The 57,671-nt window shown below is 60.6% G+C and carries 42 protein-coding genes (1 of these 42 running past the window's edge); 22 read left to right on the top strand and 20 right to left on the bottom strand.

Annotated elements, in window-relative coordinates; genetic code table 11:
- Window positions 1–88: 88 nt before the first annotated feature.
- The 7 genes from A6V37_RS06935 (at window position 89) to ureG (ending at window position 5,547) form a co-directional block, all read left to right on the top strand.
- On the top strand, window positions 89–892 hold the full coding sequence (locus tag A6V37_RS06935) for a transporter substrate-binding domain-containing protein (protein WP_064272372.1): 804 nt from the start codon (window positions 89–91) through the stop codon (window positions 890–892).
- A gap of 189 nt (window positions 893–1,081) precedes the next feature.
- Window positions 1,082–1,384: an urease subunit gamma gene (gene ureA, locus A6V37_RS06940; RefSeq protein ID WP_017773123.1), complete on the top strand. Its 303-nt coding sequence runs from the start codon at window positions 1,082–1,084 to the stop codon at window positions 1,382–1,384.
- A 19-nt stretch (window positions 1,385–1,403) separates the two neighbouring features.
- Window positions 1,404–1,709 (top strand): urease subunit beta, encoded by a 306-nt coding sequence (locus A6V37_RS06945; protein ID WP_064272373.1) that lies wholly within the window; start codon window positions 1,404–1,406, stop codon window positions 1,707–1,709.
- A gap of 55 nt (window positions 1,710–1,764) precedes the next feature.
- Entirely contained in the window at window positions 1,765–3,471 is a 1,707-nt protein-coding gene (ureC, locus tag A6V37_RS06950; RefSeq protein WP_064272374.1) for an urease subunit alpha, read from the top strand.
- Between the two features lie 3 nt (window positions 3,472–3,474).
- Window positions 3,475–4,170 carry an urease accessory protein UreE gene (gene ureE / locus A6V37_RS06955; protein WP_064272375.1) on the top strand — a complete coding sequence of 232 codons (696 nt, stop codon included), beginning with the start codon at window positions 3,475–3,477 and terminating at the stop codon, window positions 4,168–4,170.
- A complete protein-coding gene (locus A6V37_RS06960; RefSeq protein ID WP_064272587.1) occupies window positions 4,157–4,837 on the top strand; it encodes an urease accessory protein UreF in 681 nt (226 codons plus the stop codon). Before ureE ends, A6V37_RS06960 begins: the two co-directional genes overlap by 14 nt.
- A gap of 56 nt (window positions 4,838–4,893) precedes the next feature.
- Window positions 4,894–5,547 (top strand): urease accessory protein UreG, encoded by a 654-nt coding sequence (gene ureG, locus A6V37_RS06965; protein ID WP_064272376.1) that lies wholly within the window; start codon window positions 4,894–4,896, stop codon window positions 5,545–5,547.
- A 4-nt stretch (window positions 5,548–5,551) separates the two neighbouring features.
- On the opposite strand, the gene A6V37_RS06970 is transcribed toward ureG, so the two are convergent.
- The 5 genes from A6V37_RS06970 to A6V37_RS06990 all read right to left on the bottom strand — a co-directional run bounded on the left by A6V37_RS06970 (window position 5,552) and on the right by A6V37_RS06990 (window position 11,290).
- Window positions 5,552–6,199: a Fic family protein gene (locus A6V37_RS06970; RefSeq protein WP_242665993.1), complete on the bottom strand. Its 648-nt coding sequence runs from the start codon at window positions 6,197–6,199 to the stop codon at window positions 5,552–5,554.
- A gap of 212 nt (window positions 6,200–6,411) precedes the next feature.
- A complete protein-coding gene (gene waaA / locus A6V37_RS06975; RefSeq protein ID WP_064272378.1) occupies window positions 6,412–7,728 on the bottom strand; it encodes a lipid IV(A) 3-deoxy-D-manno-octulosonic acid transferase in 1,317 nt (438 codons plus the stop codon).
- Window positions 7,729–7,798: 70 nt separating this feature from the next.
- Window positions 7,799–8,683 (bottom strand): Kdo hydroxylase KdoO, encoded by an 885-nt coding sequence (kdoO, locus tag A6V37_RS06980; protein ID WP_064285876.1) that lies wholly within the window; start codon window positions 8,681–8,683, stop codon window positions 7,799–7,801.
- A gap of 49 nt (window positions 8,684–8,732) precedes the next feature.
- Window positions 8,733–9,734 carry a lipopolysaccharide heptosyltransferase I gene (waaC, locus tag A6V37_RS06985; RefSeq protein ID WP_064272380.1) on the bottom strand — a complete coding sequence of 334 codons (1,002 nt, stop codon included), beginning with the start codon at window positions 9,732–9,734 and terminating at the stop codon, window positions 8,733–8,735.
- 161 nt (window positions 9,735–9,895) lie between these two features.
- Window positions 9,896–11,290: a phosphomannomutase/phosphoglucomutase gene (locus A6V37_RS06990; protein WP_064285877.1), complete on the bottom strand. Its 1,395-nt coding sequence runs from the start codon at window positions 11,288–11,290 to the stop codon at window positions 9,896–9,898.
- Between the two features lie 299 nt (window positions 11,291–11,589).
- Here A6V37_RS06990 and A6V37_RS06995 point away from each other — a divergent pair, with 299 nt between their 5' ends.
- The 7 genes from A6V37_RS06995 to A6V37_RS07025 all read left to right on the top strand — a co-directional run bounded on the left by A6V37_RS06995 (window position 11,590) and on the right by A6V37_RS07025 (window position 19,925).
- Entirely contained in the window at window positions 11,590–12,852 is a 1,263-nt protein-coding gene (locus A6V37_RS06995) for an oligosaccharide flippase family protein (RefSeq protein WP_064272382.1), read from the top strand.
- Window positions 12,849–13,679: a glycosyltransferase gene (locus A6V37_RS07000; protein WP_064272383.1), complete on the top strand. Its 831-nt coding sequence runs from the start codon at window positions 12,849–12,851 to the stop codon at window positions 13,677–13,679. Before A6V37_RS06995 ends, A6V37_RS07000 begins: the two co-directional genes overlap by 4 nt.
- Window positions 13,680–13,745: 66 nt before the next feature.
- On the top strand, window positions 13,746–14,894 hold the full coding sequence (locus A6V37_RS07005; protein ID WP_064272384.1) for a glycosyltransferase family 4 protein: 1,149 nt from the start codon (window positions 13,746–13,748) through the stop codon (window positions 14,892–14,894).
- Between the two features lie 12 nt (window positions 14,895–14,906).
- Window positions 14,907–15,929, top strand: a complete 1,023-nt coding sequence (galE, locus tag A6V37_RS07010) for a UDP-glucose 4-epimerase GalE (protein WP_064272385.1) — start codon at window positions 14,907–14,909, stop codon at window positions 15,927–15,929.
- A 440-nt stretch (window positions 15,930–16,369) separates the two neighbouring features.
- A complete protein-coding gene (locus A6V37_RS07015) occupies window positions 16,370–17,515 on the top strand; it encodes a glycosyltransferase (RefSeq protein WP_064272386.1) in 1,146 nt (381 codons plus the stop codon).
- A gap of 33 nt (window positions 17,516–17,548) precedes the next feature.
- Window positions 17,549–18,637 (top strand): glycosyltransferase family 4 protein, encoded by a 1,089-nt coding sequence (locus A6V37_RS07020; protein WP_064272387.1) that lies wholly within the window; start codon window positions 17,549–17,551, stop codon window positions 18,635–18,637.
- 52 nt (window positions 18,638–18,689) lie between these two features.
- Window positions 18,690–19,925: a glycosyltransferase gene (locus A6V37_RS07025; RefSeq protein WP_242665989.1), complete on the top strand. Its 1,236-nt coding sequence runs from the start codon at window positions 18,690–18,692 to the stop codon at window positions 19,923–19,925.
- On the opposite strand, the gene A6V37_RS07030 is transcribed toward A6V37_RS07025, so the two are convergent.
- The 6 genes from A6V37_RS07030 to A6V37_RS07055 all read right to left on the bottom strand — a co-directional run bounded on the left by A6V37_RS07030 (window position 19,851) and on the right by A6V37_RS07055 (window position 29,130).
- Window positions 19,851–21,329, bottom strand: coding sequence for an MOP flippase family protein (locus A6V37_RS07030; protein WP_064272389.1), 1,479 nt, complete (start codon window positions 21,327–21,329; stop codon window positions 19,851–19,853). The genes A6V37_RS07025 and A6V37_RS07030 overlap by 75 nt on opposite strands.
- A gap of 149 nt (window positions 21,330–21,478) precedes the next feature.
- The gene (locus A6V37_RS07035; protein ID WP_064285878.1) at window positions 21,479–23,740 is read right to left on the bottom strand and encodes a polysaccharide biosynthesis tyrosine autokinase; all 2,262 of its coding nucleotides are present in this window, start codon (window positions 23,738–23,740) and stop codon (window positions 21,479–21,481) included.
- A gap of 114 nt (window positions 23,741–23,854) precedes the next feature.
- On the bottom strand, window positions 23,855–25,159 hold the full coding sequence (locus A6V37_RS07040; protein WP_064272391.1) for a cellulase family glycosylhydrolase: 1,305 nt from the start codon (window positions 25,157–25,159) through the stop codon (window positions 23,855–23,857).
- A gap of 112 nt (window positions 25,160–25,271) precedes the next feature.
- Window positions 25,272–26,525, bottom strand: coding sequence for a hypothetical protein (locus A6V37_RS07045; protein ID WP_131799957.1), 1,254 nt, complete (start codon window positions 26,523–26,525; stop codon window positions 25,272–25,274).
- The gene (locus A6V37_RS07050) at window positions 26,522–28,021 is read right to left on the bottom strand and encodes a N,N-dimethylformamidase beta subunit family domain-containing protein (RefSeq protein ID WP_064272393.1); all 1,500 of its coding nucleotides are present in this window, start codon (window positions 28,019–28,021) and stop codon (window positions 26,522–26,524) included. The genes A6V37_RS07045 and A6V37_RS07050 overlap by 4 nt, the downstream gene beginning before the upstream one ends.
- Window positions 28,022–28,041: 20 nt before the next feature.
- Entirely contained in the window at window positions 28,042–29,130 is a 1,089-nt protein-coding gene (locus tag A6V37_RS07055; RefSeq protein WP_064272394.1) for a glycosyltransferase family 2 protein, read from the bottom strand.
- 526 nt (window positions 29,131–29,656) lie between these two features.
- On the opposite strand from A6V37_RS07055, the gene A6V37_RS07060 reads away from it, so the two are divergent.
- Window positions 29,657–30,637, top strand: a complete 981-nt coding sequence (locus A6V37_RS07060; protein ID WP_064272395.1) for a glycosyltransferase family 2 protein — start codon at window positions 29,657–29,659, stop codon at window positions 30,635–30,637.
- A gap of 48 nt (window positions 30,638–30,685) precedes the next feature.
- Here A6V37_RS07060 and A6V37_RS07065 read toward each other — a convergent pair whose 3' ends face one another.
- Window positions 30,686–31,981 (bottom strand): glycosyl hydrolase, encoded by a 1,296-nt coding sequence (locus tag A6V37_RS07065; protein WP_242665991.1) that lies wholly within the window; start codon window positions 31,979–31,981, stop codon window positions 30,686–30,688.
- Between the two features lie 1,064 nt (window positions 31,982–33,045).
- Between A6V37_RS07065 and A6V37_RS07070 the strand changes: the two genes are divergently transcribed.
- From A6V37_RS07070 to A6V37_RS07085, 4 genes are all read left to right on the top strand, one after another.
- Window positions 33,046–34,815, top strand: coding sequence for a serine aminopeptidase domain-containing protein (locus tag A6V37_RS07070; RefSeq protein ID WP_064272397.1), 1,770 nt, complete (start codon window positions 33,046–33,048; stop codon window positions 34,813–34,815).
- A 290-nt stretch (window positions 34,816–35,105) separates the two neighbouring features.
- Complete coding sequence (locus A6V37_RS07075; protein ID WP_064272398.1) at window positions 35,106–35,732, top strand: SCO family protein; 627 nt, start codon at window positions 35,106–35,108, stop codon at window positions 35,730–35,732.
- 25 nt (window positions 35,733–35,757) lie between these two features.
- The gene (locus tag A6V37_RS07080; RefSeq protein WP_064272399.1) at window positions 35,758–37,716 is read left to right on the top strand and encodes an RICIN domain-containing protein; all 1,959 of its coding nucleotides are present in this window, start codon (window positions 35,758–35,760) and stop codon (window positions 37,714–37,716) included.
- Complete coding sequence (locus A6V37_RS07085; protein ID WP_064272400.1) at window positions 37,716–38,153, top strand: hypothetical protein; 438 nt, start codon at window positions 37,716–37,718, stop codon at window positions 38,151–38,153. The genes A6V37_RS07080 and A6V37_RS07085 overlap by 1 nt, the downstream gene beginning before the upstream one ends.
- A gap of 74 nt (window positions 38,154–38,227) precedes the next feature.
- Here A6V37_RS07085 and A6V37_RS07090 read toward each other — a convergent pair whose 3' ends face one another.
- Complete coding sequence (locus A6V37_RS07090) at window positions 38,228–39,778, bottom strand: methyl-accepting chemotaxis protein (protein ID WP_064272401.1); 1,551 nt, start codon at window positions 39,776–39,778, stop codon at window positions 38,228–38,230.
- A gap of 266 nt (window positions 39,779–40,044) precedes the next feature.
- Between A6V37_RS07090 and A6V37_RS07095 the strand changes: the two genes are divergently transcribed.
- Window positions 40,045–41,145, top strand: coding sequence for an MraY family glycosyltransferase (locus A6V37_RS07095; protein WP_064272402.1), 1,101 nt, complete (start codon window positions 40,045–40,047; stop codon window positions 41,143–41,145).
- Here the strand turns inward: A6V37_RS07095 and A6V37_RS07100 are convergent.
- From A6V37_RS07100 to A6V37_RS07120, 5 genes are all read right to left on the bottom strand, one after another.
- Window positions 41,102–42,157: an acyltransferase family protein gene (locus A6V37_RS07100; protein ID WP_064272403.1), complete on the bottom strand. Its 1,056-nt coding sequence runs from the start codon at window positions 42,155–42,157 to the stop codon at window positions 41,102–41,104. The two genes, A6V37_RS07095 and A6V37_RS07100, sit on opposite strands and share 44 nt — an antisense overlap.
- Before the next feature lie 137 nt (window positions 42,158–42,294).
- A complete protein-coding gene (locus A6V37_RS07105; RefSeq protein ID WP_064285879.1) occupies window positions 42,295–44,172 on the bottom strand; it encodes a polysaccharide biosynthesis protein in 1,878 nt (625 codons plus the stop codon).
- A gap of 4 nt (window positions 44,173–44,176) precedes the next feature.
- Window positions 44,177–45,193, bottom strand: a complete 1,017-nt coding sequence (locus A6V37_RS07110) for an MraY family glycosyltransferase (protein WP_100249468.1) — start codon at window positions 45,191–45,193, stop codon at window positions 44,177–44,179.
- Window positions 45,190–46,149, bottom strand: coding sequence for an NAD-dependent epimerase/dehydratase family protein (locus tag A6V37_RS07115; RefSeq protein ID WP_064272406.1), 960 nt, complete (start codon window positions 46,147–46,149; stop codon window positions 45,190–45,192). Before A6V37_RS07115 ends, A6V37_RS07110 begins: the two co-directional genes overlap by 4 nt.
- Window positions 46,146–47,009, bottom strand: coding sequence for a glycosyltransferase (locus tag A6V37_RS07120; RefSeq protein WP_064272407.1), 864 nt, complete (start codon window positions 47,007–47,009; stop codon window positions 46,146–46,148). The genes A6V37_RS07115 and A6V37_RS07120 overlap by 4 nt, the downstream gene beginning before the upstream one ends.
- A gap of 815 nt (window positions 47,010–47,824) precedes the next feature.
- Here A6V37_RS07120 and A6V37_RS07125 point away from each other — a divergent pair.
- Window positions 47,825–50,359 (top strand): class I SAM-dependent methyltransferase, encoded by a 2,535-nt coding sequence (locus tag A6V37_RS07125; RefSeq protein ID WP_064272408.1) that lies wholly within the window; start codon window positions 47,825–47,827, stop codon window positions 50,357–50,359.
- Window positions 50,360–50,408: 49 nt separating this feature from the next.
- Here the strand turns inward: A6V37_RS07125 and A6V37_RS07130 are convergent, their stop codons facing one another.
- Together A6V37_RS07130 and A6V37_RS07135 are read right to left on the bottom strand one after the other, a co-directional pair.
- Complete coding sequence (locus tag A6V37_RS07130; RefSeq protein ID WP_064272409.1) at window positions 50,409–51,350, bottom strand: NAD-dependent epimerase/dehydratase family protein; 942 nt, start codon at window positions 51,348–51,350, stop codon at window positions 50,409–50,411.
- A gap of 5 nt (window positions 51,351–51,355) precedes the next feature.
- Window positions 51,356–54,427 (bottom strand): glycosyltransferase, encoded by a 3,072-nt coding sequence (locus tag A6V37_RS07135; protein ID WP_064272410.1) that lies wholly within the window; start codon window positions 54,425–54,427, stop codon window positions 51,356–51,358.
- Between the two features lie 767 nt (window positions 54,428–55,194).
- On the opposite strand from A6V37_RS07135, the gene A6V37_RS07140 reads away from it, so the two are divergent.
- Window positions 55,195–57,671: the 5' portion of a glycosyltransferase gene (locus A6V37_RS07140; RefSeq protein WP_064272411.1), read on the top strand. The gene runs 115 nt beyond the window's last position; the window shows 2,477 of its 2,592 coding nt (coding positions 1–2,477); it begins with the start codon at window positions 55,195–55,197; the stop codon falls past the right edge of the window.

The following is a 57,671-nucleotide window of genomic DNA, read 5'->3' on the forward strand; positions in this document are numbered from 1 at the left end:
CCATGGCACACCCCTTGCGTCATAATCCCCCACGACGCCACCGCGTCCCAACAACATTCCACCCGCTCGCCACCACCGCTCACACAACATGACCCGCTCACCCCTTCGCCCCGCGCGTCGCGCCTGGCTCGCCGCCCTGTTGCTCTCTCCCGTCTTCGCCATCAACGCCCCCGCCGCACACGCCGATACGCTCGACAACATCGCCAAGGCTGGCGTGCTGAAAGTCGCCGTGCCGGAAGACTATCCGCCGTTCGGCTCGGTCGGCCCGGATATGAAGCCGCAAGGCTACGACATCGATACCGCCGCGCTCCTCGCGAAGTCGATGAACGTGAAGCTCGAACTCGTGCCGGTCAACAGCGCGAACCGCATTCCCTATCTGCAAACGGGCAAGGTCGATCTGGTCATCTCGTCGCTCGGCAAGACGCCGGACCGTGAGAAGGTGATCGATTTCTCGACCGCGTATGCGCCGTACTACCAGGGCGTGTTCGGTCCCGCCGACATCAAGGTCGGCGCCCCCGCCGATCTGACCGGCAAGACGGTCGGCGCAACCCGTGGCGCGCTCGAAGAAATCGCCCTCACGCAAATGGCGCCGAACGCCACCATCAAGCGCTTCGAAGACAACAACGCAACCATCGCCGCATTCCTCTCGGGCCAGGTCCAGTTGATCGCCGCCGGCAACATCGTCGCGGCCGCGATCCTCGCGAAGAATCCGCCGCGCCGCCCGGAACCGAAGTTCGTCATCAAGAACTCACCGTGCTTCGTCGGCATGAACAAGAACGAACCGCGCCTGCAACAGAAAGTGGACGCGGCCATCGCTCAAGCCCGTCAGGACGGCACTCTCAACACGATGTCGAAGAAGTGGTTCGGCGCACCATTGCCGGCTGATCTGTAAGCGCGTCGTTAGCCGAACTTGATACCGTGGCTGGCTTATCCGGCGTCGCACCCGTCATGGACAAAGCCCGTGCCTCGCACGCGATCGCAGCCATGACGCGCGGCGCCTTCCATAGTTGCGGGCGGTTCGACCCGGAACCGCTGCAACGATTGTCAAAACCCAAAGCACCCATTCGACGAAGCTGACTCGATGAAGCTAACACCCCGCGAGAAGGACAAGCTGCTGATCTTCACCGCTGCGCTGCTTGCCGAACGGCGCCGCGCGCGCGGCCTCAAACTGAACTATCCGGAAGCGGTCGCCTTCATCAGCGCCGCGCTGATGGAAGCGGCCCGCGACGGCAAGACCGTCGCCGAGGTCATGCACTACGGCACCACGCTGCTCACGCGCGACGATGTGATGGAAGGCGTACCGGAGATGATCCCCGACATCCAGGTCGAAGCCACGTTCCCCGACGGCACCAAGCTCGTCACCGTTCATCACCCGATTCCCTGATCAAGCAAGGCAGGCGCACATGATTCCCGGCGAACTCCTCACCGACGACGGCGAACACGAACTCAACGCGGGCCGCGCCACCGTCACGGTGGTCGTGTCGAATACCGGCGACCGGCCGGTGCAGATCGGTTCGCACTATCACTTCTATGAGGTGAACGAAGCACTCGCCTTCGACCGCGAAGCTGCGCGCGGCTTCCGGCTGAACATCGCGGCGGGCACCGCCGTGCGTTTCGAGCCGGGCCAGGAGCGCACCGTCGAACTGGTCGAACTGGCGGGCGAGCGCGTCGTCTACGGCTTCAACGGCAAGGTGATGGGCAAGCTGTGAGGCGCCGCGCGCGTCCGCCTGCTCCAACCGCCCTGCCCATTTCCGGACCCACAACATGACCTTACGCATTGGCCGCCGCGCATACGCGGAAATGTTCGGCCCCACCACCGGCGACCGCGTGCGCCTCGCCGATACCGAGTTGCTGATCGAAGTCGAACGCGACTTCACCACCTACGGTGAAGAAGTGAAATTCGGCGGCGGCAAAGTGATCCGCGACGGCATGGGCCAGTCGCAGCGCGTGCATGCCGACGTGGTCGACACGGTCGTCACGAACGCGGTGATTCTCGATCACTGGGGCATCGTCAAGGCCGACATCGGCATCAAGAACGGCCGCATTGCCGCAATCGGCAAAGCGGGCAACCCCGATATCCAACCGAACGTGACGATTGCGATCGGCGCCTCCACCGAAGTGATCGCGGGCGAAGGCCTGATCGTGACAGCGGGCGGCATCGATACGCACATTCACTTCATCAGCCCGCAGCAGATCGAGGAAGCGCTCGCGAGCGGCGTGACCACGATGCTCGGCGGCGGCACCGGCCCCGCCACGGGCACGAACGCGACCACCTGCACGCCGGGCCCGTGGCATCTCGAACGCATGCTGCAAGCGGCCGACGGCTATCCGATGAATCTGGGCTTTCTCGGCAAGGGTAATGTGAGCCAGCCTGAACCGGCGCTGGAGCAGATCGCCGCCGGTGCGATCGGCCTGAAACTGCATGAAGACTGGGGCACGACGCCGGCCGCGATCGACAACTGCCTCTCGGTCGCCGACGACACCGACACGCAGGTCGCGATTCACACCGACACGCTAAACGAAGCGGGTTTTGTCGAAGCGACGGTGGCCGCGTTCAAGGGCCGCACGATACACACGTATCACACGGAAGGCGCGGGCGGCGGCCACGCACCGGACATCATCAAGGTATGCGGCGAAGCCAACGTGCTGCCCTCGTCGACCAATCCGACGCGCCCGTACACCGTCAACACGCTCGAAGAGCATCTCGACATGCTGATGGTGTGCCACCACCTTGACCCATCGATCGCTGAAGACATCGCGTTTGCCGAATCGCGCATTCGCCGCGAAACGATCGCGGCCGAAGACATCCTGCACGATCTCGGCGCACTGTCGATGCTGTCGTCGGATTCGCAGGCCATGGGCCGGGTGGGTGAAGTCATCATCCGCACGTGGCAGACCGCGCACAAGATGAAGGTGCAACGCGGCGCGCTGCCCGAAGACACCGCGCGCCACGACAACTTCCGCGCGAAGCGCTACGTCGCCAAGTACACGATCAACCCGGCGATCACGCACGGCATCGCGCATGAAGTCGGTTCGATCGAGCCGGGCAAGTGGGCCGATCTGGTGTTCTGGGAGCCGGCGTTCTTCGGCATCAAGCCGTCGCTGATCCTGAAAGGCGGCATGATCGCGATGGCGCAGATGGGCGACCCCAATGCGTCGATTCCCACGCCGCAACCGGTGCACTATCGCGAGATGTTCGCGACACGCGGCGGCGCACTCGGGCGCACGTCGCTGACCTTCGTCTCGCAGATGGCCGCCGATGCGGGCGTCGCCGAACGTTATGGCCTGAACAAGCGTATCGTTGCGGTCAGGAACTGCCGCAACATCACGAAGGCAGACATGATCCACAACGCGTGGCGTCCGGCGATCAGCGTCGATCCGGAAACCTATCAGGTGATCGCGGACGGCCAGTTGCTGACCTGCGAACCGGCCACCGTGCTGCCGATGGCGCAACGCTATTTTCTGTTCTGAACCATGCGCACCCTCGACAAACTGATTGCCCCGCATCTGAAACTCGCACCCGTGCTGGTGAAGCGCGCGCCGACCTTGACGCTCGCGTTCGACGAGCGTCGCAAGAGCCGGCTCGCGGCCACGCTCGATAGCGGCGAAGAAGTCGCGCTGCTGTTGCCGCGCGGCACGGTGCTGCGCGACGGCGATGTGCTGGTGGCCGACGACGGCGGCCTAGTGCGCGTCGTCGCCGCGCCGGAGGCGGTGCTCTACGTGCGTGCGAAAGACGCGTTGACGCTCACGCGCGCCGCCTATCATCTCGGCAATCGTCACACGCCGGTGGAAGTCGGCGCGGACTATCTGAAGCTCGAATACGATCCGGTGCTGGCCGATATGCTCAAGCGCATCGGCGCGACAGTCGACCAGGTGTCGATGCCGTTCCAGCCGGAATCCGGCGCGTATGGCGGCGGGCATAAGCATGGTCACGACGAGACGTTCGCCGAAGACTATGCACTCGCGCAGCAGGTGTACGGCGAGCATCATGGGCACGTGCATTCGCACTCGCATGACCACGAGCATGGGCATGGCCACGCGGAACACGGCCATTCGCATGGCCACGGCCACAGCCACGGCGAAGGCCATGCCCACGATCACGATCACGGCGATCACGTCCACGACGAATCGTGCGGCCACGGCCATCACCCTCATCATGCGCATCGCTGAACTCACGGCACTGCTGCATCTTGCGTCGCCGGCGCTGCCGATTGGCGCGTTCAGCTACTCGCAGGGCCTCGAAGCGGCGATCGAAGCGCAGTTGATCACCAACGCCGATTCCGCCCGCGCCTGGATCGCGAGCGGCCTGACCGACGTGCTCGCGCACGGCGAGCTGCCGTTCCTCGCGCATCAGATGGAACGCTGGCGCGCGCATGACGTCGCGGGCCTCGCCGAAGCCAACAGCGAATTCCTGGCGAGCCGTGAATCGGCGGAATTGCGCCGCGAAACTGAGCAGATGGGCTGGTCGTTGCGCCAGTTGTGCGTATCGCTCGAATGGGGCGATGCCCACCGGCGCGCGACGCTTGCCTCGATCACGCCGCTCGCTCAACCCACCGCTTTCGCCTTCGCCGCCTATGCGCACGACGCCGCTGCCGACGCCGCCCTCGCCGCCTACGCCTTTAGCTGGGTCGAGAACCAGGCCGCCGCCGCATTGAAGGCCGTGCCGTTGGGGCAACTCGCCGGGCAACGCATTATCGTCGCACTGCGTGAGCCAATCGATGCCGCCGTCACGCGGGCTTTGGCCACGTCGCTCGAAAACATCAACACCTTCGCGCCGCAACTCGGCATTCTGTCGGCGCGTCACGAGTCGCAGTATTCGCGGCTCTTCCGCTCATAAACGGCTCATCATCGGCTCCTAATCGGCTCAACCGCCGGCTCTTAAAACGATCCATCATGAACGCACCTCATCATTCCGCCCATTCGTCCGTGCGCACGAAAAAACTGCCGCCGCTGCGGGTGGGCGTCGGCGGCCCGGTCGGCTCGGGCAAGACCACGCTGCTCGAAATGCTCTGCAAGGCGATGCGCGAACAGTACGACCTCGTCGCGATCACCAACGACATCTACACGAAAGAGGATCAGCGTCTGCTGACGGTGGCGGGCGCCTTGCCGGCCGAACGGATCATGGGGGTCGAGACGGGCGGCTGCCCGCATACGGCGATTCGTGAAGACGCCTCGATCAATCTCGAAGCCGTCGACCGCATGCTGACGCGTTTTCCCAATGCGGATATCGTATTCATCGAATCGGGGGGCGATAACCTCGCGGCGACGTTCAGCCCCGAACTGTCGGACCTGACGATCTACGTGATCGACGTGGCGGGCGGCGAGAAGATTCCGCGCAAGGGCGGACCGGGCATCACGAAGTCCGATCTGCTGGTCATCAACAAGACGGACCTCGCGCCGATGGTCGGCGCGAATCTCGACGTGATGGCTTCGGACGCAAAGAAGATGCGCGGCGAGCGGCCCTTCGTGATGTGCAATCTGAAGGCGCTCGACGGCTTGGATGTGGTGGTGAAGTTTATCGAGAAGAAGGGGTTGCTGAAGGTTTGACGCTTCACTCGCCCGGATGGCATTCAAGCAGGAATGCCATCATTTCGGACCCGTCCTTCGACAGATAGAAGCGCACCATCTTTTCGTTGAAGTCGGCCGCGCGTTGCGCGGGGACACTGATCGCATCAATACCGTTGGCCATCAGCACGCCGTTCATCATGAAACGGGACGTGCGCTTGTTGCCATCGAAGAAAAACTGCTGCAGGGCACCGAAGAGAAAAAAAGCACAACCGCGTTCGAACGCACTGGAGACCTGATCAGTCAGCGCGCGGGTGCCTGCGGCAAAAACCCGGCTGAGTTCAGGCGCGCCCGGCAACGTTGGCAATGGCGTATATCGACCTGCCTCACCCAACGCGACATCAGGCGTATATCGCGTTTCCTCGCCTTCCCCTTGAAACACACCCCATTCAAGGGCTTCGTTACGTGCAACAAGGCGGTGCAGATCGCAAAACGTGGCCTTATCGAGCGCAAATTGCCCTTTTTGCACGATTGCCAGCAAATACTTCGAACTCTCGGCAAGGTTCAGAATCTGCTCCTGGTCGGAAATTTTCCGGCCGCCCACGGTGATACCGTCCAGCAGCGTCTTGACCTCGGGAAACGTAAACGGATTCCCCTCGAGCACACTCGCATCCCACACGAACTCCGGCAACATTCGATGAAAACGGAAGCACACTCGTTTGATCGAGTGGGTCGGGATGTCTTGTGGAATCGCAGCGCGATCCCATTGAAAGCCGAGGTCGGTAAAAAGCGTCATCGCAGGCGGTGAGAGATCGGTTTAAATCACAGGGCCGGAAACGAACAAGCCCAATCTTCGCAGAATATATTATTCATCGGCGAGCAACGCACCACGTTAACGGAGCCCACTCACTCCAATTCCGGCAACAACGCCATCAACACATCGACAGTCCGCGCCGTCGCGCCGCGATGGCGCGCGGCGAATGCCGAAGCCGCGCCGCCCATGGCCAGCCTTCTGGCCTTGTCGCCGAACAACTCGCGCAATGCGCGGGCCAGATCGGCCGGGTCCTGCACCTGCACCGCGGCGCCCGCCGCCACGGCATCGGTGGTGGCCTGCGTGAAGTTGAACACGTGCGGTCCGATCAGCACCGGCACGCCGACCGCGCATGCCTCGATCAGATTCTGCCCGCCGAGCGGCAGCAAACTGCCGCCGATGAACGCCAGATCCGAAGCGGCATAGTAAGCGCCCAATTCGCCCATCGAATCGCCCAGTAGCACGTTCACGCCGGCAGGCATTGCCGGCACAGCGCCACCGGCCACAGCCGCCGACGCCACCTTCGCATCCGGCGCCCACGTCGAACGGCGCTCGAGGCTCAATCCGGCCTTCTCGACCAGCGCGGCGACTTCGTTAAAGCGTTGCGGATGACGCGGCACCAGAATCAGCAGCGCCCCCTCAACACCGAGCGCGGCGAACGCCTGCAGCACCAGTTCCTCTTCACCCTCGCGCGTACTCGCCGCGACCCACACGGCGCGCGTGCCGATGGCCGCGCGCCATGCATGGCCACGCGCCGCCAGTTCGGGCGGCGTGTTCATGTCGAATTTCAGATTGCCGAGCACCGCCACGTTGCGCGCGCCGAGTGCGGTCAGCCGTTCGGCATCTGCCGGACTCTGCGCCAGCACGCGCGCAAAACCGCCGAACACGTCTTTCGTCGCACTCCCGAACTTCGCCGCGCGCTTATACGAGCGCGCCGACATGCGCGCGTTGGTCAGCACGAGCGGCACGTCAGCGCGACGGCATTCGTCGATCAGCGTCGGCCACACTTCGGTTTCCATGACCAGACCAAGCGACGGCCGCCATGCCCGCAAAAACCGCCGCACCGCATGCGGCATGTCGTAGGGCAAATAGCTGCGCATGACACGGTCGCCGAAAATCTGCTCGCCGGTGGCACGGCCGCTCGGCGTCATGTGGGTGAGCAGAATACGGGCGTCGGGACGCGCTTTCATCAGCGCGTCGATCAGCGGTTGCGCGGCGCGCGTCTCACCCACGGACACCGCATGCACCCAGATCAGCGGCGCGTTGTCTTCCGGCAGACGGCCATGCGAGTAACCGAAACGCTCGCCGATATGCTCGCGATAACCGCGCTCCTTGCGCGAACGGATCAACAGGCGCAACACCGCCAGCGGCGCGACGATCCACCACAACGCGTTATAAATCGCCCTCAGCATCGGCGCTCCGCGTGCGTGAACGTGCGCAGAAGCGGCGCGTTTAACCGGGTCGGCCAAAGAAACGCGGCGCTCAAACCAGCGCCCTGCCCTTCAGGCGCTCGAGAATACCGAGCGGCGCACATTCGGGCTGCGCCATCGCCTTGACCGGCAGGAAAAAGGTCTGCTCCAGCATGAACTGGCCAGACATCACCGCGTGCGATGTCTGATCCGAGAAACACACCCATACGCTGCCGGGCGGAAACGGCATGGTCTCCTGCGGGCTCGATTTCTGATAGTCGAGATCGGCCTTCATGCCGTCATGCAGATGCAGCATCAGATGGTCGTACTCGCTGCGCTGCGACTTGGTCACATGCAGCAGGTTCAGCAGCCACGCCGAGCCCGGCATTTGCGGCTTGATGCGCGGCAGGAAGCGTTTGGCCATGTCCTCGAACGGCTCGCCGACGCGCCACACGCGCGGCGTGCCATGCGGATTGACGTTGGTGAACACGCGCAGAATGCGCTCGCCGTAATTCGGCCGCGACGGGAAAGCGTCCACATGCAGGCGGCTATCGTCTTTGCGCCACGACGTGTCGCGCGTTTCCACCTGATGCAGCCGCAGGCTGGTCGGCGCCACGCGCAGCCGGCCGTTGTATTCGGGAAAGAGCCCGTCGACCAGCGTGCGCGAATTGGATTGATAACGCGCGATCAGCGCGCGCACCGCGGATTGCGTGACGGCGTCGCCGGCAACGCCATGCAAGGCCCCGCCATTGGGTTCGAGGCTGATGTTCTTGCGGCTCGGGTCGGCGAGCGCGGGGTCGAGCAGCGCCTGTTCGCCGCCTTCGATCGCGAAGCGCAGGTTCGGGAAATACAGCACCTTGCCGCGTTCGACGCCGGCGAGCAGCGTCTCGCGCGGCACGGACAGGTTGCGTCCGTGCCAGTCGGCGTTCGCTACTTCGATGATCTGGGTTTCGTTCATGGTCGCCCTTGAAAACGGATGGAGCGCAAGGCGAAGCGCCCCGGACGGGTTATAGCAGGCCGAAGCCCGCCAGTGCCGACTTCACCTGTTGCAGCGTGGGCGGCTGTCCGGCCGTGCCGAGATTGACGACGTTCGGCGACCAGTAGCCGCCGGTGCGCCACGCAGTGGCGAAATTGTACAACTCGACTGTAGGACGCTTCAGCGCCGCCGCGATGTGGACCAGACCTGTGTCAACCCCGACCGTCGCGGCCGCGCCGTCGATCAGGCCAACCACGGCGGGCAGCGAGAGTTTGGGCGGCACGATGGCGGCCGCGCCGAATTCCCGCGCGAGCCGCTCGCTGGTGGCGCGCTCTTCCTCGCTGCCCCACGGCAGCACGATGGAGGCGCCGCGCCGCACCAGCGACTGCCCCAGTTCTATCCACGCGGTATCCGGCCACTGCTTGTCGGCGCGCGAGGTCGCATGCACGAACACCACGTAAGGCACCGGCAAATTCAGATTCGCCTCCGACAAAGCCAGCGCGGCACGCCCAGTGTCGATGCCGAAGTCGATGTCGTCGGTAGGTTGCGGCTGCGGGTCGTTCAGCGCCGCGGCCACCAGTTGCCGCGTGCGTTCGACCACATGGGTGCGCGGCTCGATCGGCACGCGCTTGCCGTAGAAGAAACGCACCGGCCATTCGAAGCCGGCGCCGTCGGTGCGGTTGGCGAGGCCGACGAGCGGCCCGCGCGCCATGCTCGCGACCCACGCGGTCTTGATGAGCCCCTGGCAGTCGATCACGAGATCGTAGTGCTCGGCGGCGAGCGCCCGGCGAAACGCGCTGATCTCCCGCCAGTTGTCGAGCGACAGAATGCGCTTGCGCCAGCGTCGCAGCGACACGGGAATCGCCCGGCCCACGCCGCTCACGAGTTGCACGAGCCCGACGAAGCTCTCTTCGACGAGCCAGTCGATCTGCGCGTCGGGATGGCGGCGGCGGATGTCGGCGATCACCGGCATGTTGTGAACGACGTCGCCCAATGACGACACCCTCACGATTAGTATCTTTTTCACGCTCAAGTGGGGAAAACCGGCTATCCGGCCCGAAAAACCAGTGAAAGGACGGCAATTTTAGCGCGTCGCATGTCAATCCCACGAAAAAACGCGGCGCGGTAAGTAAAACCCGCGCCGCGTCGGACGGCTGGTGCGGCTCGAAACGAACCGCGCCGCCGCTTCAGCCTTCAGAACGGCAGCTTCGCGTCGGCCTTCTCCGCGAGGATCACGCGGCGGAAGTCTTCCTGGATGCGCTTGAGCGCCGCATCGTTATCGGCTTCGAAACGCATCACCACCACCGGCGTGGTGTTCGACGATCGTGCCAGACCAAAGCCGTCCGGATACTCGACGCGCAGGCCGTCGATCTTCACGACGTCGTCCGCGCCGGTGAACTGCGCATTCTTCTGCAGACGCGCGATCAGTTCGAAGTTTTCGCCTTCTTCAAGCTTCAGTTGCAGCTCCGGCGTGGAGTTCGAATTCGGCAGCGAGTTCAGCAGCTTGCTCGGGTCCGCCACGCGCGTGAGAATTTCCAAGAGACGCGCGCCGGTGTACAGGCCGTCGTCGAAACCGTACCAGCGGTCCTTGAAGAACACGTGGCCGCTCATTTCGCCCGCGAGCGGCGCGCCGGTTTCACGCAGCTTTGCCTTGACGAGCGAGTGGCCGGTCTTCCACATGAGCGGCTCGCCGCCTTTGTCCTTGACCCACTTGGCGAGGTTGCGGGTGCACTTCACGTCGTAAATGATCTGTGCGCCCTTGTTGCGCGACAGGACTTCTTCGGCGAACAGCATGAGCTGACGGTCCGGATAGATGATCTGGCCGTCTTTGGTGACTACGCCCAGACGATCGCCGTCGCCGTCGAACGCGAAACCGATTTCAGCATCCGTCGCCTTCAGCGCGCGGATCACGTCCTGCAGGTTTTCCGGGTGAGCCGGGTCCGGGTGATGATTCGGGAAGTTGCCGTCGATCTCGGTGAACAGTTCCACCAGTTCGCAGCCGAGCTTCTTGAAGAGCTTGGGTGCGAGACCGCCGGCCACGCCGTTGCCGGTGTCGACCACGATCTTGATGGGACGCGCGAGCTTGACGTCGCTCGCGATGCGATCCAGATACGCGTCCGCAATGTCGTATTCAGCGTACGTGCCGCTGCCTTCAGAGAAGTTCTCGTCGACGATGCGCTGATGCAGCGCGAGAATCTGTTCGCCGTAAATGGCCGCGCCGCGCAGAACCATCTTGAAGCCGTTGTAATCAGGCGGATTGTGACTGCCCGTCACCACGATGCACGAATCGACACGGCGCTCGCCGCTGCCGAGCTGCAACGGCACGCTGGCCGCGAAGTAGCCGACCGGCGTGGGCACCATGCCCACATTGACCACGTCGACGCCGGCTGCGCGCAGGCCGTCCGACAGAGCCTGGATCAGTTCGGGACCCGACAGGCGGCCGTCACGCGCGACCACCACCGCGTCGCCGCCTTGCGCGCGCACTTCGGTGCCGAACGCGCGGCCGATCGAACGCGCTGCGTCGGCGTCGAGCGTCTTGCCGATCACACCGCGAATGTCATACGCCTTGAAAATAGATTTGGAGATCATATTGGCTCACTTGCGTGCAATAGAAAATTTTGACCGGCGCACCGATGGTGAATCGGTAAAACATGGCGGTGAATCACTGCGATGCGCCCTTGCCGGAAGCGATCCGGTTCCAACTTATAATTGCGCTTTTCGGACCAGACTTATAACACCATTCTAATGCTTAGACGCCCTCCAATTGTAAAGTTGCCGCGCCGCTCGGCCGGGTGGGCAAATGCACACATGGCGTCTTTTTCGCGCCTCACGCGGTGCGCGTGGGCGGTGCAAACAGGCCGGCAAACGGACCCGCAAGCGGCCATCGGATGCTGACGCTCAAACGCTTCGCCAATCCAGATGTCACGCGCGCCTTCACGAATATCGTCTGGCTCGGGCTGGAGCGGCTCACGCAGATCGGCGTGGCAATCGTGATCAGCGGCATGCTGGCGCGCTACTTCGGGCCGGACACTTTCGGCAAATGGCAATACGCCAACACGCTGCTGCTGGTGCTCTCCCCCATTACCTGGGTATGCGGCGCGGAAATTCTGGTGCCCACCATCGTCAACCGGCCGCCCGCGCAGCTCGGCACGGTGCTCGGCAGCGCGTTCGCGCTGCGCATCTCCGTGTCGGTCGCAGCCTTGCTGCTCACGTGGCTCGGCATCGCACTGCACTTCTTCGAGCCGCTGGTGGGCGCAATGCTCGCCGGTCTCGCCGTGACCATGCTGTTTCGCGAGCCGTTCGTCGGCGTAATCAATGCATGGCTGCAGAGCATGACCTACAGCAAGCCGCAGTTGCTCACCAGCATGAGCACCGCGGTGCTGAAGGCCGCCCTCGTCTATCTGCTGGTGCGCGCGGCGGCCGCGCCCGCGCGCTTCGGCTGGTTGTGGGCGCTCGAATCCGCCGCGATTGGCGCCGTCCTCCTGATTTACTACATCCGCCGGCATGGCGGCCGGCTTGGCTGGCACGTCGACCGTTCGCTCTTCAAGCACTTCGCAAGCGCGGGCACGGTGTTCTGGCTGGGACTGATCTGTATGTATCTGTTCCTGAAACTGGACCGGCTCATGCTCGAACGGGCGATCTCGTTCGCCGACCTCGGCCGCTATTCCGCCGCCCAGCAGTTGAACGAAAACTGGATCACCCTCGCGCTGATGCTCTCCCAGACCATCGCGCCCGCCTTCGTCTACCGCGTGCAGGACGCCGCGCAACTGCGCCGCAATATTTGGCGGCTCACCGCGATGACCGCCGCGTTGATGGTGGGCGGCGCGATCGTGCTCGATCTGCTCGCAGGGCTCATCATCCGCCGCGTGTTCGGGCCGGACTTCGAAGGGGCGATCGAGATTTTCCGCTGGGCCGTGTGGCTGTCCGTGCCGGCCGGCATCGAGGCGATCGGCAATCTGATCGTGCTCAAATACCAGGCGAAATTCGTACTGCTCTCGAAGTGGCTGCTGGCGCTCGCCGTCGCCTTCGTGGTCAATCTGCTGGCCATTGCGCGGCTCGGCGCCTATGGTGCGCTGGTGGGGCTCGCGGCGGGCTATCTGGCCGCCGCTTCAGTTAATTTTTATTACATTCGTTTCAAATTGCGCCCATGACGAACGCATCCGCCACCGCGCAAATGGCCCTCGACGACGTCGCGGTGCTGATCCCCGCCTACAACGGCCAGGCCGATGTCGATATGACGCTCGCGTCGTTCAGTGAAAGCGCGCCGGTGCACGTGCTGATCGTCGACGACGGCAGCACGCCGCCGATTGTCGCGCCGGCGCTCGCCAACCTGCGGATCGAAGTGCTGCGCATGGCGCAGAACGGCGGCATCGAGCGGGCCTTGCAGACCGGCATCGACGCCCTCGCCCAACGCGGCTTTCGCTACGCGGCCCGCATCGACGCGGGCGATCGCAGCGTGCCGCAACGGCTCGCGAAACAGCGCGCATACATGGAATCGCATCCGCGTGTGGCCGGCCTCGGCATGTGGACGCAGGTCGTCACGCGCGACGGCAAGCCGTTGTTCATGCTGACGCCCCCCGCTGAACCGGACGCCATCCGGCGCTTGCGCTTCTTCCGTTCATGCCTCGCGCATCCTTCGATGATGCTGCGCATCGACGCCGTGCGCGAACTGGGCAACTACCGCGCCAGGTACCGTTCCGCGGAAGATCTCGATCTGTTCCTGCGTCTGATGGAACGCTACGACTGCGCGAACCTGCCGGAGCTCGGGCTTTACTACGAGCTCAACGAAGGTGGCATCAGCGCGACGAAGCGGCGCCGCCAGATCGGCTCGACGCTCCGGCTGCAGTTGCGCTACTTCAACGCAGTCAATCCGTACGACTGGCTCGGCCTCGCCAAAAATCTGCTGCATCTGGTCACGCCTTACGGCGCGCTGCGGCGGATCAAAGGCCTGCTGCTCGCGCCGCGCGCAGGCCACTAAGGCTGGGCCACCAAGTTGGGCCACCAGATCATTCCATCCCACATTCACCGCCGAGCTCGTTCCCGCATGAAGCCTGCCTTGAAGTCGACGCCCGCGTTGCGCATTACACTCGTGTGTAACACCGCCTGGGCAATCTATACCTACCGGCAAGGGCTGATCCGTATGCTGGTCGGACGTGGCGTCGACGTGACGGTGCTCGCGCCGCGCGACCGCACGTTCGAGCTGCTCACCGCCATGGGCTGCCGCTGCATCGAATTGCCGGTTGCGTCCAAAGGCACGAGCCCGCGCGACGACCTGCGCACGCTTTACGCGCTTTACCGGCAATATCGGACCATCCGCCCGCATGTGGTGTTTCATTACACGATCAAGCCGAACATCTATGGCTCCATCGCGGCGAAACTGGCGGGCGTGCAATCGGTTGCGGTTACAACCGGATTGGGCTACGTGTTCATTCAGCAGAGCCGCGCGGCCCAGGTGGCGAAAAAGCTGTATCGTTTCGCGTTCCGTTTCCCACGCGAAGTCTGGTTTTTGAATCGGGACGATCAGGCCGCGTTTGTCGAGCAGAATTTGTTGGTGCATCCTGAGCGTGCGCGGCTGCTGCATGGCGAAGGCGTCGATCTCGCGCAATTTGCGTTTACGCCCTTGCCCGAGCAGCCGGAATTCAGGTTCGTGCTGATCGGCCGGTTGCTGTGGGACAAAGGAGTCGGCGAATACGTGGAAGCCGCGCGGCGTCTGCGTGAACGTTATCCGCATGCGCGGTTCCAGTTGCTCGGTCCGGTGGGCGTCGACAACCCCAGCGCGATCACGCGTGAAGAAGTGGCCGCGTGGGAGCGGGAAGGCATCATCGAGTATCTTGGAGAGGCGCATGACGTGCGGCCTATTATCGCCGGCGCGGATTGCGTCGTCTTGCCTTCGTACCGCGAAGGCGTGCCGCGCACGCTGATGGAAGCGTCGGCGATGGGCCGGCCGATCGTCACGACCAACGTGCCGGGCTGCCGCGAGGTGGTGACGGAAGGCGTCAATGGATTGCTGTGCGAAGCGCGCAATGCGCAAAGTCTCGCGGCCACGCTGGCGCGCATGCTCGACATGAGCGGCGCCGAGCGCCGGGCCATGGCGGAACGCGGCCGGAAGAAAGTCGCGGAAGAGTTCGACGAGCGCGTGGTCGTCGAAACGTACAAAGACCTGGTGCAAAAAATGACGGGCGTTTTACTTTAACGGAGCAACAGCATGACCACGAAGGGCACGATTCTGGTAACGGGCGGCGCGGGCTTTATCGGCTCGCACACCTGTGTCGAACTGCTGAACGGCGGTTACGACGTCGTGGTAATCGACAATCTCGTGAACAGCAACCGCGAATCGTTGCGGCGCGTGGAGACAATCACCGGCAAGGCACTGGCCTTCTACGAAGCCGATGCACGCGACGAAGCAACGCTCAACCGGATTTTCGACGCACACCCGATCACCGGCGCGATTCATTTCGCCGCGCTGAAGGCGGTGGGCGAATCGGTCGCCAAACCCATCGAGTACTACAGCAATAATGTGGGCAGTTTGTTGACACTGCTCGGCGTGATGCGTGAACGCAACGTCAAGCAATTCGTGTTCAGTTCGTCGGCTACCGTGTATGGCGTGCCGAAAAGCTCACCGATCGACGAATCGTTCCCGCTGTCGGCCACGAATCCGTATGGTCAGTCGAAGCTCATCGCCGAGCAGGTTCTGCGCGATCTGGAAGTCGCGGATCCATCATGGCGAATCGCCACGCTGCGCTACTTCAATCCGGTCGGTGCGCACGAGAGCGGCCTGATCGGCGAGGACCCCGCCGGTATCCCGAACAATCTGATGCCTTATGTGGCACAGGTCGCGGTCGGCAAACTCGAAAAGCTGCGCGTGTTCGGCGGCGATTATGAAACGCCCGACGGCACCGGCGTGCGCGACTATATCCACGTCGTCGATCTGGCGCGCGGGCATCTGGCCGCACTCGACGCGCTGGTCAAGCGCGACGCCAGCTTTGTCGTGAATCTCGGCACCGGCCAGGGTTATAGCGTGCTGGACGTGGTGCGCTCATTTGAAAAAGCGTCCGGCAAGCCAGTACCTTACGAGATCGTCGCGCGCCGCCCCGGCGACGTCGCTTCGTGTTTCGCCGACCCGGCGGCGGCCGAGAAGATCATCGGCTGGCGCGCACAGTTCGGCATCGAGCGGATGTGCGCGGATCACTGGCGCTGGCAGTCGGCGAATCCGCAAGGATTCGTCTGAGTTGAATCCAGCTAGACGGCGGCGCGAAGGAGTCGCCTGGCAGGGGCTCCGCCGCCGTCTACTACTACGCAGTTCCACAGGCGTCCTGCCTCTTCAATTAATTAGCCTCACTACACATTTGGCGAACTTCGCAGAGCGCTTATTTTGATCTGACGTATATCGTTTCCAATCAGATTTAAATCATACAAAACTCTCGTTCGGTAAATCCCGCCATTGCGGCTTCATAGCACGCATTTTTTGCGGATAGACGCTATTTGTTTTCACCATATTGATAATAACTTTTAAATTACTTCGGATGCCTACATATCTAGATTTTTTTAGTGTGCGCTATCAGACAGAGCTATTAGTCCCGCAACGAGAAGATTACAACGCGCCAGTACTTCCATCTAGATGGACAGCCCCATCTCGTCTACCAGAATCTCGACAACGGGAACAGACATATGAAAGACATCGTGCATATCACGGAAGCCTTCGGTGGAGGGGTTCTGTCGATGCTGACCGAGCTTTCCAATCGCGCTGCAGAAGCCGGAGCCAATGTCTCCGTCATATATTCGTTGCGGCGCGAGACCCCCCCGGATTTCGCGCGCCTGTTTCATCCCAAAGTCAAGATGACATATATCGCGATGTGCAGAGAGATCAGCTTCAAGCAAGACTTGTCGAGCCTTCGCGCGCTGGTTCACAACCTTCGTGACCGCAATCCTGAAGTGATCCACCTCCACTCGTCGAAAGCAGGCGTGCTCGGGCGCGCCGCCGCCAAAATAGCGTCGCCTCACGCCAAGGTACTGTACTCGCCGCACGGCCCCGCCTTCCTGCGGCGCGACGTATCGCCCGCCAAACAATACGCCTACCTGAGCTTCGAGCGATTGGCCAACTATATCGGCGGAACGATCGTTGCATGCTCACCCAGTGAACTTCATGAAATCAAGGACAGGGTTCACGCCCGCGCGCCCATCCTGATCGAGAACGGTGTCGACACCAGCGAAATCCCTCTGCATTGCAGGCGAAGCGACGAGAAGGTGTTGATTGGCATGACAGGTCGCGCTTCCTTCCAGAAGAACCATGAACTGTTCATCAAGTTGGCCCACGCACTCCGGGATCCCGCCGTCAATTTTCTGTGGATAGGCGGGAATGCCGAGCAAGTACCGGACTTGTACCAGGACGACGCCGTCACATGCAGCGGCTGGGTAACTCGTGCCCGTGCCCTGGAATTGATGTCTCAGCTCGACGTTTATGTTCAGACGTCTCGCTGGGAAGGCATGCCTTTGGCTCTGATCGAAGCGCAAGTCGCAGGTATCCCAGCAGTGGTCACCAACGTGGTGGGCAATCGGGACATCGTCATTCACTGCGTCACCGGTTTCGTGGCGAGAAACGACGAAGAAATGGCGAATTACCTCGCACTGCTTCGCGATAACCCGACACTGCGGCAGCAGATGGGTGCGGCAGCGAGAAAACGGGCGATGGAGCGCTTCTCGATGGAGGTGATCTTTCGGGAGTGGCGGCAGCTATACGGTCTGGGCGAAGAGCGGAGTCCGCGCAAAGAACCTTTGATCGCCGATATCGCGCTTCCTTATGACGTCAATCGCTAATACCTGCCTTGCGGGGACAACAGTGTGAAGAATATGTATCCGGCTACCCAAACGTTCATCTACAACGGTCGTTTCGCCACTCAGAAGACCACTGGTGTACAGCGCGTCGCACGCGAACTGATCGTCGCACTTGGACGTTTGCCGAACTCCGGCAAAGTCACCGTCGTTGTCCCGCCACAGCCAGGACTTTTGTCCGTGGACGGCACCAATACGGTCAAGATCGGCTTTGGAAAAGGCGTGTTCTGGGAACAACTGGTTCTTCCCCTGTTCGCCGGCAGACACCGCATCGTCAATCTCAGCAATTCGGCTTCGATCTTCCGTCTCAACCAGGTTATCTATATGCACGACGCGGCGGTGTTCGATACGCCCGCCCATTTCTCGTGGCGTTTCCGGGCCTGGTACAGAGTGATGTTCTGGATCCTTGCGAGAACATCGAGTTGTGTAGTGACCAATTCGGATTTCTCGAGGCGGCGTCTCGCCCACCACTGTGGGGTACCGACTGGACGAATCAGTGTGGTTCCGCTAGGCGCCGATCATCTCGATGCCATCGTTGCGGATACAAGCGTGTTGCACGAACATGGTCTCGAGTCGAAGCGCTTCGTGCTCGCCGTCAGCAGTATGAATCCCACCAAGAACTTCGGCCGGATTCTTGAAGCTTTCCGTCAACTCAATGATCCTTCGATCGATCTCGTGATCGTCGGCATGAAGAACACCAGCGTATTCGGCGATGTTCAGGATGTTCAGGACGCCGCGCCCAACATCAAGGCCGTGGGATACGTCAGCGACGAGAAACTGAAAGCGCTGTATCAACACGCACACTGCTTTGTTTATCCGTCGATCTATGAAGGATTTGGCATTCCGCCGCTGGAAGCCATGCGCAACGGCTGCCCGGTGATTGTGGGCCGCTCGTCGGCATTGCCGGAAACCTGCGCGGATGCCGCGCTCTACTGCGATCCCTTTTCGTCGGAAGATATTGCGGACAAGTTGCGTGAGCTACTACGTTTGCCCGACCTGCGGGCAACGTTGATAGAGCGCGGCCGTCTGCACGCCGCCAAGTATCGCTGGGGTGCGAGCGCGGAGAAACTCGCTCAGGTGATCGATCGATCCCGGCGCGCGACATAACGTCGTGCCACGGATTTTTTGTCGACCGGCCTTGCGCCTCGGACCAGTTCGCGTGTCTGCGAGCCAGGTTTCGCACTTAAGGAGAAGATCAGTGAGGTTGGGCATCTATTGCGATTCGGGCGTCAACGGCGGCCATGAGGAAATGCTCAAGCGGCTGATTCTCGCGCTTGCAAAAAGCTCAGGAGTTGTCAGCCTGCATATTCTGGTGCCGGCACACAATGAACTCATGTCGGACTTCGCCAGGGACGTTGCACAACAGTATCGGCAGGTCGTCGTCACCTCATTGCCGTTTACTTCCGAGTCGATTCACCGTAATCCACTCGCCCTATTGTCAGCAACATGGCGAACCGCCGCCATACTGCGCACGCTGGATCTGTCGAAGCTCGTCATTGCCCAAGGCACGATCGTGTCGGCTATGGCCGGCCTGCTTGCTGCGCGACTGACGCGTACAATTGCTGTCAGCTACATCCCTTTGGTCGACGATGCCGCCGCGGCGGGCGCGCCTGCGACAGAGCGAATCAAATCACTCGTTAAACGCGCGCTCTACCAGCTCCCGCAACAGTACATTACGCTCAACGACCATCTGCGCGTCAAACTGCTGAAGCAGGCACCGGAAACGCCTGTGGCGATTCTCGAGAACTATGTAGACAGCCGATTCAGCAATAGCGCTCTCACTCGCGAAACAGCACGCAGCGCGCTCGGATTGCCGCAGACCGGAAAATTCATTTGCGCCCATATTGGCCGGATCCACTTTCAGCATAAGCGACAGGACTTTCTGCTCGCCGCCATCATGCATAACCCCGAGGCGTTTGCGAATGCGCTCGTGCTCATCGTGGGTGAGGGTCCGGACGCGGAGAAACTGCAGCATTTCGTGGGAGCAAGCGAGATTCTCTCGCGTTGCGTCAGGATTGTCGGCCCCCAATCCGATGTACTGCCCTATATCGCGGCAAGCGACGTTGTCGTCTTGCCGTCGGCCTATGAAGGTGTACCGCTCGTCATGATCGAAGCCGTTCTGGCAGGACGTCCTATAGTCGCGTCACAAGTGTCGGCACTCGGCTCCTACTTGCCGGCCGAGTTGCTATTTCCTTCTCACGATCAGGACGCTTTCGTCAAAGCGATATTTTCTGCGCCGGACTATCCGTTGTCCGGCCTCATCGATTCCTATCGCCTGCGGTTCTCGCGCGAAGTGTTCGACGCTCAGGCTCAGCGCGTTCTATTGCAGCCCGTGCCGCAGCGCCGCGTTGCGGACCATCTTGAACACAATGCCTCGGATCTCGGCACAAAGTAACGATCTGTCGAGCAGGAACGTCACGCCGAAAACGGCGGCACCAAGAACAATCTCCACTGCCAGTTGCACGGCATGCCCCACTGACGCATCGAGCAACCTGGACGCGACCCAAACAATCGCGACCATCGGGATCGTCATTCTCAGCGGAACAAAACAGGCGTTGAGAAACTCTCCGAAACTCGGACCGAGTACGCGCTTTAACATCAGATACATGGGTAGAAACGTAATCGCTTCGACCGTGAGAAGCGAAATCGCAACGCCTACCGCGCCGCCCAGATAGGCGCCGGCAATAATCGCGGGCAACATGGCGGTCGTCTTCGCCAGGTTGAACCAGAAACTCAGCCGGATGTTGCCCGTCGCCATCATCAACGATGCGACTGGATTGCCGATGCAGCGGAATGCGCCAACCAGGCAAAGAACCCGCATCACCGGCGCCGCCCACAGCCATTTCGCGCCGAACATGCACACGACAAAATCCGGCGCGACGACCATCAGGCCGAACACCAGAGGAAAATTGAACATGGCCATGAAGCCCGTCAGCTTGAAGTAATTCTGGCGGAGCTTCGCCGTGTCATCCTGAATAATCGAAAAGACGGGAAAGAGTACGCGGGTAAAGAAAGGATTCAGGCGCGCGGGAAAATTGACGGCGCAGTTGAGCGCGAGGTTATAGCCGCCGAGCGTCGCCGCGCCTAATGCACGGCCGGCCACGATGCCGCCGAAATTGACGTTCAGGTAGTTCACCATCGAGTCCATCGCCTGGAATACACCGAAGCTCAGGTACGACCTCGTCTCGGAGAACCTGAACCGCAGTCCCGGTTTGTGCAGCTTTCGCCCATTCAGATTCAGCAGCAGCGTGCGGCAGACCGCGGCGGTCAACGCGCCGAAAATCGGCGAGTACGCGCCAAATCCCCGCAATGCCGCAACGAGCGTGGTGGCGAACAACACCATGCTGGACGCAACCTCGATCTTCGACAGCAGATCGAACATCAACTCGCGCGCCATCAGAGACTGGTATTGCAGGCCATGCGGCGAAATGAAAAACATCAGAGCGGCGAGCGCCACCAGCGACTTCAGTTCCGGCTCCGAAAAGAACCATGCAGCCACACCACTTCCCGCGAGCAGGAATCCGCCAAGAACCGCACCGAACATCACATTGAGCCAGTACAGCGACGAAAGCTCATTCGTGGTCACGTTCTTGCGCTGAACGATCGCCGTGCTCAACCCCATGTCGAGAAACATGTCGGCCAGCGTCGTCACCAGCGACACCATGCTCGCCAGGCCCAGTTCGCCCGGTTTCAGCAAGTGGGCAAGAATAGCCACCTGCAGGAACTGGACGCTGACTATCGAGACCATGGATGCCGCCGACCACTTCGCCCCCGAAATCGCCTTTTCTCGTAATGACATTACTTTCCTTGCTTTTCGTCAAAGAGTACACAGAGCAGAGTCGAGGCACGCGCATCCGGAAGAAAACGAATTCGACCGCGTCCGGGGACGCGGCCGGCGTGTCCGGGCCTGACCGGCAACGTCGCCGGGGATCGGGCCCGGCGGTGTACTCAATAACGCCGGGCGCCAATCAGCCCGTAGTCGTCGTGCTCGCCGTATCGCGAGGGAAGGAATCCGTTGAAAATATGGCCGCCCACATTCGCACCTACGTTCGCCAGCCGTTGCAGCGTTTCTTCGAGCTGGCGAGATCCGGTGTGGTCGGCACGCGAGACGAGCAAAACCAGGTCGCAACCTTGTGCCGCAATCGAGACCGCGTCACTCACGGGAAGAACCGGCGGCGAGTCGATCACCACAAAGTCGTAGCACTCGCGAACCGTCGCCAGCATGTCCGCAAACGCGGGGCTGTTGAGAAGCTCAGCGGGGTTCGACGGGTAAGCGTTTCCTGCACCCAGCACCGACAGATTGGATCCCTCCTGCTTCACGATCGCATCGTCGAGCGCCACGGTCCCCTTCAGCACCTCAGCAAGGCCCGGCCCGCCGTGATCCGGCAACAGGTGACTCAATTTCCCCTGCCGCATATCGCCATCGATCAGAAGGACCGATGCATGCGTTTGCGAAAGCAGATAGGCGAAATTCGACGAAACGAAGCTCTTCCCCACGCCCTGAGTCGGGCCCGTGAACAGGATCACCTTGTTGACCAGCTCACCGCCCGTTCCCGACAGCAACGTTCTCACACTGCTCGGCAACGAGCGTAGCGCTTCAACGCTCGGGTCCCCGGGACTGCTGACCGCCAGCAACTTGGCCGGGCTCGCGAGACGGCCTCGCGATTGCGCACCGTCACGAAGCTGCGCTTTGGACCGTGCAACAACGGCGAGGCGCGGCAAATCCGAAACATAGTCAATTTCCTGCGGTGTGCGAAGTTCCTTGCGCTTGAGCGAAATGAGGTGAACGGCAACCGTAGCGGCAAACAGACCACCGAGAATCGAGCCCAGCAGAACGATCGTCTTACGCGGCCACGACGGCTTTTCCGGTGCGATCGCCCAATCCATGACGCTTACGCCGGGCGCGGTGCTCGCCGCGGCAACCTCGAGTTGCTGAACGTTCGACAACACACCGGTGTAGAGCTGCTTGTTCACGGAGACATCGCTCGACAGCCGCACATACTCGCGCTGCGTGGCCGGCAGATTCTTCGCCACATCAGAGGTTTGCCCGATATCCTGGCCCACCTGATCCAGCTGCTGGACCAAGCCCTTGATGACCGGGCTCTCCGGACCAAACAACTGCCGCTTCTCATCGTATTCGAGCCGCAGGGCCGCCTGCTTTTCAGCAAGCGTATTCATGCGCGAAATGAGCACCACGCCTTGCTGCTCCAAATCAATCGCGTGGTTCTTCATCCGGAAATCGCTGAGACGGTCTTCCGCGGTCTGCAACTCCTTCTTCAATTCCGGCAGACGCGTTTTCAGGGTTTCCAGCTTCAGGCGAGCCTGTGCTGCGCGGTCGTCGACATTGCGTTTGACGAACGCTTGCACAATCGCATTGACCATGAGCTGCGCGGTCACGGGCGAGCTGGATTGGTAGCTCAACTTCATCAGCGACGAGTCCCGCACCGCCGAGTTCAAGCTCGAAACCTGGGTTTTCAGCTGGTTGCTGACGTTTTCGTAGGCCGTTTGCATCGACACTGCGGACAGCGTGAACTCCACGCCCGGACGCGCGCGCAGCACGTCGATCCGCAACTGCGCCGGCGCGCCTGCATCATCCGTTACGACCTGGAATGGCACGGTCTCGCCAACCTGGCCTTTTGCGAGCGGACGTCCGTCCTTGTCAAACAGCGTCCAGCTGCCCGCCTCGCCCGTCACGACGCGAAACTTGTCACCGTACGCGGCGCTCGGCACCTGGAAGATCCCGGGCTTGAGTTGCTCGCCACCCCAGGCGTAGCTGCTTAGCCCCAGGAACGGTTTCGCCAAGTGCGTATCGGCAGCATGGCGGGACGCAAGAAAACGGCCGATCAGCGGAAAGTGACTTTCCGTCTGCACCGTGACATCGGCCCCGGTTTGCGCAATCGCTTCACCGACAATGGTGCGCGAACTCAGAACGTCGCCTTCGTCGTCGGCAGCCTGATCCGCGGACATCGTTCCCGACACGTCGGACAGCGCACTGACCGATGCACCGGGTTTGTTTTGCACGCGCAGCAATGCGTCAGCCCGGTATTGCGGCGTCGCCAGCAGAATGTACAGACCGCCCATGAAGCAGCATGTGCCGAAGATCGCCGCGAATAGCAGCTTGTGCCGGGCAATGTTTCGCCAAAGGCCAGGAAGTCCGTCGTTCCTGGCAGAAGGAACGCTCATTGCCGATTGTCCGATGAATGAACTCATTTCATTTTCCGCGATAAAAGACGAGCGAGACCTCGCTATAACACACGCTTCCAGTCATCAAGCCGCTCATGTGGAAGTGCCGAGGAACCTTTTTCTCACACCGTATATGTGGCATTACGGTGCAACACTGACAAAAACCGGGCCAAGCTTTTCGGGCACCGCGAGCACCCCATTCGTTGTCAGAACCTTCCCGAACATGTCGGTCATGGTTGCATTTCGCGGCAAATTCGATACGTCCAAGTTCAGTCCATTTCCGTCGCCATAAGACCAGATAACATATTTTATTGCGCCAGTTTTTCCGATTAACTTTAGGATGACGTAATTATTACTCTCGTCAATGAAGTATTTCGCACTGGCCGCATTTGCCGTAAATGAAAACAGATACTTCGAAGCGTTATAAGCAGGCAGCCTGTTATTGTTTGCGTCCAGCAGACCGAAGTTGTGCTCCTGATCGGTCGGACTTTCACCGTCGTCGCGCATGTCGTAATAGGTCGTGAGGCCCACGCCCGCTATCCAGTCGACCAGAAAGCGCCGCACCGTGTATTTGGCCTGTAGTGCCCGCGCGGCGCGTGAATGCCCGTTGCCCATCTCGACGACGTACTTGTAGCCATAGCTCGGGTACGACCACTCCGTCACCCAGACCGCCGGCGCGTTCCTGTATCTGGACAGCTCCTCGCGCAGCACGCGGTAATCCGCAAATACCGACTCCGGATACTCCTGACGATAGGGGTGCACACTGATTGCGTCCGGGCCCCGTAGCGTTTCGCTGGAAATGTCCCCGACGGATCGAATGAACTTGAGGTCGATCTGCTGCACCCCTCCCGTTGCAATCGTCACGCGCGGATTGGCCTCCCGTGCTGCCTTCACGGCAGTCGTCAACAGCCTCCGGTACTTCGACGGTGACGGGTCGGCCAGCCAGTACATTTTGTCGTCCTCTTCGTTCCAGACCTCAAACCTGACGTTGTCCCTGCTATATCGCTTCGCGGACTGGAAAACATATTCCCTGAACGCCGAAAGCTGCTCACTCGAGGTTGGCGGCTGTTCCGGGCTGTACATCTCGTGCTTGTATCCGAGGATAAAAAGCGCACCCAGCCCTCTCTGCGCAAGGTCAGCCACCAGCTTGTCGAACGTCTCGAAATGCCAGCCGCCACCCGCCTGAACCGTTGCCCAGTAAAGGTCCGTGCGAATGAAGGAGAACCCCACGTCTTTCACCGCATCCAGCAACCGGGTATCGTCGATATCGTGGATCGCCACGCCGGTATCGGCCCGTGCTGCGGCAAACGAGGGCAGTTCAATGTAGGGCTTCTCGTCCGTCTTCGCCTCACCACTCAGGGTCACCAGCGGGGCCGCCGGCATGGCAAAGATGCGAATAGCCAGTGAACCCGCGAGCGCAATCGCCAGGCCCACGCAGCCCACCATGACTACGATTCGACGCGACCGTCTGTCTCGCTGAACCTTCATCTACAACCCCCAGGACGAAGCAGTCAGCGCACTACGCCCTGTCAACGTCAGATTATTCGTGACTGCGGTATCAAAGCGTCGATTTCCGGTGCCTCACGGGAAACACAAAACCGTGCCTCATAGGGAAACGCTGTCCTTGCGTGCTCAGCCATAGCGATTTCGCCGCGACGCCAAAGAACAACAGGCAGCCAACCGATTCGAAGATGTCCGTGGTAATACCGCTGATCAATAGAAACATCAGCACTGTCCAGGCGACTCTATCCCCGGATCCGTTGGAGAACAGTATTCTTGATAACAGAACTGCGAAGATAAGCACGCCGACCGCGCCGAAGTTCGCGAGGGTATACAGCGCCATATTGTCTGCGTAACCCACGTTGAAGCCGAAATTGCCGTGATAGTAAGTCGCCGCCGCGCCAAACCCGCCTGGGCCGATGCCAAACCAGACGAGATTCTCGCGAACCATGCCCTGCAATAGCAGTGGCCATGTGTTCTCGAAGCGATCCTGGAACGAGCTGAGCGTGCCTCCATCAAACAGCGAGTGATTGAACGCCGCTGTTATAGCGAACGAGGCGAACGGCAAAAGAAGCGCCGCCGCCGCCGCCCAGAGCGCGGTTCGCCGGATGGTGCCGAGTTTGCCAAACCGCTCTATGCCAATGACGACTGCCAGCCCGACCAGCGCTGTCTTGTTGGTCGTGGCCCAGATGGACAGTCCTGCTACCGCGAGTAACGTCGACGCTGTCACAAGCGAGCGGAACCTCGGCAGCAGCCAAGTCGACAGCAAGCCGATCATGAGTCCCGCAGCCGCGCTGTCACGCCCGAAACCCGGCAAACGCGGCGTATCGCCAACATAGCTCGAGTTGGTGACGTGGACCGCCACGCCATCCACCACCGTGCTGGCGCCGACCCAGGGCAGAGGGTTGAAATAACCGAAATAATTGACTAGCACCCCACCCATGCACACGAGGGCTACGGCGAGGAACGCGAACCGTGCGCGCGGCCTCTCGAGCATGGCGAACGCTTCGGGGGGCGCCAGAAACGCAAAGAACATCGGCAGCACCGTCCACGCCCAGAAGACCACCGCACTCGGAGCGACGCCGTTCAGAAGCGACACGCAAGCCTGCATCGCGAAGTACATCAGCACGAACAGATGACTCACCTTCGGCCTGTGAAACACGATCAGCACGATACATGCCGCCATCATCATCTTGGGGAGATAGATGGCCTGCGGCACGCCGACCAGCGACGTGTAGTACCGAATCGCCCCCGACATCACGTCGCTCACGACGCCGATAAAAAAGATCAGTGTCCAGAGTGTGCCCATCATGCGTTCCCTACGCCAATCGGCGCAGCATGTTCGCCGCGTTCGGCTTCGACAGTGCCGCCATGCGCCGCGCTTTCCCGTGAATCGTCCAGGGCGGCAAGACCGAGGAAATTCCGGATCACATTGAACGTAATCCTGGAAACGATCGCGTGACTGCTCGCGCCGCTATCGAGTAGTACTCGCGGCCAATCGGTCGTGCCGCAATTGAACACCTGGCCCTGATGGGAGCCGTCGCCCAAGTCCGGTGTGAATACGCCCATTGCAGCGACACCGCCTACGTCCCAACCAACGAGCCTCGCCGAATTGGCGAGCGTCGTGAACCCGTTCGGCGTCTGCGGCACGCCGTCGGCTTCATAGCCGACCAAACGGTCGTCGGCACCGAAGGTCTGACCGTCTTTAACGCCAGTGCCGGCGAATACCCAATGGTCCGCGTGCCGCACAGTGAAGCCAATCGGCTCGCGTTCGAGCTTGACCCATTTGCGCCTTATCCGGCTCCAGACGCTGTACTTCGCGCCGCCATAACCGAAACTCAAACCGAGCAGGTTACTCTCGTTGAAATCGGGCCAATGTTCGGCGAGCCGATTCATTTCCTTGACGTGATGCAGATCCGCGTCCGCACCGAAATCGACCGGCCGGTAACAGGTATTCCCGCTGAACACGGCCAGATTTCCGCCACCGGCAATGAAGCGCGCGACATGGTCGCGCATCGCCTGGCTCCAGTATTCGTGATGACCGACACTCAGCATGCAACGATACTCGGTGAGGTCGAGGTCCGTGGCGCGGTGCAGGTCAACGTCGGTGTAGAAGTCACAGGCGAAATCGTGCGCGCGCAGCCAGCGGACAAATTTCGCATCCCAGTGTGTGAAACACTGGCGTGGCGAGCGCCGGTCGTACGCATCGTCAGGCTCGCCGATCTGGGCTCCTAATCCGCCGCCCGGCCGGAGCAGGGTGACTTTTGAAGCCGGATGCGTGCGGTGAATCGGGTCACCATAAAAGCAGCCACCGCCTGTCGAGTTGTAGGCATGGTAGGTGGCGATCGGCACCACATAGGCGATCGACGCGGACGGGGAACGCGGCCGGGCGACAATGAGCGCCATGCTGTCGCTGTCCGGCGGCGCGGCAAGAATGGGCTGACGTGCAACGCAACGCCGCCCCAGATCCGTCAAAGGTTCGCCCTTTGGGCCGACTTCATACGCGATCGCCGCATACGCGCCGCTTTCCAGCCCTTCGGTCTCTGGCTTGATCGTGATCGTCGGCCAGTCCCAGTCGCTATCGAAGCGAACCGGCTTACGCTCACGCGACGACTCGAATACATAGCGGCCATTGATGAGTACCGCCATTACATCTCGCGTGCCCGCAGCGATCACGCCACCCACGCTGACCATCGACTCCGCGTCCTGCTGTTGATAGATCGCAATCGAGAACCGCCTGCGCGGCTCTACCGCGAGGTCGAAGTAATCCCCGGCAGTGAACGATGTCTGAAGTGGATAAAGTTGCATGGCTCGCCCGTCACGAGAAGTCACTTGTCGGTCGCCGGCTCGCCAACAGCCGGCTGCGCCACACGTCGATCGACGCGGCGCGGAGCAGCCTTGGGCGGCCGGAGTTCCAGTCCGAATGTGCGCTTGATCAGCCGCTTCATCCCGAAGACGCGCCGTTTCATCGAGATCTGCGTGCGATAGCGCAATGGAGGCAATGGCGCCTTGTGTTGCGCGGCGAAGCTTCGATACTTCGCCGCGGTCGCCTCAACCAGCTTCAGCGCTTGCGGAAGAACAGATGCGTCGACACGGGAGGTCAGAAAGCATTCGTTGGCGAAAAACTTATGAAACAGCGCCAGCCAGTAAGCTTCATCGTCTCCGGCTTTGCTCTTTTCAAGGGCCTCCCCCGCAAAGCGGGCGACACACTCGACGGAGCGCAGCGTCGTCACCTGCGTGATACTCCCTGCACGTCGGCGGTAATAGTAGAGTTCGTCACGCAGACCGTGCAGCGTGCGCGCCCGCTTATACACCTGAGGAATGGCGGAACAGTCTTCATACACGTGATCAACCGGAAACTCTATGCCGTCCCATAGCGCTCGCCGATAGACCCGCGCGCCGGAGTGCACCTGGCAAATGCGTGCGAACTCCAGCAACGCCTCAATACTGTTGGTACGTTGGCCTGCCGTTGCGTCGTCCACGATCACCAGCGCGCCAACTCGGCGTCCGGTTGAATCCACCATGCCGACATTGAACTCGATGATGTCCGCGGTATCGGCATCGAGCAAAGGCATGACGATATTCGTGAAACTCGCCGCCAATTCATCATCGGAATCAAGAAAGCCGATATAGCGGGATTTTGCACGCGCAATGCCGGCATTACGGGCTGCGCTGACGCCCTGATTTTCCTGATGAATTACCGTAATGTTGTGCCCGCCAGGGCCTTCCTTGACTTTAAGGATTTGCTCCAGAGTGCCGTCCGTCGAGCCATCATCGACGACAATCACCTCAATTTCTTCGAATCGCGGCTGAGCGAGGATCGATTTGAGCGCAACTCCGATGTAATGCTCGACATTAAATGCCGGAATTACCACGGACAAAATTTTTTCGTCACTTCCGCTGTCCACTGGTTTCATAGGATGTGCAACCCTTCAAAATCGATGGTTCGAAATTGCCCTGACATATAAGAAGGCAATGCGGCGAATAGCACTTCGTTGCGCTGATCACGGACTCAGCGCGGCATCAGTCTTGCCTCTGGAACGGTCCGATCGAACAGCGCGAATCCTTCGTGTGACACTTTTTCGTTATATGCCTCACACACACCCGCAATCGACCTCGACTCGTTTGATGTCGACCGCGCGAATTCTCAGTACGCCCCCGTACACCCCATATTGCAGTGCGGCGCGGATATCGTACGTTCGGAAGCCCACAGTGCAGGAACACATCGCGGGCGGCAGGACCACGTTCACATTCGTGTAATACACAGACAATTGATGGCGTAGCGCGCTGTGCATGCCCCCGACGGGAAATGTGACGCATCGCACCGACTCGCAAACGCCTGTTTACTAACATCACTTACTTGAAGAATGGATGCGCAAGCAAGGAGGGCCCGCTTACATCGCAGCATGAGCAGCCCGACACGTCAATCTGGAGGCCTCACCCATGTCCGTGCCCAAAGTAAGCGTTCTGCTGCCGATCTACAACGTCGAACCTTACGTTGAAGCGTGCCTCAACTCCCTCCTGTCGCAGACCTGTACCGACTTCGAGATCATCGCCGTCGACGATTGCAGCCCGGATCGCTCAAGCGAGATCGTGTCTCGCGTACTTCAGTCGCAGGACAAGGTCGCATGGAAGCTGGTGACGAACGAGCACAATCAGGGGCTGGCGGAAACGCGCCGGATTGCCGCCATGGAGGCGACCGGAGATTATGTGTTATGCGTGGATAGTGACGACTACGTTCATCCGGATCTGATAGCACGCGTCATTCAGGAGGCCGTCGCGCATGATGCCGATGCCGTGATTTTCGCCGCGACAAATGTCAGTGCCGATGGTTCGGTGAACTATCAGATTGACAGCGACGACAAGGTGATAACCGGGGTCGAGGCAGTAGAAAGAATCATGGACCTGACGTTGCAGGCGTACTGCTGGAACAAGCTGGTGCGGCGCTCGATCTTCGCCGGCGTCCACCATCCGAGCGGGCTGATTTACGAAGACATTTGCGTGTCTGTTCAGACTCTGGGCAGATCGAAGATCGTCCGCCTGATACCGGATCGCCTGTATTTTTATGTATTGCGCGAGAGCGGCATCTCAACCCGGTTCAATCCAAAGATTCTGGATCTCTTTGCGATCATGGACCTCGTGGAGAAAACCACGTCGTCGCTGCCGATCGAGAATCGGAACCGGCGTCTTTTCAGACTGAAATATATTTACGGCTTCAGAACCGTCGCGTTCCAGGTGGCGATGAGAGCACCCACCTACCAGCTCGCCCAACCCATCTTGCGAACGGTATCGGAACGGCTGCATCTGCAGCACCTGTATCGCATGTATGCAGATAGCCGGCCGAAACTGTCGTTCGTGATGTGCCTGCTCAAAATACATCCACGAATCTTCTACAGCTTCGTCCGGCGTTTCAGCGAACGGTAAAGTTCGACCCGGCTGCGTTGACTACCCGCAACCGGATCATGGCCTTGCTTAATGCAAGCCCGCGACCGCCTGCTTGATCGTGGCGTAAATCGGCTTCTGAGCAGCGTTGCTCGTCATGATGCCGTAGTTGCCGGTAGGATCATCGTACAGTTCGTACCAGTTGAAACCGATCACGCCGTACGTGGACTTGGCCGCCCAGAGTTCCGGAATCGTCTTGGTGATGTACGCCTGCGCCTGTGCCGTGGTGAAGTCGGTGTTGATGCCGATCTCCGTGAACATGATCGGGAGGTTGTACGCGTTGTGCAGGGTCTGCAGAACGTTGTAGTTCGTACCCGTCACGCCCCACGTATTCTCCGGATCACCGCCGTCGGAATACCAGTGCAGCTGGATGATGTCAGTCTTCACCACCGGGTGGCCGGTCGAGCCATCCGGCTGCGTGCCCGTCAGCATGCCCTTGTACCAGCCCAGATGCAGGAAGCCCGCCGATGCGGTGGCGATGACCTTCGTCGTGCCTGCCGTATCGACCGAACGCCAGCCGTCGTAGTAGCCGCGCAGCGCGCCGCGCCAGATCGGCCACGTGCTGTTGTCGTAGTCGGAGACATTGGCGCCGTCGTTGGCAATCGGCTGGTTGTGGCTATCGAGGTCGTATTCGTTACCGAATTCGATCACCGGAACGCCCTTGAACTTCGTCGCCGCGTAAGCCGCCATCGAATAGGCGTAAGCGTAGGCGCTCGCCTCGGTCGGCGTGCCGCCGTTCAGCGAAGGATCGTCCCACGGATAGGCGTCGATCATCGGCATGACCGTGACACCCGACATGCCCGGGATCACCGTGTTGGCGACGGTGTCAATCTGGCCGTAGGTGTGGATATCCTGGCGGTTGCCCGTCAAGCCCAGGTCCGTAAGGGTCGACGCTTGAGTCGCGAGAGGAATCGACGTGTAAATGCCGCCGTAGTTGTAGTGCTCGTTGATACCCGAGAACGGGATCGCAGCAGTCGTGGTGGGCGTCGAACCAGCGGGCGCGGACGCAGCCGGTGCGGAAGCCGCGGGCGAGGAGGCCGGCGTGCTCGTGGCAGGACGCGGATCCGACGAGGCTACCCAGTTGCTGTTCTGCCAGACCCACCAGTTACCGTCGGTGTTCTCTTGATAAACCTTGCCCGCGTACCACAGCAGCAAGGTGACATTCATCGTAAAGCCAGCTTTCGTACCTGCGCGATAGGCCACGCCGCTCTTCACCTGCCAGACAGCGCCCGACGAATCGTTGAGCGACGTAGCCGGCGGGATCGTGGTGCCGCTGACCGACGCCGGGTGCCTGATGACATCGACTACGGTTGCCGGATCGGCCACATTGGCGACGCCTGCCGCATTACCACCACTACCGCTTCCGCCACCGCATGCGGCCAAAATTGGTAGTACTAAGTAGATTGAATGCTTACGTAAGGTTTGAAGTTTCATCTGACCCACTGTTGAATTGATAACGGCCTTGAATCAGGCAAAAGCTCGCCCTAAGCCCCTTTAAGGAAGCCAAAGCGACTGAAAAGAAGGAAAGATAGGCGAAACGGCCCATGCGCCCCGTCAAAACCAGGCGCAAGTAAACAACCTGCGTTCCGCCTCAGGTAGAACGTTCGTTCCACCCCAGCGATGAGTCGCAATGTTACACAGATGAAACGTTTTAAACGAGCCTTGAACCGTAACAAGCTGTAACGTCTGATAATTAATTCGGCAGTTTTTTATATTTATATTATTAATATAAATATAAAATTCACCTATTAAATCATACGCATGCACCATATTGGACAGGCGTGCCAGATTCGCGAAAAGTCATATCAGGCTTTACCCGAACGGACGGAGTGCCGTGGATTTATGGGCCATTGGCCGGATTATCAACGTGTCGCGTGCACATCCTTGCCCCATCTTTGGGCAGAGCCGATTGGACGCCATTCGCGTTTAGAGTATTTATTCTAATTTTGCGAACCGTGGCCCAGAATCACTATCCCGATGATTTGCTTACGAAATGCCGATGTTCTGGGGGCAATTTCCAACGTCGTGGCGGAGATCGCCAGTCGCCGTGATGGCGGGAACTAGTAGCAAAAGTGACGCCAACTCCCCCGTGGCAAGCCCCTTTTTGGGGCACAAACGAAGCACCCGCCAGTGGTTCGACGCCCGTTCATCCGGGGCGAAGAGTCGTCGGACAGTGATTTTCCCACCCTCAAATTCACAATGCCGGCCGCAATTTACGACATTTCGCTACGTGCGCAAGCGAACCGACAACCACTAGCGCAAGGTCGCGTAATACAACAGAACCACGAATCTAAATATTCGATTATGGCCGGAACATTTAAAACGCAATTAGCATTAAATGTTTTGAATATCCACAAGGATAGCGAGACAAATAAAACGTGAACTTCAAAATGCATCCGGTCGATTTCGGCGGACATTTCGGCTGGCTCTACGAGCCGGAGCCGCGATCCGGCGAAGTCGGGAAATCAGGCATCGTGATCTGCGGCCCCCTCGGGCATGAGGCCCTGTGGCTGCACCAAACCATGCGCTCGCTCGCCGACCGTCTCGCGAGCCAGGGGTTCGCTGTCTTGCGCTTCGACTACGCCGGCACCGGTGACTCCGTCGACACCGATGAACTCGTGGAACCCAGCAAGTGGACCAGCGAAGCCATCGAAGCAGTGACTTTTCTGAGGCAAGCAACGGGCGCGGAGCGCATTGCGCTTGCCGGGTTCCGCTTCGGCGCGCTGGTTGCCGCGCAGGCCGCGCCGGCGGCGCTCGTCGACACGGTGGCGCTTATTGCGCCAGTGGTCAGCGGGCGGCTATTCATCAGGGAAATGAACGTTCTGCAGCGAGCGTGGATCGATAAAACAAGCCGCCATATCAACGGCGATACGGCGCCCGACAACGCGTTTGACGTGCTGGGGCACCGCTTCAGCCGAGCTTCAATTGACGCGATATCGAAGTATGATCTGCGCCGGGTGACATCCCCCCCGGCGAACAGGCTGCTGATCGTTCACGCCGCCAATCAGGGACCCAGCTACGAGCTCGGGAACCTGTACACCACGCTTCGCGCCGAAGTCGATTCGCTTCCGTTTCCCGAATATCCCGACGCAATGCAACCCTCGTGGCAGGCGGTACTGCCCGAGGCAACCTTGCGTTCCATCGAGGAATGGTTCGCGCGCGAGATGGCGCAATCGCCCGCACCGCTTCCAGCTGCCGCGTTCGATGCGGTGCCCCATTCGGCCCCTGCCTGGCGGCCAGTCGGTTTGGACGGCGTGGTCGAAACACCGGTCGAGCTGGCCGACGGGCGTCTCTTTGCGATGCTATGCGAACCGGCAAACCAGCAGGGACGCTCACCGCTCGTCGTCATCGCCAACACCGCGGCCACGCATCATGTGGGCGACGGGCGGTTCAACGTCGAACTGGCCCGTTCGCTGGCACGCGCGGGCATCGCATCCGTGCGCGTCGATGCGCATGGCATTGGCGACAGCCCGGGAGCCCGGACGGTCGCCAACCCATCCCTGCTCAGTTATGACCAGCTTGCGGCCGATACGTCGCTGGCGGTCGATTGGGCGGTCGAGCGGGGCCATCCGCACGTCGCCGTGTTCGGCATCTGTTCAGGTGCCTACCTCGGGCTTCACGCAGCCATACGAAACCCTGCGGTAGCGGCGCTGTTGCTAGTCAATCTGCAGAGCTTTGAATTTCCGGTCGGCTTCAGGATGTGTGATGCCGCGACCATCGGATCCGGCTCCACACGCGCACATTTTCAGGCCATGTTTCGTCCGCAGAAATGGTCGCAAGTTCTGCGCGGCGAAGTCAGCCTGCGACCTGTGTTGCGGACCTTGACCCGCTATGTCATCGACGCCGTCGGCAATACCGCCACGGCATGGGCCGGTAATGCGAACGGCAATGCAGTGAACAAGGGCGCCCGCGCCCGACGTCGCATGATGGATCTGGATGCACGGGGAGTTCGTGTCCGCTTGCTATTCAGTCCGCTCGATCACGGGCTGGACGAATTGCGATTGCACTTCGGGCGAGGGGGACGCCGCCTCAACAAGCTCGCTCATGCCAGCGCCATGGTCGTTCCGAACATGGACCACGAAGTTCTGAATCCAGCGGCACGGCAGCGGGTTGCGACGCTGTGCGAGACATTCTTCAGGCAAGCATTTGCCAACGAGTAATGTCTGCGGAAATCACGTCGGTCGAATCGGTCGGAATTTGCCAGTCAGGGAAGTTCCGGTGCGTGGTTAACCGCACGGACGCACGCAGTTCGCACTCCCCGCAATCGCTGCAGTTCGCTATCTTCTTTTAATTGGGATCCCGAAAACTACGCTCGCCGACATCGCCAATGTGCGGAGGTTAGAGCGCGCGAACGCGACCGATACCGATACCGAATCCATCCGGCCCGCCCACAGGCTGCCGCGCCGGAGGCATTCACAAAGACCATTATTAGAGCTAGAGCAAAAATAGAATGAATCCGTACCCACCTGCTGCCGAGATCACCTCGGCGCGCAAAGTGACCCGCCGGACTTTGCTATGCGGCATGGCGTCGGCCACGCTGGCCGCGATGTGTCCGCGCGTCTATGCGCAGCATGCCGCAGGAGTCGTCACTCCACCGGTTCGGCTCGACGACGCCTGGTTAGTCGACCAGACGGGCCAAAAACGCCTGCTGGACGACATGCTGAGTCAACGCATTACCGCACTGCAGACGATCTACACCGGATGCAGTTCTGTCTGCCCTCTGCAGGGCGCATTGTTCGGCGCGGTTCAGGAGCGCGTGGCGAAGATACGCACACGTCATCCGATTCAATTGCTCTCGATCGGCATCGATCCGCTTTCCGATTCGCCTTCTGCCTTGCGCGACTGGCTGGCACGCTTTCAGGCCGGCCCCGACTGGCACGCGGCGACTCCGGCATTGCCGGATGTCGACCGCATCCGCATAGCGCTCTCGGGCAGTCAGTTACCCCTTGGAAACATCGCCGATCACTCAACACAAATCTACTGCTTCGACGCAAACGCAATGCTGCGCTGGCGGAGTTCCGACCTGCCGCGTGCAAACGAAATCTGCGATGTGCTCGACGCGCTAGGGCGCGTGTAGTTAGACGCCAATGGAGACCAAAGTCATGGCACGTATTCATTCCGCCAGAATCGCAGCGGGACTATTCGAAAATAGTGTGAAGTCCCTGTTCCTGATCGCATTGACCTGGACCCTTGCCGCGTACTCCGGATTCGCCGGCGCGCAGACGCCCGGCCCGGTGACGCTGAGCGGCTCGAGCCTGTGTCTGGATGTCAATTCGCAATCACTCTCCCCTGGCGCGATGGTCGATGCCTGGACGTGCAACGGCGGCTCCAATCAGATCTGGCAGCCGACCGCCACAGGAACGCCGTACAAGTTCGTCAGTCAGAACAGCGGTCTGTGCCTGGACGTGTCCGGCGCAAGTACCGCCGCCGGCGCACCCGTGATTCAATGGACCTGCAATGGTGGCGCCAACCAGGCCTACTCAATTAAGGCGCAGGGTAACGGGTATGCGCTCGTCGCATCGCACAGCGGCATGTGTCTGGCGGCCGCGAGCCTGACTACGCCGGGTCCGCAGATTCTGCAGCAGGTATGCAACGGGAGTGCCCTGCAGACCTGGCAGGTAGCCGGGCTGAAAGTGACCGCGCTGCCGTCGAAGTGGACCGCGCCCATCAAGCTCCCAATCGTGCCGGTGGCGGCGGCGAATCTGACCGACGGGACCGTGCTGTTCTGGTCGGCCGATAGCGCTCTGAACTTCACGGCAGGAGAAGTCACGCCGGGCAAGACGTATACGGCGATCTTCAATCCCACCACCCAATCCAGCAAACAGGTGATCGAAACCAACACGGGCCACGACATGTTCTGTCCAGGCATCGTGAATCTGCCGGACGGCCGCATATACGTCACCGGCGGGTCGAGCAGCGACTTGACCAGTCTGTACTCGACTTCCACGGCGAAATGGGCTGCGGGTGACAAGATGAACATTCCGCGCGCCTACCAAGGGAGCGTCACGTTAAGCAATGGCAACGTGTTCCTGGTGGGGGGATCATGGAATGGCCCGCTGGGCGGCAAAACCGGCGAAACCTGGATTCCCGGTTCGGGTTGGCAGTTGAACGGTGCAATTACCGATAACTACATCCTGACGAACGACGCCGGCGGCATCTTCCGCGCCGACAACCACGCGTGGTTGTTCGCCGTGTCCAACGGCCAGGTGTTCCATGCGGGCCCCAGCCAGGCGATGCATTGGTTCGATACGTCGGGCAATGGCAACGTGACTGCGGCCGGCGTTCGAGGCAGCGACAGCGACGCAATGAACGGCAACGCCGTGATGTACGACATCGGCAAGATTCTCGCGGTCGGTGGTGCGCCGAGCTACGACTCGTCCAACGCCACGTCCAATGCCACGCTAATCACCCTCAACAACGGTACGGCGACGACGCAGACGCTTCCGTCGATGAGCTATCAACGCGCGTTTAGCAACAGTGTCGTGTTGCCGAACGGGCAAGTCGTCGTGATGGGCGGGCAGACGTTCGCCCAGCCTTTCTCGGACGATACCGCGGTGCTGACGCCGGAGTTGTGGGATCCGGTGAAGATGACTTTCACACCGCTCAATCCCCAGGCGGTGCCGCGCAACTATCACAGCATCGGCTTGCTGCTGCCGGACGGCCGCGTGCTGAGCGGCGGTGGCGGACTGTGTGGGAGTTGCTCGACCAACCACACCAACGTCGAGATACTGACACCGCCGTATCTGCTCAACGCGAACGGGACGGCGGCGACGCGGCCCACCATCAGTTCGGCGCCAGCCACGGCTCAACTCGGGACTTCGATTGCCGTGTCCGCCAGTAGCGGCATCCAGGCATTCGCGCTGATGCGGATGTCGTCGGTGACACATTCGGTCAACAACGAGCAACGGCGCATCCCGCTGAGTTTCACGGTGGGCACGGGCGGCGAGTATCTGCTGGCCATTCCCTCCGACCCCGGCGTGGTGATCCCCGGGTACTACATGCTCTTCGCGCTGAATGCCAGCGGCGTGCCGAGCGTCTCCCGCATGGTGCAGATTCCGTGATGGCGGCACGGTTGCAGCACCTCGCGGCCAGCGCAACGATCTGTCTCGCGCTGGCCGCGACAGCGTATTCGGCCAACGCGGCGCAATCGTGCGACCCATCCTCATTAGGATGCCTGATATTTAATGGACAACACGCGATCCCGGCGCACCTGCGCGACGACGATCGCCTATTGCCGGACTGGACGACCCGCTGCGTCAACTGCCACACACCAACCGGACAGGCGGCGGCGTTCGCTCCGCCCTTGACGGCAAGCAATCTGCTTGTCGCGACACGCCGCCGCGGCGGACCGCCCAGCAACTACGACCCCATGACTTTCTGCCGCGCGATCAAAAATGGCATTGATCCGGCGGAGGTCTTGCTGCGTAAGGCCATGCCCCAGTATCAGATATCCGATACCGAATGCATGGCGCTTTGGCACTTCCTCACCGATCATTAGCTGTGCTTTGCGTGCCGCTTGCCGTTTGAACTTTGTGCGCAACGCCGTCGATTCAGAATCGGGCAACGGGTGCGTTATGCCGCCACCTGAAACACCGCAACCGCCTCACGCAGAGCGACCGCCTGCTCTTCAAGCGACTTCGCCGCCGCAGCGGCTTCTTGGACAAGCGCGGCGTTGTGCTGCGTCACCTCGTCGATCTGTGACACCGCCTTGTTGACCTGTTCGATGCCGTCGCTCTGTTCCAGCGCGGACGCCTCGATCTCGCTCATCACGCCCGTTACGCGCTCCACTGCGCGCATGGCTTCGTGAATCGTCGTCTGTGCCTCGGAGACCAGCGACGCGCCCTGCTCCACCTTGGCCGCCGATTCGCCGATCAATTCCTTGATTTCCTTCGCCGCCGCGCCGGAGCGCTGAGCAAGGCTGCGCACCTCCGAAGCCACGACCGCAAACCCACGCCCCTGCTCACCGGCCCGCGCGGCTTCCACCGCCGCGTTCAGCGCTAGGATGTTGGTCTGAAACGCAATCCCCTCGATCATGCCGATGATTTCCGTGACCTTGCGCGACGATTCGCTGATGCCGTCCATGGTCTCGGTGACGCGCGAGACCACTGTGCCGCCGCGCGTCACCGTGTCGAGCGCACCGTGCGCCAGCCGGTTCGCCTGCTTCGCGTTGTCCGCGTTCTGCTTCACGGTGGCCGACAGCTGCTCCATGCTCGCCGCGGTCTGCTGAAGCGCCGCTGCCTGCTGTTCGGTGCGCGAGGAAAGATCCGCGTTGCCCGCGGAGATTTCGTTGGCACCGTGCGTGATCGCCGCCGTGCTGCCGCGCACCTTGGCCACCGTCTCCACGAGCCCGTCGCGCATGATCGTCAACGCGCCCAGCAGCTGGCCCATCTCATTGCGCGATTTGACTTTGATGGCGACCGTCAGATCGCCGGAGGCAATCCGTTCGAAGTGCTTGACGGTCGCATTGACCGGCTTGATCAACGCCGCCGACAAACCGATCCGCGCCGCCACGCCCACCACGATCGCGACCACGCCGATCACGGCGAATAGCAGCGTCGCAAGCTGGAACCGTTGCGCGGCGGTTTCGGCTTGCTGGTGCTGGCTGTCGATCTGCGCGTGCTCGAGCGTGTCGATCGCTTTCGAATAGGTCGCGTAAAAGTCTTTCGCGGTCTCGCCCTGAAGGTTGCGGAAAGTATTGAAGTCGAAATCGGTGAGGGCCTTGAACTCCGGATCGAGCACTTTATCGACCAGCGCGCTGCGTGCCTGCTCCACGCTCTGGGCAAGTTTCTTCTCGCTCTCGCTCGCAAACGGGCCCGCCATGTAACGGCTGAAGTCGTTGTTCGATTCGACCAGCACCTTGTGTGCGGCCGGCAAAAGATCGTCGGTCTGCTTGCCGACGCTAAAGAGCGTCTGATATGAGCCCAGCGCGAGCTGCACCTGCAGCAGCTTCTCAGTGCTCGCCTTCAGATGTGACATAGCGGCGGCGCTGTGCTGGGTTTCGTCGAGGCTGCTGTTGGCGAGTTTGAGCGCGCCGTAGCCGACGCCGATCACTGTCAGCAGAAAGGCGACGAAGACGCTGATGACCAGCGTCAGGCCACCACGAATGGTGAGGTTTTTTAGCATTGGGTCTCCGGAACGTCGTGCGGATCGGCGGCGCAACAGGTTGGCGGGCGCACGCGGTTTTTCGCGCGCAACCGGCACTTCGCCGCATCCTGTTTAACGACTTCGCGGAACCCCAGCTAAATAGGTGAAATCCATGACTGACGGGCGTTTGCGGGCAATTCGCGCCTCACTATCTGGGATATTCGCCAGATCGCTCGACGCTGCCGCTTTCCGGGCGCCTCACGATTCGTTTGTATAATTCGGCGTCTTCGCTCAGGCTCACTTTCATGCTTAGTTTTGCGCTCGGCTTTCTCGTTTCACTGCTGATCACGCTGTTGATCGTGCGCTATGCGCATCTGCATGAAAAATTCTCCACCGACACCGATCTGGCCGGTGTGCAGAAATTCCATGCGCGCCCGGTGCCGCGCATCGGCGGGACCGGCATCCTGCTCGGGCTGATCGCGTCCGCCGTGCAGTTGCATCACGCGTATCCGGCCGTTTCGGGCGGCATTCTGGGGCTGATTGCCTGCGGCATGCCGGCCTTCGGCTCCGGTCTGGTCGAGGATCTGACCAAGCGCGTATCGCCGCTCGCGCGGCTCGTCTGCACGATGGGCGCCGCTGCCCTCGCCTATTTCCTGCTGAATATCGCCGTCACGCGTATCAGCGTGCCGCCGCTCGACTTCCTGCTCTCGTATGCGGTGATCTCCTGTGCGGTCACGGTGCTGGCCGTCGCCGCGCTTGCCAACGCGATCAATATCATCGACGGGTTCAACGGGTTGGCGTCGATGGTCGCGTTCATGATGTTCGCGTCGCTCGCTTACGTGGCGTTCCAGGTGTCCGATCCGATCGTGCTGTCGGCGTCGTTCATGATGATGGGCGCGGTGCTCGGCTTCTTCATCTGGAATTTCCCGGCGGGGCTGATCTTTCTCGGCGACGGCGGCGCGTATTTCATCGGCTTCATGCTCGCCGAGCTGTCGATCATGCTGGTGATGCGCAATCGCGACGTGTCGGCGTGGTATCCGGTGCTGCTGTTCATGTATCCGATCTTCGAGACCTGCTTCTCGATCTACCGGAAGAAATTCATTCGCGGCATGTCGCCGGGCATTCCAGACGGCGTGCATCTGCACATGCTGGTGTACAAGCGCCTGATGCGCTGGGCGGTGGGGGTGAAGACCGCGCGGGAGTTGACGCGGCGCAATTCGCTGACGTCGCCGTATCTGTGGCTGCTCTGTCTGATCGCGGTGGTGCCGGCCACGCTATTCTGGCGGCATACTCTGCATCTGTTCTGCTTTGTCGTGGTGTTCGCGGCGACGTACGTGTGGCTCTATGTAAGCATCGTTCGGTTCAAGTCGCCGAAGTGGATGGTGGTGCGGAAGGCGAAGCGGTAAACATCCGCTTGATAAACCGATTATGTATCTCATACTCGATCCATCCATAAAGCAGACCGCCGATTGAAGCTGAAATCGCAACGGCTATCCACAGGACCGAGAACCTGATATGAACTGCGTACGGCTTTAGCGCATAGATGACGGCTGCAATGATCGTCATATGAACCAGATAGAAACCATACGAAAAATCGCCTAGCTTCTTGCAGACACGTGGAAACTCAAGGTTCTGTACCGCGATCACCGCGGAGCAAAACGCCAAGGCTTGCATCAGAAACAAGGGAGCGGGCGAGGAGAATTTGATGCTATTCGAAACGCCCCAAGCGCCTATCGCGAAGAGGACAAGGTAAGCTGGCCGCACACGGTCGGCGAACTGTGCGCCAGCCACAGACACAAACAGACCGGCGATGAAAAAGATCGGGTACGGCGTCAGCAATATCCACTTTCCCGGCTGGGCCACGAACCCAAACACAGCAGCGTCGTCAATGTCGCCCAGTGGCCGGTAAGCATCCACGAGGATGATTGCGAGGAGCCAGATCGTGCAAGCCGTCAGTATCTGTGTACGCGATAGCCTGCAGACAATCATCAGATACGTCACGCAGTAGAATGCAAATTCGTAGCACAGCGTCCAATACGGAATCCGGTATGAGTTGTTGAGCGCTGTCGACGGCAGCAATAGCAGCGACTGCCAGTCGAGATGCCATGCGGGCTCGGCCCGCAGAAGAACAACATAGCTCAGAGCTACTGCGATCCAGAACGCCGGGAAGATGCGCGCAACGCGATTCCAGAGGAAGGCACTGCCCTGACCGAGGCATCCCCCCATGACGAAGCCGGAAATAACGAAAAACAGACTTACGCCGATGCGACCAAAGTTGACGACAAGATACGGGTGATAATCGAGCCCCTTCGCGTAGGCCACAAAAAACGTCACATGTTGAACGAGAACAAATAGGCAAGCCAGGGCGCGTAACCCTTGAATACCGATACGACGTTCAGGCTGGCTAATCGCTTCCATTCTGCTCTCGGATAACTCTGTTCGATGCCCTAGGAATAATCGAGTAAAGCGGAAGCACCGGCCGCACGTAGCGTACGACGATCACAAAGGAAAGCCAGACGAGCGCCCGAACCGCTTTCTTTATCGCCGCGAATTCACTACGAAACCCGCGGAACCGCGCTCACGCTCTCCAGCGTCGGCGCCGCAGCCGGTTGATACTCCGGCACCCAGCGCCGCAGATCGCGCCGGACCTCCTGATCGCCCGGCACACGATGCTGCATCAGCCATGGCAGCAGTTCGTCGAGAAGATTGTCGGGCGTCTCACGCGCCTGCGCGATGCGCAGCTTCGGGTGCGGCGTGCGGGTGGTCGCTTCGTCGTCGGCCAGCAATTCCTCGTACAGCTTTTCGCCTGGACGCAAGCCGGTAAACACGATGCGAATCTGTTCTTCGCTAAAGCCGTACAGGCGGATCAGGTCGCGCGCCAGATCGACGATCTTTACCGGCTCGCCCATATCGAGAATGAAGATCTCGCCGCCCTGCCCCATGCTCGACGCCTGCAGCACGAGTTGCGACGCTTCCGGAATGGTCATGAAAAAGCGCGTGATCTCCGGATGCGTGACGGTCACGGGGCCGCCTTTCGCGATCTGCTGCTGGAATTTCGGTATCACGCTGCCCGCGCTGCCCAGCACATTGCCGAACCGCACGGTCTCGAACTGCGTGCGCGTGCTGGTCTGCTGCAACGCCTGACAAGCCATTTCCGCGAGGCGCTTGCTGGCGCCCATCACGTTGGTCGGGTTCACCGCCTTGTCGGTGGAGATCAGCACAAAGTGCCTCACGTCATGACGAATCGCCGCGCGCGCGACGCGGTACGTGCCCAGCACGTTGTTGCGCACCGCCTGCCACGCATTCAGCTCTTCCATGAGCGGCACGTGCTTATACGCCGCCGCATGGAACAGGATGTGCGGCGTGTAGCGCGACAGCACCTGGTCGAGCAGCAAGGAGTCTTTGGCATCGCCGATCACCGGCACCACGGAAAGCTTCGGGAAACGCTCATGCAGCTCCTCGGTGAGGCGATACATGGCGTATTCGGACAGATCGAAAGCAATCAGCTGGGCGGGTTCAAAACGCAGTATCTGGCGGCACAGCTCCGAACCGATCGAGCCACCCGCCCCGGTCACCATCACCACGCGGCCACTCAGCAGCGCTTCGACATGCGGCATGTCGATACGCACCGGCTCGCGTCCCAACAGGTCTTCGAGGTCGATCTGACGCACGCGCGACAGGAACGCCTCACCTTGCTGCAGCGTGGTCAAGGCAGGCAGCACCATGGCCCGAACGCCGGCGCGCACGCACAACGTGGCCACACGCCGTTGCGCATCGACGGACGCCGACGGCATGGCGATGATCGCGTGCTCGACCTTCATGTCGGCGGCCCACTGCTGCAAGTCGCTAATCGGCCCCCACACCTTGTAGCCGTAAATTTCCCGGCCTTGCTTGGCCGAGTCGTCATCGAGCAGGCCGACGAGCCGCCATTCGCTCGACCGCGACAGTTCGCGCGCGAGGTTCGCGCCCGCGTTGCCCGCGCCAAGCACCACCACAGGCTTGCCTTGCCCCACCAGCCCACCGTAGAGATAGAACTCCTTGGAGGCGCGATAGAGCGCGCGTGAACCGCCCATGGCAAGGAACAGCAGCAGCGGGGACACCACCAGCACGGAGCGCGGGATGATCGGGTACGGCTGAACCATGACCGCGACCATCATCATCGTGAACGCGCCGGTCAGCACCGCCTTCGCGATACGCATGAGGTCCGGCAGACTGGCGAAGACCCACATGCCGCGGTACAGGCCGAATACGCGGAACATCAGCCCGTAGACAGGCAGAATCCAGACGAGCGCCTTAACGGCGCCGGACCAGAATTCGATCGGAACAAAACCGTTGAAGCGGATCAGATAGGCGGCGAGCCAGGCGCCGACGACGGCGCACAGGTCGAAGAGGAAGGCGCTAAAAGACAGCCACGAGGCTTTGAGTCGAAGCATCGGTTCACACCTCAGGTTGTTCGCAATGTGCCAAATTGAATCGGCGCCAGCGAGAATCGATACCGATGCCAATCAATACGAGTACGATCACCCAAGCCCCAACGCTACACCACTGCACGACCGGGGGCCAGCCCAACGATATCAAAGCAAGCATTATGCCCGTCACCATGACCAGATACCAGATCTTCGCTGTCTTCGCATGGCCGAGGCCGTACTGAACCATGCGCTGATAATAGTGTTCGCGGTGCGCCTGCCAGATTTTTTCCCCGCGAAACAGCCGCCGCAGCAGCGTGACGGAGGCATCGCCGATAAAAGAGGAGAAAACCAGCGCCGGGAACCAGATGGGCCAGACCTGATCGCTCCATCCCCAATAGCCCAGCGCGCCGGCGAGGAAGCCCAGCGGAATCGAGCCCGCGTCCCCCATGAACACTTTCGCCGGGTGGAAGTTGAAAAGCAGGAAGCCTGCCGCCGCACCGGCCACGGCCGCCGAGGCCAGCATGAGTTCGCGCGACGCGTGCACGCTGATCATCGCCGCAATCGCGTAGCCTGCGAAGCCGAACATGGCCATTCCACCTGCCAGGCCGTCCGCGCCGTCCATGAAGTTGTAAAGATTGACCAGCCATAGCAGCAAAAACGACATGGCTAGCAGCAGCCAAAGCGGTGCGGGGGCCGGATGGCCCCATACCAGCGCCACCACCGCGGCCAGATGGGCGGCGAACCGGACGCGCGCGGGCAGTCCGCGCCGGTCGTCGATCTGGGAGACCGCGGCGAGCAAACAAGCGCCGGCTGCGGCGAGCCAGAGCGTCGGCGCGACGATCGCCATCGCCACCACCACGACCGGAACAATGGCCCAGCCGCCGACACGCGGCGTGGGCCGCACGTGCAGAGAACGGTCGTTTGGAATGTCGGTCGCAAGACGCCAGGCGACGCCGGTCTTCAGCAATGCAAACAGAACGAGCGCGCTTGCCGCGAACGATATGCCGGCCACCAACAGGGCTGGTGGGAGAAAAACTGCGTTCATGATGCGTGGCCTCGATGCGTCGATCGGTACCATTGGGCGGTCAGCGCCAGCCCTTCTTCAGCGGAAAAGCGAGGTTGCCACTGCAGCTTCTCGCGAATGTGCGACGAGTCGACACGCAACGGTTCGACCAGCCGTTCGACTTGCGGCAACCGCCCAGTCAGCCGGCCTGCGAGGAGCAACCAGCTAGCCGGCACGGGTGGCAGCCAGACAGGTTTGTTCAGATGGCGCCCGAGCGTTTTCGCCAGTTCGGCGACGCTCAGGTCGGCGCCGTCGGTGATGTGAAAACACTCGCCCGCCGCACGCGGGTCGGTTGCGCACAGGATCAGCGCGTCGGCGAGATTCTGGTTGTAGACGAGACTTCGGCGCGCCGCGATGGCGCCCAGCGGCAAGGGGATGCCTCTCGCGATCGCGCTCATCAACTGCAGGAAATTCGCGCGCACTTCCGGACCATACACCAGCGGCGGGCGCGCGATCACGATCTCGAGTCCGCCTTGCTCGCCGAAACGGACCAGCGCTTGCTCAGCCTCGAGCTTGGACACCCCATAGGGATCTTGCGGCTGCGGCGTATCGCCTTCGCGCAACGGACGGCCGCTGTCTACTTCCGCCAGCGCCTTGATGCTGCTCACGAAGACCATGCGCCTCGCGCCCGCGCGTTGCGCCGCCTCGGCAACCCTGAGCGCTCCGGCCACGTTGGCCTCGCGGAAAGCCGCCAACGCATCGGGTGCGTTCTCGCGCATCACATGCACGCGCGCGGCAAGATGGATCACGGCATCCGGCCTCAGGTCCGCAGGCCACGCGGACGCAGCCGTCTCGCCCGCCACGTACTGCCGCACGCCGTCGATTTCAGCGGTGCTGCGCCGGACAATGGCCGTCACCTGATGGCCGCGCGCGAGCAGCGTCCGGACGACCGTGCGTCCGACAAAGCCATTGGCTCCCGTGACGGCGATATGGCTCATAGCCATTTCCACCCGAAACGGTTGAAGAACCTCACCATCGACGCGACGAACAGGCGCACGTGCAGCCAGCCCTTGCGCGATGCGCCGCCGCCGTGGTGAAGGATGCGCACCGCGGGCAGATACACCACGTCCGACACGTCGTGCGTGCGAAGCGATAGATCGTAGTCTTCAAAATAGAGGAAATAGCGATCGTCGAAGCCGTCGAGGCGACGCAAAACGTCCGTGCGGAACAGCATGAAGCAACCGCTCACGATGGGCGGGTTGATCACCATGTCCTGGTCGTTGACCACCTCGCGCATCTCATAGCGCGACAGACGCCCGGCAAAGAGAGCACGCAGCTTCGCCGGAAAAAAACCTCGCGCGAGCAGATCGAGCACCGTTGGAAAGCGGCGGCAGAGAAACTGCTGCTCGCCGCGCTCGTCGCAGATGTAGGGTGTGAGCAAGCCGTAGCCGGTGTTGGCATCGAGGAAAGCCAGTGCTTTCTCCAGTGCATCCGCGGCCAGTTCGACATCGGGATTGAGCACCAGGTGATACGTGCTGTTGGTTTGCGCCAGCGCAAGGTTGTGGCCCGCGCCGTAACCGACGTTGCCGTGTCCCGCAATCACGGTGCACGGTATATCGAGGTCCGCGAACGCGCGGACGGTGGCGGTCATGTCAGGGGCGCCGCCGTTGTCGACCAGAAAAATGCTCGCGGACAAACGCGGTGCCGTACGCAGCAGCGCGACCCAGCTCTCGCGCAACGTCGCGAGCGTGCGGTCGAGTTGCGCGACATCCGGCTTGTACACCACCACGGAAATCGACAGATCGGCAGCCTCTGTACGCAGTCGCGGCGCCTCTCGGCCCGCACCCGACTCCCGCATCACACCGCTGACGTTACTTCGCCCCAATTTGCCCCCATTTCGAAGCCCCGTAGTTTGAAGGAAAAAGCGGATTTTGGGCAGTCCGATTGCGATTTGTTACCAAGGGAAGATTCGTGAAACATGGTGTGGGAGGCGCGGCCTGCCGGTTCGGCGGGATGCCCACGCCCGCTTGCCTGCCCGCGCCGTGGGTCAAGCCGTTGTAGGACGGCTGTGAGACTGGAAACCGGTGCGTGGCAGGCTGTCAAATCAACCCTGTGCAAGTAAGTAAGCGAAAGACAACCGATATTGCAGCATTGTTATTTAATATCACGCATTCGAATTTATTTCGATAATGTGTTTTAATAAATCTGCCGATTACTTAACCAGAATAAGTTCAGACAAAACATTAAATCGCCCAATTAATATAGCCTCTTTACGCGGAAGACCACAGCAGACAATTGTGTCAGCCATATGCCACCGGGGCCTGTAAGAGCTGGAAACAAAGCGGCAACATACCGTTACGAACTCATTGCGCCAATTGCGAAACTCGCGTGGTATCCTCAATATAGATGGTCAGCACGGATTGCAGCCCGTTCGGCCAATTGCACAGGGCATTTGCCAAGTCAATCTTCCTTGTCTTGCCATTGTTCACAAATCTGCGTTTTATCGGCGTCCAGACGCTATTCGATTTTGTGGGCACCGAAAGTGCTGCTTCACCAACCGTTCGACGCTGCGTAACGTTCGTAGAGCCCGCACGTCTGCATCATCATTCGTCCCCACATCAATATATGGGCAAACAGCGATTGAACTCAGAATTTAAGCGACTGGCCATCGAAATGGTAGCGGCAAACAACGGCCCACTACCGCCGTTCATCGACGACGCCAGCCTCCAGCGCATCGCAACGCTTCTGCAAACGTCGCCCACTATCGCGGTGGTCGACTTGGGAGTGCATGCAACGCCGACCAGTCATCCGTCTTTTTCGCGTTTTGCCCAGTTGATCGGCAATACGCTGCGCGATCGTGGCGGACGCATTGTCGTATGGTGCGACGCGACCACCGATCGCGAGATTCTGACGGCCCTGAAACCAATGGCATGCCCGGTCATCACCATGGCGCTGCCGGGCTTCGACGGCACGGAAGTCAAGAACCTCAACAAGTGCGCCGGCTTTCTGACTGAAGACGACCTCGGCGCGGACGACCTCCACACCATTGGCGTGCCGCTCGCCGCCCGGCCCGATGCGCCGCCTCCCGTGCGTTCGGCGTCCATTCACGGCGGCTGCCCGAGCGTCGAACAAGGCTTCTGGTGTTTCGACACCGACGGCCGCGAATTCGCCTGTCACCGGCTCCTGCAAAATAGAGAAGAACTCGGCACGCAGTCTGCGGACAATCCGGCCGGCGAAACCGTCGAGCAGCAACGGCAAGCGTTGTGCCATACCTTGCGGCTCGATCAGCGTGATCAGGCAACGAAGTCTTGCGCCGACTGCCACTTCTCCTATCAAGGCTGGGTGGACGACAGCAATCTCAGGGCCTTCTGGATCGCGAAGGACGACCGCGGCGACATCACCGACACCTCAGAGCGCGAGCATCTGTTCGGCAAGGCCATCCCCACCGCGCAGCGCGTGGTGAAAGTCGATCTGGGCTGCGGGCCGGTGAAACGCCCCGGCTTCGTCGGCATCGACCGTTTCCCATTGCCGGGCGTCGACATTACGGCGGACGTCAACAAGGGCATTCCGCTGCCGCAAGATTCGGTCGACTATCTGGTGGCCTCGCATTCGCTGGAGCATTTCGACGACCTGCCGAGCGTGATCCACGAGATTCACCGGGTCTGCAAAGACAGGGCGCTCGTGACGATCGTGGCACCCTACTCGGCAACGGGACTCAACCTTGCCAATCCGTACCACGTCCAGGTATTCAACGAACATACGGCGCGCTTCTTCACGAACGCCGCCGAAACAGCGTTGCAGGTTGCCGACTACGACTTCCCCTCGGCGATCAACTGGGGGCTGGCATCGTCGGACCACAGCAACTGGCGTGCCGATCTGCGCCTGCTGAAGTGCGAGTTCTTCTACATGCCGGCTTACCGCGGCCTCGACGAGCCCGCCAAGCGCGTGTTGCGGCACTCCCTGAACGACGTGTGCGAGCAGATGCTCCTGCAAATGCTGGTCGTCAAGTCGCCGATTAGCCCAGCCGAGTTCGCCGAGCGTGTTCGCACCACGGTCTATCAGGAGCCGCCGCTCCTGACGGCCCGCCGGGCTGAAGAAGCGCGCGTGGGAGAGGCGAACATGTTCACGGCGCTCGCCGAGCTGCCGAACTCGGTGTCCGAATTGGGCGAGGTGGTGGCGCACTGGCGCGGGCAGATCGAAAGCATGGCGACCGACGCACGCGGCGCGAGTCATCAGCTTCGGTCCCTCGACGCCGAACTCGTTGCGCTCAACGAACGGCTGGACCGAGTCGAGCGCGCCGTCGTCGATACCCATCAGGCGATCGAGGCGGATGGAACGCTTGTCGCCAAGCGCATTACGGCGGTCAATACCGAGTTGATCCGGCGCGATCAACAGCAGCGCGGCAAACTGGAGGAACTGGAAAAGGCGGTTGTCCAACTGCAGCTTCACCTCGAAGAGCAACGCTTGGCGGCCGAGCAGGCTGCGGCTGCAGCCGCGCAAGCCGCCGAACTCGCCGCCGCACAAGCTGCCGAACTCGCCGCTGCACAAGCTGCCGAACTCGCTGCCGCGGCGCAACAGCCTGAGCCGGAATCACAACCGGAGCCCCCGGCTGCGATCGAACCCGTCTTCGAAGAGCCGCCCGCGTCTCAGAAGGAGGCCGTTCATGCGGCCTTGTCGCGCGAAGGGGGCGGCGAACCTTTGAGCCGCGCTATCCGGCTTTACCGCCGCCGGGCGCAAAATCTCACCAGCCTGATTTCACCGCGCTTCAATTCGTTGAAGCAATTTGGCGAGCGGCATGGGTGGATCGCGCAAGGGTTGCGGCTTCAGGAAAGCAATCTTTGGCGCGGCGGGCAGGAGTGGATTTACGATCTGCCGGTCGAGAACGGAGCGCTTGCCGGAATCCGCCTCGCCGTCACTTCGCAGTTCACGCCATCGGCGCCCACGCCGCTGTTCGATTGCGCAGTATGGTCGGCCGACTCGAACAGCGTGCTTGCGGGTGCGAAACTCACGCCGCGCGGCGACCTGTCGGTCGAGCCTGTCGAGATTTCGTTCACACCGATCGACGTCGCTCGTGGCTTCGTCCGCATCCGCTTGCAGGCGCTGCCGGCAGTCGAGGCGTTAGGTATCCGCACGATCGAATGGCGCGGCCTGAACGCATTGCGGCAGGTCAAGAAAATTCACCTGTTCTGCGAGCCGGTCTACCAGTAAATGAAAATGGCGCCCCGAATATTGGAGGCGCCATTTTTTACCCGTCGTTTTACCTGTCACGCAACGCGCATTTTCGTTGCCACGTGCGAGCGATCCCGTCTTCGAGCGATATGCTCGGCCGCCATCCCACCGTACGCGTCAGCAGCGAACAATCGATCGAGCTTCGCGCCACGCCTGAATACTGGTCATTGACTAATTCGTAGCGATGCTGCCTGTCGGTAACCTGCTCGATCAGGCTCAGCACTTGACGCAGCGAATGGCTTTCGGACTGCCCCACGTTGTAGACGGAACTGGGCCGCCGGTTCGCCTGCAACAAACTCAGCACGGCATGCGCGACGTCGTCGACAAAAATGTAATCGCGCTGCACGTCCAGGCTGCCCCAAACCTGCGAAGTCACCCCGCGAATCGCGTTGTCGAGAAAATGATCGATCACGCCTTGCGGCACGATTCTCGGCCGCGCATAGCCATACGCGTTGGAGATCCGCAGAATGTCGCTGCGAATGTTGAAGACGTCGTTGTAAAACTGCACCGTCTGTTCCGCGAGCGCTTTACCCAGCGCGTAGGCCGACAGGGGATGCGTTGGACTCGATTCACTTGGCGCGTTGTCGCAAGATCCGTATATCGCGCCGCCGGTTGATGGAAAAAAGAATCGTGCTTGCGGATTGCAGCGAACCAGCGCATTCAATACATTCGTGAGCGGTGGCAGCGAAGCTTCAAATTCAATAGCCGGATTGTCCCCAGAGGTAGCCGGAACCGACGTGCCCGCAAAATACAGCACAGCCTGAACACCTTTCACCGCTTCATCCAGACCTTGTCCCGTCAGCATATTGCCCCGGACGATTTCGTCCGGCCGACGCGCGAGAGGAGTCTGCGGGCAGCCGTCCCGCACGAATGCGCGCACCGTATATCCGTGCTCAGGCAACATCGACGCGATGGCTGATCCAATCATGCCCGATGCTCCGATCAGCAATACTGGCAGATGATCCGTCATGGGGTTCAGGCTCCAGCCATGGCTTCCGCCGCCGCATTGGCCTTGCGCGCCGCCGGCATGGCGAGTCCGCCATTGCTGCCCTCGAAAAGCAGCGTAACGAGCGCATTGGACGTGGACTCACGGACGTAATCCCGCGCGAGGATGACTTGCGTCTCGCGGATCAGGTCCGGCCAGTTTGCGCGATCGTCGATCGCGCGCTTGAGCACCGCGGCAATACCGTCCACTGACGCGTCGTGCGTCAGATAGCCGGTCACGCTATCGGTCAGGATTTCGTCGATGCCGCCGCTCAGCACGCCCGCCCCCACCAGGCCGCAGCGCAGCAGTTCGAGCAAGGTCTGCGGCAGACTCTCGTCGAGCGACGCGGACAGAATGATGTCGTTGTTCGCGGCAATCTCGCCTAACTGCACGAGGCCACAGCGGCGTACCCGCGACTCGAGATGCAGCTTTTCAATCTGCTCGTCGATTTGCCGCACGTAGGCATCGAGCACGGACAGTGCATATCCGTAGATATTCAACTCGACGTCATAGCCAGCGTCGCGCAACGCCGAAACGGCCAGCACGGCTTCCAGTTGACGCTTGCGCGGCTGGAGCGTTCCGCCAATCGCAATGCGCACCGGACCCGATGCCCACTGCGGCTGCGTCCTCACCGGCGTCGCCACGGCCTCGTTGAGCGGCAGCGACGTGCGCACGACCCTCGACGGCACTTCGGAAACTCGCGCGAAATGACTGAGCGACCATTCGCAATCGGACAGGATTCCGTCGACGCGGCCACGAAGATACGAGAGATCCGCGATATCATCGTATGCGGAAGGCTGGAACAGGGCCTGGTAGACCCGATACGAGCGGCGCGTGGCGTCCACTGCGAATACCGGCATGAAACCCGAACAGATCACCACGCCGATTCCCCGTTCGCGGATGAACGTATCGAGCTGTTCAGTCTCCGCATCCCGGCGTTCCTGATCGAGATGCAGGAACACAGCGCCAGCCGTGTAGGGAGCGCGTTCGACCGGCTTGAGCCCATGACGCTCCAGCCAACTGTTGATTTCGCTCAGGCCCGAATCCGCGCCGTATTTGTGTTCCTCGGGAATGTAGACACGAACATCCGCGCCGAGCAGCGACAGGTTCCGCGCGAGACCGAGTCCATAGACTTCGGACCCCGAGAACATTTCGCTGTGCAGAAACACGGCCATGGTGGGAGCGCCGGTGTTGCCCCGATGCATTGAAGCGATCCGCACGTAGCTACGCATCCAGTTGCCGATGGCACTGCACGCTTGCGGATCTACCTTCAGCGTTCGGCCATTGGTCGCGACGATTTCGACCCCGTTCCGCACTGCAGTGGCCGAAATCCCAAAACGCTCGAACGCGGACAACTCGTCATAGCTCGAAGCAGAAATGGCGATGCGGGTATTGTGGCGTACCTGCACGAGCGCGCTGAGCGACTCCCAGCTCGAGCGCAATGCCTTCGTATTGGCGGTGCCCCCCGTAGGGGGGCGATGAGTCGGCGGCATGACCTGTTCGAGCGCGCCCGGAACGACGCCGGACGGCAGGTCATACGTGGCATCCGCCTGAACGGGCGCCGCCGCGTCGTCCAGGCCGTCCCACGCCCCCTCCGTCAGGCGCGGCACGATATGCGGGCACGATGCGCCGAGCGCCTCGTAGGCGCTTGCGCTGCCCACCACCGCCATCGACGCCGCCGCGATTTGCATGGCGACTCCGAGCTGCTGGCTGTTCATGGTGGCCTGCGGCTGGGCAAAGAATGCATATCCTCCAAACGTCGTCGCGACATCCTTGTTTTGCAGAAAATCGCGTGGATCCACGCCTTGTTTCACGGCATGCTCTTCCGAACCCACGCCGTCACCGGCCAGATAGATCACGGGCACGCCGGCATCGCGAAATGCTTCGATCTGGTAAGCCGCCGAGACGTAGCTTCCGTCGAATACCATCAATACGTCGGTGTCGTCCGGCCTGAAGGCCGACAGATTCCATTCCGGCGTATTCAGGACAATCAATGCAGGATCGTTTCTCAGCTCAGCGAGCCAGGTGGCGACCCACGCATTGGTGACGTTGCTGACAATCAATACACGGCGGCGCTGCGGTCCCTCGGATTTCTCGAACCACGTGCTCGGCATCGCAAACGATTGCCGGTTCGTCAACACCTTCGCCGGGTCGGCGCTCAGGCGGCGGGCAAAGGGCTCGAAAAAGGTTTTGACGACTTCGAGCCATTCGCCGGAGTTACGCAAATAGGGAAAGAAAGGCGTGGGGTCCAGAACGTCCACGTCGACGATCCGCTCGGGCGTCAGGGTCGCGCTTCGTTCCGCGAAACGGCGCTCGTCCATCATGTATCCGTACACGGCCTTGACGTCCCACGCGACGGTATTACCAAGCGAATTGGGCGAAACCAGCCCGTGCTCCACCGCGCTGACGGTATCGAGATAGGCGAAACGGGCGCCCAGTCTCAATGCGCGCAGCCACAGGTCCCAGTCGCAAACGCGGCGCAGCATCAGGTGCGGATCGTAAAGACCAAACCGGTCGAAAAACGAACGACGCACGAGCACACCACCATTTGGAATGGTGTTCAGGTTCCGCAACATCTCGATCGTTTGCGGCCAGCCACCGAGCATGAATGCATTGCCTTGCTTGGTCAGCATCTCGACGTTCGTAATGATCACGTCAGCATTGCTCGTCTCGAGTTTGTGCCACGCTTTTTCGAGAAAGTCAGGTGCGAACACGTTGTCGTCGAACAGGAAGGCGATTGCATCACCGCGCGCACGCATGATGCCCTCATTGGTTCGAACCCCTGGCAGCCCGCTGTTCTTGTCATGGCGGATATAAACGATCCTATCGTCGCGCAATGCCGCGTCGGTCAGAACGGCTTGTGAGCCGTCCGTCGAGCCATCGTCGATAATTACGTGTTCGAAATCTGTGAACGACTGAATGGCGGCGGAATCCAGACAGCGCAGCAACAACCCTTCCCCATTGCGGCAATATGTCGGCGTCACGACGCTGATTTTGGGCTTATAGCGCGAGCGTCCTGCGCTAATCACCCGCGCGTTCGAGATGATCTGAGAGACTTTCATTTCGGTTACTTGATAGCTGAAATGAGACATGGCGACTGGCACTGTTTGCGACTACCGGCAGGACCGAGCCACTCGGTGCACCGTTTCAAACGAAGACTGCCCAATCGAACGCATTAGCCGGAGCCGGGGAGGCCATTATGCTACTAAATACCCCTAAATTATTCACAGATTGTGTCAAGACGACCATGTTGCATTTTGTTGTTATTTTTAGTTACAAATAATCTCGTCAAATTTACCTTGGACTACTCGCGATTCGGTCGAAACGCCCTAACGTGCGATCCATTCGCTTACGTTTGAAAAACCATCGCACGACTTACCCATCACGCATTGCAACCGGGTACCGTGACGCAATGAAAAACACATTTGCGTCCACGAATCGCATTGAAAGAAAAAACACCGACCGGGCGAAATACGAGTGAAGTGCGAATAAGCGGCGTATTGCGGCACATGTTGTATTCGCATAGCGGCGAATGAAAGCAGACCTCGCGCTTTCATTCGAACGATACCGCCACGATTTCACCGCCCAACACGTGAATCAAACACTCGCCGCACGCTCCGGAGGGCGAGCGGCCCGCCGCCTTGGCACGCAAATCAGGATCCACGGCCAGCCGCGCAGGTCGACCGTATCAGCTTCCGAAATGGTGCCGCAACCGAGGCCTGGCACACCACGCGCGATCTTCAGCGCCGCACCTTATGCGGTGCGGACTCGAAACATGCGTTTGTTATACTCGTAGACGCACTTCCGTACCTATTTTTGAGAGACCCCAATGCTGGTCAAAGACCTTGTTCGCGACACGATCTGGATGCCCGGAAAAGATTATGATCCGTCGCACAAGCCCCAAATTTCGGTCCTGCTCCCGACCTTTCGCCGCGGCAAGAGCGGCCTGTTCCGACGCTGCGTCGAGTCGATCCTGGCCCAGACGCTCGAAGACATCGAGTTGATCATCATCGACGACGCGAGCACGGACGGCACCGCTGATCAGATCGCGGAGTATCTTGCGAACGACAGCCGCGTGGGCTGCCTGCGGCATCCGAAGAACATCGGCCTGCCGGCAATCTCCGAATACGAGGGGTATCTCAAGGCTAGGGCTGATCGTCTGGCATTCGCTTTCGACGATACGATGTTCAATGAGGACGCGCTAGCGAAGTTGCTTGAGGAGTCGAAGAAAGCGCCGCATGCGGTAGTTTACGGTCACATCGAGTGGTCACATAAGGACCAACTCAGCGACGATATCGTCACGAGTCGGCTAGGCTCAGATCGTTCACAAGGGCTACTTCGACTCAGCAATCACATCCCGAACAACGCCGTGTTGATGCCGCGCACGATAGTCGAAGACGTAGGTCTTTATGATCCTCACATCGGCATGGCCCGTATTTGCGATTGGGATTTATGGGGACGCATAGCCGACAGCTACGAACTTAAGTTTGTCGATGTGGCGGTTGGCCAGGAGGGCGGACCGATGCAGAGCGATAGCGTGGGTAATACCTATGCACTCGACAGCGCTGCATCTGATGAGTGGATGCGCACGTATCGCAATGAAAGGCTCAGGCCTGAGAACTTCGGTGAGTACGACGTCTTTTCGCTTGATGCAAATCTCGGCCAAAGCACGCTGACCATTTTCGAGGGACTGGCGCGCAAACACGGGTTGCCGAGAGGATGGAGCGTACCGGTGCCGGTCAGTTCTGCCGACACGGACGGATATATCCTGATCGTCACAGTCGATTACAACGCCTCGACGACACTGTGTTTCGACATGCTGCCGCCATCGATCGCGAGACGCGTCCGAGTAATCACGCTAAGCGGCATTTTTTCTTACGAAGAACTTGCGCGTGCGACATGTGTAATCTTCGTGAGGGTAATTGCCCCGTTACGGATCTGGATCGACGCGGCCAAATCTCTCGGCATACCGTGCTATTACTTTCTTGATGACAATCTTCCGCTTCTGCAAAGCAACAAGGAAATTGTTATCCCAGGTGAGGATTTCAGCACGGCGAGATTCGGCACGACGATGAAGATGTTTGAGGGCGTGCTGCTGTCGAGTCGCAATCTGGTTACCTATTTCCGGGAACATCTGCTTCACGATAATCTTCACTATTTCCCGGTTTCCTTCTACAGGCAAGCACCCCTTTCTCTCGACTATCAGGAAAAGAAGCTTCCCGGTGAAACCGTGATCGTCTTCGCGGGTGGCTCGCATCGATCGAGGGGAATGCACGACGTCGTATTCCCAGCGGTCAGGAAGCTGGCCGAAGGCGGCCGACCAGTGCACTTGGTCATGGCGATCTCGGACGGTTCCCGTCAACTGGAGTCTGAAGCACGTCCAGAAAATCTACGTATCACGCTCATTCCCTTCGACGTGAGTTACCTGTTCGCAATGCGTCGCTTTGCCAGGTTCTCCCCGGACTATATGGTCCATGCGCCGAGCGAGACGACAAATAACGCATACAAAACGCTCAATCCTCTTGTTGCCGCCTTGATGCTCGATTGCGTTCTGATTGCTCCAGAAACAGAACCGTATATCCAGGTGGCAGACCGTGGCAATCTGGTGCTGGTCAACGATGCTGCCAAACCGATTTCCTGGTATGAGACCTTCGTTGCGTTGCTTGACAAGAAAGTGGACGTTACCCTGACAAAGGAGCGGAACAGAGAGTATTGCCGAGAAAATTTCTCTGGTCAGGCGAATGAATTCATCCTGCGAGAAATGCTGCGCAAACATGGCGGCGAGGCAAGCTGGAGCGAACAGTCTCGGCGCCTGTACAAACTTATGTCGTGGACGCGATCAAAGGGCGGCATACCAGTGGAACATGTTGTGCTCGGGCCGGCCGACGAGACGGTAAGACAGCTCGGCGCATATCGCAAGATGGTCCGCTACTCATGGCGTCATCGCCTCATGCAGCGACGCACCGATCTATGGGACTCGACCGCCGAGAGCTTCAAAAGCATCAAGGCTTTCAGCGAGAAAGAAGGCTGGAGACGCCACGCGTCTTCACTCGAACTCAGCGATTCGCTCAGCGACATGCCGTTTCGCGAATACCGCGTAAATCCCCCCGCCGGAAAGCTGAAAGCCGTGCTGCTTGCTATTTCAGTCGATCTCGTGCAGCAAGGCATCATCGGTATCGAGATAGTGAATCCTAGGGACGAGATTCGGGACCACATCGCGGTAGATCTGCAAACCGCAAATCTGAACGTACCAGTCCGCTTTGAACTATCGGGCGTGAACGTACGACATGGCGAGACGTGGAAAAT

It is taken from the genome of Paraburkholderia ginsengiterrae, from assembly GCF_001645125.1.
Lineage (GTDB): Bacteria > Pseudomonadota > Gammaproteobacteria > Burkholderiales > Burkholderiaceae > Paraburkholderia > Paraburkholderia ginsengiterrae.

Coding starts and splice junctions, on each gene's coding strand:
- A6V37_RS06995 (WP_064272382.1), top strand. CDS start 11,590: ATGCTGACGCTCAAACGCTTCGCCAATCCAGATGTCACGCGCGCCTTC.
- A6V37_RS07080 (WP_064272399.1), top strand. CDS start 35,758: ATGGCACGTATTCATTCCGCCAGAATCGCAGCGGGACTATTCGAAAAT.
- A6V37_RS07100 (WP_064272403.1), bottom strand. CDS start 42,157: ATGGAAGCGATTAGCCAGCCTGAACGTCGTATCGGTATTCAAGGGTTA.
- A6V37_RS07090 (WP_064272401.1), bottom strand. CDS start 39,778: ATGCTAAAAAACCTCACCATTCGTGGTGGCCTGACGCTGGTCATCAGC.
- A6V37_RS06970 (WP_242665993.1), bottom strand. CDS start 6,199: ATGTTGCCGGAGTTCGTGTGGGATGCGAGTGTGCTCGAGGGGAATCCG.
- A6V37_RS07070 (WP_064272397.1), top strand. CDS start 33,046: ATGCATCCGGTCGATTTCGGCGGACATTTCGGCTGGCTCTACGAGCCG.
- ureE (WP_064272375.1), top strand. CDS start 3,475: ATGCGCACCCTCGACAAACTGATTGCCCCGCATCTGAAACTCGCACCC.
- waaA (WP_064272378.1), bottom strand. CDS start 7,728: ATGCTGAGGGCGATTTATAACGCGTTGTGGTGGATCGTCGCGCCGCTG.
- ureG (WP_064272376.1), top strand. CDS start 4,894: ATGAACGCACCTCATCATTCCGCCCATTCGTCCGTGCGCACGAAAAAA.
- A6V37_RS07060 (WP_064272395.1), top strand. CDS start 29,657: ATGTCCGTGCCCAAAGTAAGCGTTCTGCTGCCGATCTACAACGTCGAA.
- A6V37_RS07110 (WP_100249468.1), bottom strand. CDS start 45,193: ATGAACGCAGTTTTTCTCCCACCAGCCCTGTTGGTGGCCGGCATATCG.
- A6V37_RS06945 (WP_064272373.1), top strand. CDS start 1,404: ATGATTCCCGGCGAACTCCTCACCGACGACGGCGAACACGAACTCAAC.
- A6V37_RS06935 (WP_064272372.1), top strand. CDS start 89: ATGACCCGCTCACCCCTTCGCCCCGCGCGTCGCGCCTGGCTCGCCGCC.
- A6V37_RS06960 (WP_064272587.1), top strand. CDS start 4,157: ATGCGCATCGCTGAACTCACGGCACTGCTGCATCTTGCGTCGCCGGCG.
- A6V37_RS07045 (WP_131799957.1), bottom strand. CDS start 26,525: ATGATGGGCACACTCTGGACACTGATCTTTTTTATCGGCGTCGTGAGC.
- A6V37_RS06990 (WP_064285877.1), bottom strand. CDS start 11,290: ATGATCTCCAAATCTATTTTCAAGGCGTATGACATTCGCGGTGTGATC.
- A6V37_RS07055 (WP_064272394.1), bottom strand. CDS start 29,130: ATGAAACCAGTGGACAGCGGAAGTGACGAAAAAATTTTGTCCGTGGTA.
- ureC (WP_064272374.1), top strand. CDS start 1,765: ATGACCTTACGCATTGGCCGCCGCGCATACGCGGAAATGTTCGGCCCC.
- A6V37_RS07135 (WP_064272410.1), bottom strand. CDS start 54,427: ATGAAAGTCTCTCAGATCATCTCGAACGCGCGGGTGATTAGCGCAGGA.
- A6V37_RS07095 (WP_064272402.1), top strand. CDS start 40,045: ATGCTTAGTTTTGCGCTCGGCTTTCTCGTTTCACTGCTGATCACGCTG.
- A6V37_RS07015 (WP_064272386.1), top strand. CDS start 16,370: ATGAAAGACATCGTGCATATCACGGAAGCCTTCGGTGGAGGGGTTCTG.
- A6V37_RS07020 (WP_064272387.1), top strand. CDS start 17,549: ATGTATCCGGCTACCCAAACGTTCATCTACAACGGTCGTTTCGCCACT.
- A6V37_RS07035 (WP_064285878.1), bottom strand. CDS start 23,740: ATGAGTTCATTCATCGGACAATCGGCAATGAGCGTTCCTTCTGCCAGG.
- A6V37_RS07130 (WP_064272409.1), bottom strand. CDS start 51,350: ATGACGGATCATCTGCCAGTATTGCTGATCGGAGCATCGGGCATGATT.
- A6V37_RS07120 (WP_064272407.1), bottom strand. CDS start 47,009: ATGCGGGAGTCGGGTGCGGGCCGAGAGGCGCCGCGACTGCGTACAGAG.
- A6V37_RS07050 (WP_064272393.1), bottom strand. CDS start 28,021: ATGCAACTTTATCCACTTCAGACATCGTTCACTGCCGGGGATTACTTC.
- A6V37_RS07075 (WP_064272398.1), top strand. CDS start 35,106: ATGAATCCGTACCCACCTGCTGCCGAGATCACCTCGGCGCGCAAAGTG.
- A6V37_RS07000 (WP_064272383.1), top strand. CDS start 12,849: ATGACGAACGCATCCGCCACCGCGCAAATGGCCCTCGACGACGTCGCG.
- A6V37_RS07030 (WP_064272389.1), bottom strand. CDS start 21,329: ATGTCATTACGAGAAAAGGCGATTTCGGGGGCGAAGTGGTCGGCGGCA.
- A6V37_RS07085 (WP_064272400.1), top strand. CDS start 37,716: ATGGCGGCACGGTTGCAGCACCTCGCGGCCAGCGCAACGATCTGTCTC.
- A6V37_RS07105 (WP_064285879.1), bottom strand. CDS start 44,172: ATGCTTCGACTCAAAGCCTCGTGGCTGTCTTTTAGCGCCTTCCTCTTC.
- A6V37_RS07005 (WP_064272384.1), top strand. CDS start 13,746: ATGAAGCCTGCCTTGAAGTCGACGCCCGCGTTGCGCATTACACTCGTG.
- ureA (WP_017773123.1), top strand. CDS start 1,082: ATGAAGCTAACACCCCGCGAGAAGGACAAGCTGCTGATCTTCACCGCT.
- A6V37_RS07040 (WP_064272391.1), bottom strand. CDS start 25,159: ATGGTGGGCTGCGTGGGCCTGGCGATTGCGCTCGCGGGTTCACTGGCT.
- A6V37_RS07125 (WP_064272408.1), top strand. CDS start 47,825: ATGGTAGCGGCAAACAACGGCCCACTACCGCCGTTCATCGACGACGCC.
- A6V37_RS07115 (WP_064272406.1), bottom strand. CDS start 46,149: ATGAGCCATATCGCCGTCACGGGAGCCAATGGCTTTGTCGGACGCACG.
- galE (WP_064272385.1), top strand. CDS start 14,907: ATGACCACGAAGGGCACGATTCTGGTAACGGGCGGCGCGGGCTTTATC.
- kdoO (WP_064285876.1), bottom strand. CDS start 8,683: ATGAACGAAACCCAGATCATCGAAGTAGCGAACGCCGACTGGCACGGA.